The 43,414-nt window shown below is 72.4% G+C and carries 29 protein-coding genes and 1 pseudogene; 5 read left to right on the top strand and 25 right to left on the bottom strand.

What is annotated here, in order from left to right; genetic code table 11:
- Positions 1 to 42: 42 nt before the first annotated feature.
- The 3 genes from cimA to ACFC1R_RS31815 form a co-directional block, all read right to left on the bottom strand.
- The gene (cimA, locus tag ACFC1R_RS31825; protein ID WP_375944557.1) at positions 43 to 1,653 is read right to left on the bottom strand and encodes a citramalate synthase; all 1,611 of its coding nucleotides are present in this window, start codon (positions 1,651 to 1,653) and stop codon (positions 43 to 45) included.
- A 404-nt stretch (positions 1,654 to 2,057) separates the two neighbouring features.
- Positions 2,058 to 3,170 carry a branched-chain amino acid aminotransferase gene (locus ACFC1R_RS31820; RefSeq protein ID WP_375944555.1) on the bottom strand — a complete coding sequence of 371 codons (1,113 nt, stop codon included), beginning with the start codon at positions 3,168 to 3,170 and terminating at the stop codon, positions 2,058 to 2,060.
- A gap of 143 nt (positions 3,171 to 3,313) precedes the next feature.
- The gene (locus tag ACFC1R_RS31815; protein ID WP_375944553.1) at positions 3,314 to 4,351 is read right to left on the bottom strand and encodes a 3-isopropylmalate dehydrogenase; all 1,038 of its coding nucleotides are present in this window, start codon (positions 4,349 to 4,351) and stop codon (positions 3,314 to 3,316) included.
- Positions 4,352 to 4,507: 156 nt separating this feature from the next.
- On the opposite strand from ACFC1R_RS31815, the gene ACFC1R_RS31810 reads away from it, so the two are divergent.
- The 4 genes from ACFC1R_RS31810 to ACFC1R_RS31795 all read left to right on the top strand — a co-directional run bounded on the left by ACFC1R_RS31810 (position 4,508) and on the right by ACFC1R_RS31795 (position 10,696).
- Positions 4,508 to 6,589: a PIG-L family deacetylase gene (locus tag ACFC1R_RS31810; RefSeq protein ID WP_375944551.1), complete on the top strand. Its 2,082-nt coding sequence runs from the start codon at positions 4,508 to 4,510 to the stop codon at positions 6,587 to 6,589.
- Between the two features lie 76 nt (positions 6,590 to 6,665).
- Positions 6,666 to 9,200: a YfhO family protein gene (locus ACFC1R_RS31805; RefSeq protein ID WP_375944550.1), complete on the top strand. Its 2,535-nt coding sequence runs from the start codon at positions 6,666 to 6,668 to the stop codon at positions 9,198 to 9,200.
- Positions 9,201 to 9,263: 63 nt separating this feature from the next.
- Entirely contained in the window at positions 9,264 to 10,238 is a 975-nt protein-coding gene (locus ACFC1R_RS31800) for a glycosyltransferase family 2 protein (protein ID WP_375944548.1), read from the top strand.
- Positions 10,235 to 10,696: a GtrA family protein gene (locus ACFC1R_RS31795; RefSeq protein WP_375944546.1), complete on the top strand. Its 462-nt coding sequence runs from the start codon at positions 10,235 to 10,237 to the stop codon at positions 10,694 to 10,696. Before ACFC1R_RS31800 ends, ACFC1R_RS31795 begins: the two co-directional genes overlap by 4 nt.
- Here the strand turns inward: ACFC1R_RS31795 and ACFC1R_RS31790 are convergent.
- The 21 genes and pseudogenes from ACFC1R_RS31790 to ACFC1R_RS31690 all read right to left on the bottom strand — a co-directional run bounded on the left by ACFC1R_RS31790 (position 10,637) and on the right by ACFC1R_RS31690 (position 41,784).
- Positions 10,637 to 14,101 (bottom strand): S8 family serine peptidase, encoded by a 3,465-nt coding sequence (locus ACFC1R_RS31790; protein WP_375944544.1) that lies wholly within the window; start codon positions 14,099 to 14,101, stop codon positions 10,637 to 10,639. The genes ACFC1R_RS31795 and ACFC1R_RS31790 overlap by 60 nt on opposite strands.
- A gap of 204 nt (positions 14,102 to 14,305) precedes the next feature.
- Complete coding sequence (locus ACFC1R_RS31785) at positions 14,306 to 14,461, bottom strand: hypothetical protein (RefSeq protein WP_375944542.1); 156 nt, start codon at positions 14,459 to 14,461, stop codon at positions 14,306 to 14,308.
- Positions 14,462 to 14,802: 341 nt separating this feature from the next.
- A complete protein-coding gene (locus ACFC1R_RS31780) occupies positions 14,803 to 15,426 on the bottom strand; it encodes an LURP-one-related/scramblase family protein (RefSeq protein WP_052681827.1) in 624 nt (207 codons plus the stop codon).
- Positions 15,427 to 15,569: 143 nt separating this feature from the next.
- Positions 15,570 to 17,156, bottom strand: coding sequence for a phosphoglycerate dehydrogenase (serA, locus tag ACFC1R_RS31775; RefSeq protein WP_375944566.1), 1,587 nt, complete (start codon positions 17,154 to 17,156; stop codon positions 15,570 to 15,572).
- A gap of 210 nt (positions 17,157 to 17,366) precedes the next feature.
- Positions 17,367 to 18,365, bottom strand: a complete 999-nt coding sequence (gene ilvC / locus ACFC1R_RS31770; protein ID WP_375944540.1) for a ketol-acid reductoisomerase — start codon at positions 18,363 to 18,365, stop codon at positions 17,367 to 17,369.
- A 130-nt stretch (positions 18,366 to 18,495) separates the two neighbouring features.
- Positions 18,496 to 19,020 carry an acetolactate synthase small subunit gene (gene ilvN, locus ACFC1R_RS31765; protein ID WP_375944564.1) on the bottom strand — a complete coding sequence of 175 codons (525 nt, stop codon included), beginning with the start codon at positions 19,018 to 19,020 and terminating at the stop codon, positions 18,496 to 18,498.
- Positions 19,021 to 19,111: 91 nt separating this feature from the next.
- Positions 19,112 to 20,965 carry an acetolactate synthase large subunit gene (locus ACFC1R_RS31760; protein WP_375944538.1) on the bottom strand — a complete coding sequence of 618 codons (1,854 nt, stop codon included), beginning with the start codon at positions 20,963 to 20,965 and terminating at the stop codon, positions 19,112 to 19,114.
- 306 nt (positions 20,966 to 21,271) lie between these two features.
- A complete protein-coding gene (locus ACFC1R_RS31755; protein ID WP_375944536.1) occupies positions 21,272 to 24,346 on the bottom strand; it encodes a putative bifunctional diguanylate cyclase/phosphodiesterase in 3,075 nt (1,024 codons plus the stop codon).
- A gap of 310 nt (positions 24,347 to 24,656) precedes the next feature.
- Entirely contained in the window at positions 24,657 to 27,788 is a 3,132-nt protein-coding gene (locus ACFC1R_RS31750) for an AAA family ATPase (protein ID WP_375944563.1), read from the bottom strand.
- A 152-nt stretch (positions 27,789 to 27,940) separates the two neighbouring features.
- Positions 27,941 to 28,129: a hypothetical protein gene (locus ACFC1R_RS31745; RefSeq protein ID WP_375944534.1), complete on the bottom strand. Its 189-nt coding sequence runs from the start codon at positions 28,127 to 28,129 to the stop codon at positions 27,941 to 27,943.
- Positions 28,130 to 28,342: 213 nt separating this feature from the next.
- Positions 28,343 to 29,851, bottom strand: coding sequence for an Asp-tRNA(Asn)/Glu-tRNA(Gln) amidotransferase subunit GatB (gatB, locus tag ACFC1R_RS31740; RefSeq protein ID WP_375944532.1), 1,509 nt, complete (start codon positions 29,849 to 29,851; stop codon positions 28,343 to 28,345).
- A gap of 38 nt (positions 29,852 to 29,889) precedes the next feature.
- A complete protein-coding gene (locus ACFC1R_RS31735) occupies positions 29,890 to 30,129 on the bottom strand; it encodes a hypothetical protein (protein ID WP_375944530.1) in 240 nt (79 codons plus the stop codon).
- Positions 30,126 to 31,619: an Asp-tRNA(Asn)/Glu-tRNA(Gln) amidotransferase subunit GatA gene (gene gatA / locus ACFC1R_RS31730; protein WP_375944528.1), complete on the bottom strand. Its 1,494-nt coding sequence runs from the start codon at positions 31,617 to 31,619 to the stop codon at positions 30,126 to 30,128. The genes ACFC1R_RS31735 and gatA overlap by 4 nt, the downstream gene beginning before the upstream one ends.
- A 5-nt stretch (positions 31,620 to 31,624) precedes the next feature.
- Positions 31,625 to 31,921 carry an Asp-tRNA(Asn)/Glu-tRNA(Gln) amidotransferase subunit GatC gene (gene gatC, locus ACFC1R_RS31725; RefSeq protein ID WP_045302923.1) on the bottom strand — a complete coding sequence of 99 codons (297 nt, stop codon included), beginning with the start codon at positions 31,919 to 31,921 and terminating at the stop codon, positions 31,625 to 31,627.
- A gap of 101 nt (positions 31,922 to 32,022) precedes the next feature.
- Positions 32,023 to 33,803: pseudogene (locus ACFC1R_RS31720) on the bottom strand (putative bifunctional diguanylate cyclase/phosphodiesterase); the annotation flags it as partial.
- A 383-nt stretch (positions 33,804 to 34,186) separates the two neighbouring features.
- A complete protein-coding gene (ligA, locus tag ACFC1R_RS31715) occupies positions 34,187 to 36,424 on the bottom strand; it encodes an NAD-dependent DNA ligase LigA (protein ID WP_375944561.1) in 2,238 nt (745 codons plus the stop codon).
- 31 nt (positions 36,425 to 36,455) lie between these two features.
- Positions 36,456 to 37,466 carry a methionine synthase gene (locus ACFC1R_RS31710; RefSeq protein ID WP_375944526.1) on the bottom strand — a complete coding sequence of 337 codons (1,011 nt, stop codon included), beginning with the start codon at positions 37,464 to 37,466 and terminating at the stop codon, positions 36,456 to 36,458.
- 344 nt (positions 37,467 to 37,810) lie between these two features.
- A complete protein-coding gene (locus ACFC1R_RS31705) occupies positions 37,811 to 38,500 on the bottom strand; it encodes an SDR family oxidoreductase (protein WP_375944524.1) in 690 nt (229 codons plus the stop codon).
- Between the two features lie 112 nt (positions 38,501 to 38,612).
- The gene (locus ACFC1R_RS31700; protein ID WP_375944559.1) at positions 38,613 to 39,137 is read right to left on the bottom strand and encodes a TIGR00730 family Rossman fold protein; all 525 of its coding nucleotides are present in this window, start codon (positions 39,135 to 39,137) and stop codon (positions 38,613 to 38,615) included.
- A 76-nt stretch (positions 39,138 to 39,213) separates the two neighbouring features.
- The gene (gene mnmA, locus ACFC1R_RS31695; RefSeq protein ID WP_375944522.1) at positions 39,214 to 40,353 is read right to left on the bottom strand and encodes a tRNA 2-thiouridine(34) synthase MnmA; all 1,140 of its coding nucleotides are present in this window, start codon (positions 40,351 to 40,353) and stop codon (positions 39,214 to 39,216) included.
- A gap of 246 nt (positions 40,354 to 40,599) precedes the next feature.
- The gene (locus tag ACFC1R_RS31690; RefSeq protein WP_375944520.1) at positions 40,600 to 41,784 is read right to left on the bottom strand and encodes a cysteine desulfurase family protein; all 1,185 of its coding nucleotides are present in this window, start codon (positions 41,782 to 41,784) and stop codon (positions 40,600 to 40,602) included.
- Positions 41,785 to 41,917: 133 nt separating this feature from the next.
- On the opposite strand from ACFC1R_RS31690, the gene ACFC1R_RS31685 reads away from it, so the two are divergent.
- Entirely contained in the window at positions 41,918 to 42,739 is an 822-nt protein-coding gene (locus ACFC1R_RS31685) for an IclR family transcriptional regulator (protein ID WP_375944519.1), read from the top strand.
- Here ACFC1R_RS31685 and ACFC1R_RS31680 read toward each other — a convergent pair.
- Entirely contained in the window at positions 42,675 to 43,334 is a 660-nt protein-coding gene (locus tag ACFC1R_RS31680) for a trimeric intracellular cation channel family protein (RefSeq protein ID WP_375944518.1), read from the bottom strand. The two genes, ACFC1R_RS31685 and ACFC1R_RS31680, sit on opposite strands and share 65 nt — an antisense overlap.
- Positions 43,335 to 43,414: the final 80 nt, after the last annotated feature.

The following is a 43,414-nucleotide window of genomic DNA, read 5'->3' as shown; positions in this document are numbered from 1 at the left end:
GCCCGTGGATCATCCGATCCACGGGCCGCTCCGGTGGTCCCGTCAGCTCTCCGCGGGGTCGAGCCCGGCCCGCAGCAGACCGTAGGTGTACGCGTCCTCGAGTGCCCGCCAGGAGGCGGCGATCACGTTGTCGGCGACACCGACCGTGGACCACGTCGACGTGGCGTCGCCGGACTCGATCAGCACCCGGGTCTTGGAACCCGTCCCGTGCTGGCCCTCCAGGATGCGGACCTTGTAGTCCACCAGCTCCATCCGGGCCAGCTGCGGGTAGATGTGCTCGAGTGCCGTGCGCAGCGCCTTGTCCAACGCGTCCACCGGGCCGTTGCCCTCACCGGTGGCGATCCGGCGCTCGCCCTTGGCCCAGAGCTTGACCGTGGCCTCGTTGCCCGCGTTGCCGTCCGTCAGCTGCTCGCTGATGGTCCGCCAGGACTCCAGGGTGAAGAAGCGCTCCCGGCGGCCCTTGGCCTCGTCCCTGAGCAGCAGTTCGAAGGAGGCGTCGGCGGCCTCGTAGGTGTAGCCGAGGTTCTCCTGCTCCTTGACCTTGGCGACCACCCGGCCGACCAGGTCCCGGTCGGCGGAGAGGTCGTAGCCGAGCTCCTTGCCCTTGAGCTCCACCGAGGCCCGGCCGGCCATGTCGGAGACCAGCATCCGCATCGTGTTGCCGACCAGTTCGGGGTCGATGTGCTGGTAGAGGTCCGGGTCGACCTTGATCGCGGAGGCGTGCAGCCCGGCCTTGTGGGCGAAGGCGGAGAGGCCGACGTAGGGCTGGTGGGTGGAGGGCGTGAGGTTGACGACCTCCGCGATGGCGTGCGAGATCCGGGTCATCTCGGCCAGCCGGCCCTCGGGCAGGACGCGCCGGTCGTACTTGAGCTCCAGCGCGCCGACCACCGGGAAGAGGTTGGCGTTGCCGACCCGCTCGCCGTAGCCGTTCGCGGTGCACTGGACGTGGGTCGCCCCGGCGTCCACCGCGGCCAGCGTGTTGGCGACGGCGCAGCCGGTGTCGTCCTGGGCGTGGACGCCGAGCCGGGCGCCGGTCTGCTCCAGGACGTCGGCGACGGTCTCGCGGACGCCCGCGGGCAGCATCCCGCCGTTGGTGTCGCAGAGGACGACCACGTCGGCTCCGGCCTGGTGGGCGGTGCGGACCACCGCGAGGGCGTACTCGCGGTTGGCGCGGTAGCCGTCGAAGAAGTGCTCGCAGTCGATGAACACCCGGCAGCCCCGGGAGCGCAGGTACTCCACGCTGTCCCGGACCATCTCCAGGTTCTCGTCCAGGGTGGTGCGCAGCGCCAGCTCGACGTGGCGGTCGTGGGCCTTGGCGACCAGCGTGATCACGGAGGCGCCGGAGTTGACCAGGGCGGCCAGCTGGGGGTCCTCGGCGGCCTTGCCGCCGGCCCGGCGGGTGGCGCCGAAGGCGACCAGCTCGGCGTTCCTGAGGTCGAGTTCGGCGGCGGCACGGGCGAAGAACTCGGTGTCACGCGGGTTGGCGCCCGGCCAGCCGCCCTCGATGAAGCCGACGCCGAACTCGTCCAGGTGCCGGGCGATGGTCAGCTTGTCGGCGACGGTGAGGTTGATCCCCTCGCGCTGGGCACCGTCGCGCAGCGTGGTGTCGAAGACGTGGAAGCTGTCGTTGGGGCGGCTACTGGCCTCGGTCATGACCCTGCGTTCTCCGTTTCCGGGAGTACTTCTTGTCGTTTTGCCGGATTCTCCGGCTCCACTGTCCACCATCCCGCGCGCTCCCGGTGTCGCAGAGCCCCTCGTGGGGGCCCCGGCCGGTCCGGGGAAACAAAAAGACCCCTCGCGGGTGCGAGAGGTCTGCGCGCGGGTCTGGACACGGTGATCGCTCCGTGCAGACGGGTCACTGCGGAGCGGTCACTGCGGACCGGCGCGCCTGCTGCCAATAATCAGCGAGAGCGAGGACACGTCCGGAGTCTTGCACACCATCCGGGATCCGGCCGGTCCGTCTCGCGATGCGAAACGGACCGGCGGGTCGGCCGAGCAGCGCGGGCGGCGCCGACCGTCCCACCGGGACGGGACGCCCGGCGGGACGCGGCCGCAGATCAGACGATCCGGTGCAGCCAGCCGTGGGTGTCCGGGATCCGACCGCTCTGGACGGCGAGCAGGGTCCGGCGCAGCTCCATGGTGATCTCGCCGGGCTCGCCCTTGCCGACGGTCCAGTCGGCGCGGGCGGACTTGACCGAGCCGACCGGGGTGATGACGGCGGCGGTGCCGCAGGCGAAGACCTCGGTGAGGGTGCCGTCGGCGTTGCCCTGCTTCCACTCGTCGGTGGAGATCTTCCGCTCCTCGACGGCGTAGCCGAGGTCGGCCGCCATCCGCAGCAGCGAGTCACGGGTGATGCCGGGCAGCAGGGCGCCGGAGAGCTCGGGGGTGACGATCTTCGCGTCCTTGCCCTCGCCGAAGACGAAGTACAGGTTCATCCCGCCCATCTCCTCGATCCACCGGTGCTCGGCGGCGTCGAGCCAGACGACCTGGTCGCAGCCCTTCTCGGCGGCCTGGGCCTGGGCGACCAGCGAGGCGGCGTAGTTGCCGGCGCACTTGGCGGCGCCGGTGCCACCGGGCGCGGCGCGGACGTACTCCTCGGAGAGCCAGACCGAGACCGGCTTGACGCCGCCGGGGAAGTAGGCGCCGGCCGGGGAGGCGATGATCATGAAGAGGTACTCGTTGGCCGGACGGACCCCCAGGCCGACCTCGGTGGCGAACATGAACGGCCGCAGGTAGAGGCTCTGCTCGGGCTCGTTGGGCACCCACGCCTGCTCCTGCTGGACCAGCAGCTCGACGGCCTCGACGAAGGTCTCGACCGGCAGCTCGGGCATGGCCAGCCGACGGGCCGAGGCCTGGAAGCGCTCGGCGTTGGCGGTCGGCCGGAAGGTTGCGATGGACCCGTCCTGCTGCCGGTAGGCCTTGAGGCCCTCGAAGATCGACTGCCCGTAGTGCAGGGTCATGTTGGCCGGGTCGATCTCCAGCGGCGCGTACGGCGTCAGCTGGGCGTCGTGCCAGCCGCGCCCCTCGGTCCAGCGGATGGTGACCATGTGGTCGGTGAAGACGCGGCCGAAGCCGGGGCCGGCCAGCCGGGCCTGCCGCTCCGCATCGGACAGCGGGTGCGCGGAGGGCTTGAGCTCGAACGTGATGGGCGCCTGGGTGGGCGTACTCATGTCTGTCTGTCCTTCACCGTGGGGTTGGTCCGGGCCCCGCCACCGGTGTTCGAACACACGACGGCACGGCCCACTGTCGATACTCGCATCCAGAGGGCCGTGCCGAACAGCTGGCAAGCTGCTCCGATATGTGCTCCGGCCCGTCAGCCGGATACTCGGGCGGCGAGCGCGTCGCCGACCTGGGAGGTGGTCCTGGTGCCGGTGCGCCCGGCCAGGTCGGCCGCGACGGCGGCCTCGACCTTCGCCGCCTCGGCGGTGAAACCGAGGTGCTCCAGCAGCATGGCGACCGACAGCACGGTGGCGGTCGGGTCGGCCTTGCCCTGTCCGGCGATGTCCGGGGCCGAGCCGTGGACCGGCTCGAACATCGACGGGAACTCGCCGGTCGGGTTGATGTTCCCGCTCGCGGCCAGGCCGATGCCACCGGTGATCGCCGCGGCGAGGTCGGTGAGGATGTCGCCGAAGAGGTTGTCGGTCACGATGACGTCGAAGCGCTCGGGCTGGGTGACGAAGAAGATCGTCGCCGCGTCGACGTGCAGGTAGTCGGTGGTGACCTCGGGGAACTCCTGGCCGACCTGCTGGAAGATCCGGCTCCACAGGTGTCCGGCGTGGACCAGCACGTTGTTCTTGTGGACCAGGGTGAGCTTCTTGCGCGGCCGCGCGGCCGCCCTGCGGTAGGCGTCGCGGACCACCCGCTCGATGCCGTACGCGGTGTTGAGGCTGACCTCGGTGGCGACCTCGTGCTCGGTGCCGGCGCGCAGGGTGCCGCCGTTGCCGACGTACGGGCCCTCGGTGCCCTCGCGGACGACCACGAAGTCGATCTCGGGACGGCCCGCCAGCGGGCCGTCGACGCCCGGGAGGAGCTTGCCGGGGCGCAGGTTGATGTGGTGGTCGAAGGCGAAGCGCAGCTTGAGCAGCAGACCGCGCTCCAGCACTCCGGAGGGGACGCTGGGGTCGCCGATGGCACCGAGCAGAATGGCGTCGTGGGTCTTCAGTTCGGCCAGCACGCCGTCCGGCAGGGTCTCGCCGGTGCGGTGGTAGAACCTGGCGCCGAGGTCGTACTCGGTGGTCTCCACCTCGACCTCGGAGGGGAGGGCGGCGGCAAGCACCTTGAGGCCCTCGGCCACCACTTCCTGGCCGATGCCGTCACCGGGGATCACTGCGAGACGAAGGGTGCGAGACATGCCACGGACCCTACTCCGCGTCCCAGTTCGTGACACCTGCATGTCCACTATTCGGACGTCGCGTGTCGCGCCGGCGGTGGTACGCAGTTTCGAACGAAGCGGGCGTAACCGGTAATATCCATCCAGAGTTCATGGTTTCTTCACGGGGGATCACAGATGGTCAATCCCATCAGCCGGCGCCGTGCACTATGGCTGGCCGGCGGGATGGTGGCAGTGCCCGCATCCGGCTACGGACTGTGGGAGGCCACCCGCTCCACGTCACCGAAGTCCCGCAGCACCCAGCCGCCGCCGGAGACGATCCAGGCCAGCGGCATCGCCGGCAGTTCGGAGCGGATGTCCTTCGTCCATGTGATCGCCCACCCGGACGACAACCTCTACTTCATGAATCCCGACCTCGACCAGGCCGTCGCGACCGGCGCCGCCTGCGTCACGGTCTGCCTGACCGACGGCGAGTCGGACGGGCGCAACGTGCTGCACAGCGAGGCGGGCCACCAGCACGTCCCCGCGGACCGGGCCGGGTACACCAGGGCCCGGATCAACGGGCTCGCCGCCTCGTACGCCGTGATGGCGACCGGCGACGAGAACAGTCCGTGGGAGGTGGCGCTGGTCAGCTACCAGGACGGACTGGCCGTCGAGCAGCACACCCTGAAGGCCGCTCCCCACGTGCAGCTGATATTCCCCGCACTGGTGGAGGCCCGCGCGGTGAGCACCCCCAGGGCGGACAGCCTGCGCGGCCTGTGGCTGGGCCAGGAGCAGCGGATATCCACCCTGCCGCCGGCCCGCAGCGGCCTGCCCGCCCAGGCCACGTACACCCGTGAGCAGCTGGTGGACACCCTGGTGAACATCCTGGACCACTTCCGCCCCACCGTGGTCCGCACCCTCGACCCCAACCCGGACCACGCCGTGAAGGCGCCGCCAAGACCGCAGGGCCTGCTCTACCTCGACCACCAGGACCACACCTACTCCGCGTACTTCGCCCAGGCGGCACTCGCCAAGCACTGGGGCGACGGCAGCGGCAGGGCCGCGACGGTGGAGAGCTACCTCGGCTACGTCAACGCCGAGCTGCCGGCCAACCTCGACCTGCCGACCGTGCAGCGCAAGGCGCGGCTGATCGACACCTACGGATGGGCGGACAACCGGGACTGCGGCGACCCCGCGGGCTGCGGCGACCGCAAGGTCGGCAAGGGCGCGCTGCGCAACGGCTGGGCGCAGAGCACCCGCTACCGCGCCGCGGGCAGCGGCCAGTGGATCCAGCAGACCGGCGCCGGCCGGCTGATGGCCTTCACCCTGCTCAACGGGGCGGCCGCGTACTGGTTCGAGGACGCCAAGGGCTGGCACGGCCCGCAGCGCATCGCCGGTGACGGCCTGGAGGGCCAGCTGCAGGTGATCCGCCAGGCCGACGGGCTGCTGCGGCTGTTCGGCGTGCGCACGGTGCTCGGGTACACCCCGCAGGACCACCGCCGGGAGATCGTCACCTGCGTGCAGAACTCCGACGGCCCCGGCGAACAGCCCTTCAGCCCCTGGGAGAGCCTCGGGGCACCGGACGGCGACGACGCGGTGAAGTCGATGGAGTTCGGCTACCCGGTCGCCCTGGCCCGCCCGGACGGCGGTGTGCAGGTCTTCGCCCGCACCTTCGCGGGCACCGTCGCCGTCCGGGTGCTGGACGGCGGCTGGAACGCCCTGCCGCTGCCGCCCGGGGTCGGCCAGGGCGTGCTGGACGGCATCGGCGCGGTCCTCGACGCGAACGGCCTGACCCACGTCTTCGCGGGCGGCAAGGGCGTCGCGCACTGGATGAGCGACACCCCGGGCGGGCCGCTGCGCCCGGCCGCGCCGACCGGCCTGCCCGTTCCGGGCGGACCGATCACCGCCCTGCTGGGCAAGGACGGCAGGCTGCGGCTGCACTTCCGTGAGCCCAAGTCGGCCAAGGTGCTGACCGCCGAGCACGAACCGACGTTCGACACCTGGAAGGTCGTCGCCGAAACCACCCCTCCGGGTGGTTTCGGCCGTGTCGCGGCCGGCGCGGACGTACTCGCGGTCCGGGACGGCAAGGGCCGGGTCGCCCTCGGCACGGTCCAGGGGTGGCAGCACTCCGGGCCGCTGCTGGCCGGTGCCCCCTCGGTCACCACCGACCGGGACGGCCTCCCGGTCGTCGTCGCCGTGGGCTGCGACGGCATGCTCTACGTCGCCCGGCGCTCGGCCGCGGAGGAACCGTTCGGTCCGTGGAGCCTGGCTCCCTGAGAGGACCGTGCGGTAAGGCCGCTTATGCTCGACCAGATCGATCGAGACGACCCGCACGAGGCAGGAGCCGCACCCCGTGAGCCGGAGCACCGCCCTCGCCCGACGTCTGAGAAGTCCGGAGCTCGGCGCGGCCGCGCTGGCGGCCGTCCTCTCGATGGGCGCGTACTGCCTGGCGATGGCGATCCGCGGGACGTACCCGTTCGGCGCCCGCTCGCGGGCCGTGAACGACCTGGGCAACCAGTTCGTCCCCTTCCACGCCCACCTGTGGGACCTCCAGCACGGGAACACCACCGGTGACCTGGTCTTCAACTGGAACAGCGGCTTCGGCGCGCCGTTCCTGGCGGACTTCTTCACCTACCTGATGAACCCGTTCTCCTGGCTGGTCGGGCTCTTCCCGCGCGACGCGGTGAACTTCCCGGTCTTCCTGGTCACCCTGCTCAGCATCGGCCTCGGTGCGGCCGTGATGACGTACTTCCTCGGGCGCCTGCACCCCGGTTCGCCGTGGCTGCGCGCGCTGCTGGGCGTCGGGTACGGGGTCTGCGCCTGGGTGCTGAACGACGGCTCCCCCGACCCGATGTGGATGTGGGGCCTGGTCTCGCTGCCGCTGGTCGGGATCGCCTGCGACTGGTGCCTGGCCGGCCGCCGGTGGGTGCTGGGCACGCTCTTCGTGGCCGTCGCCTGGGCCGGGAACTTCTACACCGGCGCGATGGCCACCATCGGCGCCGGACTGGTGCTGCTGGTGCGGGTGGTGCTGGCCGACGACCGCCCGGTGCGGGCCCGGCTGCTGGTGCTCGGCCGGGCGGCCGGCATGGTCGTGACCGGGGTGCTGCTGACCGCACCGGTCATGTTCGTCGGCCTCAAGGCCAGCAAGTCCTCCCAGCCCGCGCCGCTGGCCACCTACGGCGGCCCGCCCGGACTCACCGACTACCTCGCCCAGCTGCTGCCCGGCGGCCGCTCCGGCCTGAGCGTGCCGAACATCTTCATCGGCATGCTCGGACTCCTGCTGGTCGCCTCGCTGCCGTTCAACCGGCGGGTGGGCGTGCGCGAGCGGGTGGTCTGGTACGTGCTGCTCCTGCTGGTCGCACTCAGCTTCGTCTGGGAGCCGACCATCCTGCTCTGGCACGGTCTGGCGATCCCCAACGGCAGCCCCTACCGGGCCGCCTTCGTGCTCAGCGGGATGCTGACGATGGCGGCCTGGGTCTCGCTCTCCCGCCGCCCCGACCTGTTCGCCCTGCTCGGCGGCGCCGGACTGGTCGCCCTGGTCGCCCTGGTCGGGCACGACCGGAGCTCGGTCTACGCGGCGACCTGGGTGCTGGTCGGCGCGGGCGGCGCCCTCGCCCTCGCCGCCCTCTGGGCCCTCGACCGCTGGCACGGCGACCGCCGGGTGGGGCGGCTCGCCGTCCTGGTGCTCGCCTGCGGGGTGGTGGCCGGGACCACCCTGTCCACGTACTCGGCCACAGTGATCCGCGACAAGCTGCCGTTCTTCTCCCCCCGGCCCACCATCGGCGGGCCGAGCCTGGCCGCGTACGACGTGCTCAGGCAGCACGACGACTGGCCCGCGACCCGTACCGACCCGGGCCCGCACGAGTTCGCCTCCAACGACCCGATGCTGCTGGCCGGCGAGGGCGGCTCGTACTACAGCAGCTACATCCCGGCCACCACCGCCGAACTGCTGCACGACCTCGGCGCGGGCTGGTTCATCCAGGGCCGGCACACGCTCAGCCCGGCCGACCCGGTGGGCCGGGCCCTGTTCGGCGTCACCACCTACCTGGACAGCAGCTCGGACCCGAACGGCTTCACCGCCAAGCAGGCCGCCGCCGCACCGCTGGTCACCGTGCACCCCTCGGTCAGGCTGGACACCAGCTCGGTCTGGTCCCGCCAGGAGTCCCTGCTGGGCGCCAAGGTGTACGAGATCCCGCAGCTGACCCCGACCGCCGGGCCCCGGCCGACCCTGCACGGCAACAGCGGCTGGTCCGTCCCGGCCACGCCCAGGGGCAGCGCCTGGACCACCTTCACCGGCAGCTGCACCCCCGGCACCACCGCGTTCTTCTACGGGCCGTGGTTCAACGGCACGGTGATGGGCATGGGCGCCAAGTACGAGAGCTACGGCAGGCAGTCGATGACCGCCATGCCGATCAGGGAGCTCGGCCCGGTCGGCGCGGACGGCAGGGTCCGGGTACAGCTGCGCACCCCGGCTGCCGCCCAGATCCCGGCCGCGCCGATCGGCTGCTTCGACCAGGCCGCGCTCACCAGGGCGCTCGGCGGGCTCAAGGGCGCCACGGAGGTCAGCTCGGGCGGGCACACCCTGAGTGCCGAGCTGCCCGCCGGGTCGAGCGGCACCGCGCTGGTCTCGGTGCCCGCCGTCACCGGTTGGCAGTGCTCGGTGGACGGCGGCGCCGAGCGGAGCGCGCAGTCCGTCCTCGGGATGATCGGGGTGCCGCTCGGCAGCGGTGCCTCGCGGTTCTCCTGCACCTACCGCACTCCCGGCCTGGCGGTCGGCCTGGCGGTCGGCGGGGTCGGCCTCGCGGTCCTGGTCGGGGTGTCCGTCACCGCTAGGCTGCGGCGCAGGCACCACGCGGACGGGTCGGTCACCCCGGTACCATCTACGTGATTATCGGGACAAATGTGGTCGTGCGATCAGCCGCCCTGAGTGCCCACTACCGGAGGTGAGCCCGTGCGACTGTCGGTCGTTGTCCCCTGCTACAACGAAGAAGACGTGATCGATCTCTTCGACAAGTCGATCCGTGCCAGCCTGGACGAACTGCCGATCGACTACGAGCTCTGCTACGTGGACGACGGCAGCAGCGACCACACCCTGGAGCACCTGCGCAAGCTGGCCGCCGAGCACCCCGGCAGCACCCGGTACGTGTCCTTCAGCCGCAACTTCGGCAAGGAGGCCGGCATGCTGGCCGGCCTCCGCGAGGCCACCGGCGACGCGGTCGTGCTGATGGACGCCGACCTCCAGCACCCGCCGGAGCTGATCGAGCGGATGCTGGAGCTCTACGACCGCGGCCACGACCAGGTGATCGCCCGCCGCACCCGCGAGGGCGACAGGGCCGTCCGCAGCGCCGTCAGCCGGCTCTACTACCAGCTGATCAACAAGTGGGTGGACGTCGAGATCGAGGACGGCGTCGGCGACTTCCGGCTGCTCTCCCGCAAGGCCGTGGACGCGCTGCTCTCACTGCCGGAGTACAACCGCTTCTCCAAGGGCCTGTTCTCCTGGATCGGCTTCGACACCGTCACCTTCGACTACAAGAACGTGGCCCGCGAGGCCGGCGAGACCAAGTGGCGGTTCGGCGCCCTGCTGAACTACGGCATGGACGGCCTGATCTCCTTCAACAACCGCCCGCTGCGGATCGCCATCTACCTCGGCCTCGCCCTGGTCGGCCTGGCAGCGCTGTACGCGGCGTGGATCACCGGAGTGGCCCTGGTCGACGGCATCGACTCACCCGGCTACGTCACCCTGATCGTGGCCATCGTCGGCCTCGGCGGTCTGCAGATGGTGATGCTCGGACTGATCGGCGAGTACATCGGCCGGATCTACTACGAGACCAAGCGCCGCCCGCACTTCCTGGTCAAGGAGACCAACGCACCCCGGGCGACCTTCAAGGCCGAGGGCTACCGGGGCTCCCAGGAGGAGGAGCGGTGAAGCCGCAGCTCTGGCAGATCGTCAGATTCGGGCTGGTCGGCGCCGCGAACACCGCGACCTTCTACCTGATCTACCTCGCGCTCCACCCCTTCATACCGTACTTCGCGGCGTTCACCGCGGCCTTCCTGCTCAGCATGGTCGGCTCGTTCTTCCTGCACACCTACTTCACCTACCGGACCAGGCCGACCTGGAAGAAGTTCCTGCTCTTCCCGCTGCCCAACATCACCAACTACCTGGTGCAGAGCTTCGGGGTGGTCGCCCTGGTCCAGTGGCTGCACCTGGACAGCAGGATCGCGCCACTGGTGGCTTCAGTGGTCGCGATCCCGATCACCTTCGTACTGTCGAAGATCATCCTGACCGGGCGGGCCGGGGAGCCCGCCCCGGCCGGTCAGGGCGGCTCAGCGCGGGTCGACCAGCTGAACGCGGCTGCCGTCCCGGTTGAGGTGGTGGACAAGTAGCAGCCTGGAGCGGTCGCCCGCGGTGCGGCGCAGCTCCAGCACCCCGCCCGGCCGCTCCTGTGCCAGGAGTGCGGCAGGGCCGCCGACCCCGCTGCGGACGTCCAGTGCCGGGTGCAGCACGTCGATGCCCAGGGTCGGCTTCCCGCCGTCCATGCCGATCGAGGAGAGCGCGTCCAGCGCACTGGGCAGGCCGCCGGCGGTGAAGCCGGTCCACAGTCCGTAGCGGATCCCCGCGGCGCCCCGCTTCAGCCTGGGCAGCGCGGCCAGCCGGACCGGCAGCACCACCGCGTCACTGTCCAGCAGGCCGGTGTCGGTGTCGCCCCAACGGGCGTTCAGCGGCTGGACGTCCAGCTCCTCGCCGGTCCTGGCGTCCAGGGTGCGGGCCACCAGGACGTCGCTGCCGGGCAGCCGGTCGGCGGCCACGACCGCATCGGTGACGCCGTCCCCGTCGGTGTCCAGCGAGGCCCGGACCGCGAAGTTGCCGACCGGGGTGGCCGCCGGGGCCCAGAAGGCCGCGGCCAGGTAGAGCGTGCCGCGCAACGGCTCCTGATCACCGGCCGGGCCGCCGGGCGCGGCCGCCGGCGAGGCCACGGGCAGCGGAAGCGGGAACGGGAACGGGCCGCCGCCGGCCGCGGCGGCGTCCGTGGCCGCACCGGCGTACCTCAGGTCGGCCGCCCGGTCACTGTCGCTGGTGACGCACGGCCCCGCATCCTTGGCGCCCGGCGCCTGCCCGCCCTCCTGGTGCAGGGCGTCCGCGGCCCCGTCCGGGCAGGTGGGCCAGCGGGTGCCCGCTGCGCCGAAGGTGAAGGCACTGACCAGGCCACCACCGCCCTCGACGGGGGCGGCGCCGCCGTTCAGGGTCAGCAGGGTGCTGGACTGCGAGGCGCGGACCTGCGCCCCGGCGGACAGCTCGGAGGCCGGGCGCGGCGCGGCGAACAGCGGTACCCGCAGCGCGGGCAGCTGCCCGTCGGCGGGGGTGAGCAGCAGCCGCCCGGAGAGCTCGGCCCGGTAGCTGCGGGCCCGGCCCGCCTGGAGCAGGTCGAGGGTGGGGTCGGGGGCCCGCCCCAGCTGTCCGGGAACGTGCAGCGTGACGGTGACCCTGGCGCTCCCCCCGGCCGGCACCGTGACCTGACGCGGCGTCACCTCGAATGCCGCGCCGGGGACTTCGGTGGACGACTGGTAACCGGTGGCGTAGTCGACCGGGCGGGCCGCGAAGTTGCGGATCTCCACCTCCCGGCGGAGCGAGGTCGGGCCGGTCACGGGCACCGGACCGAAGGAGACGCCGACCGCGCCCTCCACCGCCCCCTCCCCCGCCGCGTACGCCACCGCGGGCGTCCGCACGGCCTGGTCCACCCGGACCCGTCCGGCACCCGCGCGCTCGGGCCCGTACACCGGGCCGGTGCGGTTGTCACCCGGCCAGGTGTCGCCCGCGGTGTTCATCAGCGCCGCCTTGACCTCGGCCGCGGTCCAGCCGGGGTGGGCGGCGCGGACCAGGGCGGCGAGCCCGGCGATGTGCGGGGTGGCCATCGAGGTGCCGTCCTCGCGCATGCCGCCGCTGCCACTGCCCGCCTTGGCCGACCAGATGGTCTCGCCGGGCGCCGCGAGGTCCGGCTTCACCAGGCCCGGCAGGCCGATGCCGCGCGAGGTGAAGGAGGTGAGGGTGTCGGCGCGCTGCGGCTGGTCCTGGGCGACCGCGCCGTGCAACGGGTTTCCCCTGGTGGCCAGTTGGACCCTGACCGGACCGGCGGCCACAGCCCGGACCAGCCGGTCGCCGTCCTCCTTCGCCAGGATCGCGACCGGGATCCGGTCGTCACCGGCGAGTTCGCCGAGGTGGTCGCCGTCGGCGGCGAGGAGCGCACCGACTGCGCCGGCCGCCGCCGCGTGGTCCGCCCGCAGCGCGGAGCCGCAGGCCCGGTCGGCGTCCTTGGTCCGCCAGGACAGCACGGCGACCTTGCCGCGCAGCCGTTCGGCGTCGGCCGCACCGAACGGTGTGCAGCCGTCCGACCGGTCGGCGGGCAGCGCGAGTTCCCCCTCGACCTCCTGGGTGGACCAGCCGGAGTACTTGGCGCTCCAGTGCGCCGGGACCAGCCCGGCCAGGGCCTGCGGGGCGAGCACCCGGACACCGTCCGCGTCACCGTGCGGGTCCACCGAGGCGGCCACCGCAACGGAGCGCGCGGCGGTGCCCGGGCTGCCGCCGACGCCGTACACGTCGCCCTCGTTGCCGATCGCGGCGACCACCACCGTCCCGAGCCCGGCCAGCCGGTCGGCGGCGATCGCGTCGGCGTCGTCCGGGCCGCCGAAGCGGTCGCCGAGGGAGAGGTTGACCACGTCCAGCCGGTCCGCCAGGTCGCCGGTCCCGTCGGGGTCGGCGGCGATGTCGAGGGCCTGGGCGAGCTGGTCGGTGGAGCCCTCGCAGCCGAAGACCCGGATCGCGTACAGCTTGGCGCCGGGGGCCGCACCGGGGCCGACCTTGAACCCCGCCGGGTCGAGGCCCGGCCGGTAGGGGCCGCGGTAGGTGCCTCCTGCCGAGGTGACACCGAAGCCCGCGGCAGTGCCGGCGACATGGGTGCCGTGGCCGTTGGCGGCGCAGTCGATCGGGTTGCCGTCGGGGTGCGGCACGGGCTGCGGGTGGCCGGAGGAGGGGTCGGGGTCGTAGTCGTCGCCGACCAGGTCCTTGCCGCCGACCACCTTGGCGCTGGGGAAGAGTCCGGCGGGGGCGGGCTTGGCGCCGTCCACCGAGCGGAACGCCTGCTCGGTGCCCGGACCGCCGAAGTCCGCGTGGGTGTAGTCGATGCCGGAGTCGATGATGCCGACCCGCACCCCCTCGCCGGTGTTGCCCGGCAGCCCGGCGGTGCCCGACCAGAGCACGGGCGCGCCGGTGAGCGGGACGGAGTACCCGTTGGAGCGCTGCTTGAGGGTGATCGGATGGACCGCCCTGACCCCGGGCAGCCGCCGCAGCGCGGCCAGCTGGGCGGGCGGCGCGGTCACCGCGATGCCGGTGAGCAGGGTGTGCGTGCGGTAGAGCTCGCGGGCACCGGGGGCGGCCCGGCGGACGGCACCGCCCAACCGGTCAAGCGCCCGGTCGGCGCGGCGGCGCTGCCCGGCCCCGGCCTCGGCGGCGGCCCGGCGGACCTGGGCCGGCGAGCGCCCGGCCCGCCGCGCCGAGCTCTCGGCCCGGCGCCAGGCGGCGGCCGCGGGTTCGGTGTCGAGCTCCAGCAGGACGCGCTGCGGCGGTTCGGCCCGGCCGACCGCCCGACCTGCCCCGGCGGCCGCACCGGCCGGCGGCGTGGCGACGAGCCCGACACAGCCCGCCAGGACGGCGAGGGCGGCTCCCAGCCCGGTCAGCCCCCTTCGGCGCTGGTCCCGGGCGAAGGGGTGTCGGCGGAGAGCTGGTGGGGTGCGCACAGAACCGTCCTTCCCCGGCAGGGGCGGACAGATCTCGCTGCCGCCCGCGCCGTGCGGACGTCGATCACCCCTCCGGAGCGCTCAAATTACGATCATCGCGCCGAAGGGAGTGGACGAACTCCCTCGTTCGGGGAGGGAGTGCACTCCTGTGAGTGATGCGCTGTCAGGCTTTCGGCCCAACCCCGGGGGCCGGGTCGGCGTGTCTCAGCCGAGGTGGCCGGTGACGCCGCCGTTGTCACGGCGGTCCAGGGCGCGCTGGAGCGCGGCGGCGGCGTGCGGGTCGGGCTCCGCGCGGCGCCGGCGGCGCGGCGGGCGGACGGAGTCGGTCGGGGTGGCGTGGCGGTCTGCGATGGGGGGCATACCGGGCTCCTCGGGCAGGGGCACGCGCACCGGCGTGCCGGGGGTTCGGGAGGTCTCAGGAAGGAGGGAGCCCCGCGCGGCACGCCGCTGGAAGGGTGGCGGCGGGCTACGGGACGGCACGCGCCGGACAGGGATCGCCTGCCGGTCCGCGTACGGCGCGCACGGGCCACGCTCCCCGCTTGTCGGGGGCGGCTGCTCGTGCGGCTCTTTCACGGTACGACGGCGGGCGGGCGCTGTCTGCACGAATAGTTGGATTTCCTAGTATCTGAGACGGCGTTCACCCGGAGCACGCGCAAGGGGCCGGACCGTGGCGGTCCGACCCCTTGCCGACGGGCGGTGGATCAGTCGTCCAGCACCATGGCCTCGGCGCAGGCCGCGATGGTGAGCAGCAGCGCGTCGTCCTGACCCGGGACGATGGTGACGCCGTAGTGCTCGCTCAGCAGCGACCACTTGCGGTCGATGTGCGCGACCTCCTGCTCGCCGTAGGTGATGGCGTACTGGTGGTCGGTGATGTTGCCGGTGACGTGCAGCTCGGCACCGTTCTCGAAGGTCACGGTGAACTTGTAGACCAGCGGCGAGAACAGGGCCTTCTTGACGGTCGCGATCCGCTGCTCACCACGCTGGATGTAGCGGATGTCGCGGAGCGTCATGATCTTCTCGGAGATCCGGTAGAGCTCGTTGCCGTCCACGTCCTGCAGGGCGATGACGCCGCTGAAGCTGAACATCCGCTCGTCGACCTGGAAGACGCGCTCACCGCCGCGCTTGATCCAGAAGTCGTGGGTGGGCGAGAAGAACTTCTCGTCGATCTCGTAGGTCACACCGTTCTGCACCGGCTCGTGGCCGTCCAGCAGCCGCTGGCTCAGGCCCTGCAGGAAGTTGTCGTGCTGCTCCCCGTGGCCCTGCTGCGGCGCGCCGCCGAGCAGCTGCTGGGCGATGCCGAACAGGCCACCGAAACCGTCGCTCATGTGGGATTCCCCTCTGGGTGGTGCGATCGTTCGACATGACTGTAGAGGCCGTCCCTGAGAAGCCGACAGCCCTCCCCGGTCCTGTTGCACAATCAGCACAACAGTCGGAGAGGGCCGTCGAAAAGTAACCAGCCGAACGGGTGTCAGCCGAGGTTGACCGACCGCGCGAACCGCGCGCCGATCGCACCGGAGATCTCGGCCAGCACCTCCTGGGACACCTCGCTGTCCACGGTGATCGAGGCCAGCGCGCAGCCGCCGTCCCGGGCGACCTGCATGCCCGCGATGTTGATCCCGGCGTCGCCGAGGATCCGGCCGAGGGTGCCGACCACGCCGGGGCGATCCTCGTACTTGAAGAAGGCCATGTGGTCGGTGAGCGCCACGTCCACGTCGAAGGCGTCCACGCCGACGATCTTCTGGGTCTGCTTCGGGCCGGACAGCGTGCCGGAGATGGCGGTCTCGCTGCCGTCGGCCAGGGTGCCGCGCACGGTGATCACGTTGCGGTGCTCGGGGCTCTCGCTGGAGGTGGTCAGCCGGACCTCCACGCCGCGCTCCTGGGCGAACAGCGGGGCGTTGACGTAGGACACCGTCTCCGCCACGACGTCCTCGAACACGCCCTTCAGCGCGGAGAGTTCGAGCACCTTGACGTCGTGCTGGGTGATCTCGCCGCGCACCTCGACGTCGAGCCGGACGGCCACCTCGCCGGCCAGTGCGGTGAAGATCCGGCCCAGCTTCTCGGCCAGCGGCAGGCCCGGGCGGACGTCCTCGGCGATCACGCCGCCCTGGACGTTGACCGCGTCCGGCACCAGCTCGCCGGCCAGCGCGAGGCGGACCGACCTGGCCACCGCGATGCCGGCCTTCTCCTGCGCCTCGTCGGTGGAGGCGCCGAGGTGCGGGGTGGCCACCACGTTGTCGAAGGCGAACAGCGGCGAGTCGGTGCACGGCTCCTTGGCGTAGACGTCCAGGCCGGCCCCGGCCACCCGGCCGTCACGCAGCGCGCTGACCAGCGCGGCCTCGTCCACGATGCCGCCGCGCGCGGCGTTGACGATGCGGACGGTCGGCTTGACCTTGTGCAGCGCCTCGTCGCCGATCAGGCCGATGGTCTCCGGGGTCTTGGGCAGGTGGACCGTGATGAAGTCCGAGACCTGGAGCAGCTCTTCGAGGGTGACCAGCTTGACGCCCATCTGGGCGGCGCGGGCGGCCTGGATGTAGGGGTCGTACGCGACGATCTTCATCCCGAAGGCGGACATCCGCTGGGCGACCAGCACGCCGATCCGGCCGAGGCCGACCACGCCGAGCACCTTCTCGGAGAGTTCGACGCCGGTGTACTTGTTGCGCTTCCACTCGCCCTGCTTCAGCGCGGCGTTGGCCGGCGCGATGTTGCGGGCGACGGAGATCAGCAGGCCGCAGGCGAGTTCCGCGGCGGTGACGATGTTGGAGGTCGGGGCGTTGACGACCATCACGCCGGCCTTGGTGGCGGCGGAGACGTCCACGTTGTCCAGGCCGACCCCGGCGCGGGCGACGACCTTGAGCTTCTTGGCCGCGGCCAGCGCCTCGGCGTCCACCCTGGTGGCACTGCGGATCAGGATGGCGTCCACGTCCGCGATGGCGGTCAGCAGTTCGGTGCGGTCCCCGCCGTTGCAGTGGCGGATCTCGAAGTCCGGGCCCAGTGCGTCGACGGTGGCGGGGGACAGCTCTTCGGCGATCAGTACGACAGCGCTCTTAGATGTCACAGTGCTCACGACAGTGTGTGTCCTTAACTGTCCGGTTCCCCCGGCACGGAGGTGGCGTGCCCGGTCGAGGGGAAGGTGGCATGCCGCGTAGCTAGACGCACGACGCTGTGGGCCTGACGCGCACTCGGAAGTCTATCGACGGGCTGGGCGCCGGGCTGCTCCCGTCCGGCGAAATCACCCGGACGGGAGCAGCCTGGTTGTACAAGGCAGTTACGCCTCCTCGTCGACCCAGCTCATCAGCTTGCGCAGCTTCTTGCCGGTGGTCTCCAGCAGGTGCTCGGAGTCCGCGTTCTTGTACTCGTTGTACTTCGGCAGGCCGGCCTTGTACTCGGCGATCCAGGTGTTGGCGAAGGTGCCGTCCTGGATCTCCGCGAGGACCTTCTTCATCTCGGCCTTGGTGGCGTCGGTGATGATGCGGGGGCCGGTGACGTAGTCGCCCCACTCGGCGGTCTCGGAGACCGACCAGCGCATCTTCTCCAGGCCGCCCTCGTACATCAGGTCGACGATGAGCTTCAGCTCGTGCAGGCACTCGAAGTAGGCGATCTCCGGCTGGTAGCCGGCCTCGACCAGGGTCTCGAAACCGGCCTTGACCAGGGCGGCGGTGCCGCCGCAGAGGACGGCCTGCTCACCGAACAGGTCGGTCTCGGTCTCCTCGGTGAAGGTGGTCTTGATGACGCCGGCCTTGGTGCCGCCGATGCCCTTGGCGTACGACAGGGCCAGGTCGAAGGCGCCACCGGTGGAGTCCTGCTCGACGGCCACGATGCACGGGACGCCGCGGCCCTCCTCGTACTGGCGGCGGACCAGGTGGCCCGGGCCCTTCGGGGCGACCATGCAGACGTCGACGTCGGCCGGGGGCTTGATGAAGCCGAAGCGGATGTTCAGGCCGTGGCCGAAGAAGAGGGCGTCGCCCGCCTTCAGGTTCGGCTCGATGGCCTCCTTGTAGACGTCGGCCTGGATCGGGTCCGGCACCAGGATCATGATGACGTCGGCCTCGGCCGCGGCCTCGGACGGGGTGGTGACGCGCAGGCCCGCCTCCTCCGCCTTGGCACGGGACTCGGAGCCCTCCAGCAGACCGACGCGGACGTCCACGCCCGAGTCGCGCAGGGACAGCGCGTGGGCGTGGCCCTGGCTGCCGTAGCCGATGACCGCGACCTTGCGGCCCTGGATGATGGACAGGTCGGCGTCGTCTTCGTAGAACAGCTCGGCCACGGGGGCACATCTCCTTGCGTGGTGGTGGTGCCGGGTACTGCGATTCCTACCGTAGTTGGACCCAGCCGGGGTGTGGGGCAGTGCTTCAGGGGTTGAGACAGCGGACGGCGTCGCGCGCCGGGGGACCGGCCTACGCGGAGCGGTCCAGGGCGCGCAGCGAGCGGTCGGTGATCGACCGGGCACCGCGCCCGATCGCCACCAGGCCGGACTGCACGAGCTCCTTGATGCCGTACGGCTCCAGCATCTTGAGCATCGCCTCCAGCTTGTCGGAGCTGCCGGTGGCCTCGATGGTCACCGCGTCCGGCGAGACGTCGACGGTCTTGGCCCGGAACAGCTGCACGATCTCGACGATCTGCGAGCGGGTCTCGGCATCCGCGCGGACCTTGACCAGGACCAACTCCCGCTGGACGGCCTGGGCCTGGTCCAGCTCGACGATCTTTATCACGTTGACCAGCTTGTTCAGCTGCTTGGTGACCTGCTCCAGCGGGAGGTCCTCGACGTTGACCACGATGGTCATCCGGGAGATGTCCGGGTGCTCGGTCGGGCCGACGGCGAGGGAGTCGATGTTGAAGCCCCGACGGGAGAACAGGGCGGCGATGCGGGCCAGCACGCCGGGCTTGTTCTCGACCAGGACGGAGAGGGTGTGCTTGGACATGGTGGTCATGAGCTCTCTATCGGGTCGACTCAAGAGGGGCTCCGGCGGGGCCGGACCCGACACGGGTGGGGAGTGGGGGACGGGAGGGCGGTCAGTCGAGGTCGTCGCCGAAGTCGGGGCGCACGCCCCGGGCGAACTGGATCTCGTCGTTGCTGGTGCCCGCCGCGACCATCGGCCAGACCATGGCGTCCTGGTGGACGATGAAGTCGATCACCACCGGGCGGTCGTCGATCTCCATCGCCTGCTTGATCACCGCATCCAGGTCCTCGGGGCGCTCGCAGCGCAGGCCGACGCAGCCCATCGCCTCGGAGAGCAGGACGAAGTCCGGGATCCGGGTGCCCTGGGCCGGCGGTGAGATGCCGTCGTGCTCCGGGCCCGCGTGCAGCACGGTGTTGGAGTAGCGCTGGTTGTAGAACAGGGTCTGCCACTGGCGGACCATGCCCAGCGAACCGTTGTTGATGATCGCGACCTTGATCGGGATGTTGTTCAGCGCGCAGGTGACCAGTTCCTGATTGGTCATCTGGAAGCAGCCGTCGCCGTCGATCGCCCAGACCACCGACTCCGGCTTGCCCGCCTTGGCACCCATCGCGGCCGGGACGGCGTAGCCCATGGTGCCCGCACCGCCGGAGTTGAGCCAGCTGGCCGGCTTCTCGTAGTTGATGAACTGCGAGGCCCACATCTGGTGCTGGCCGACACCCGCGGCGTAGATCGCGTCGGAGCCGACGATCCGGCCGATCCGCTCGATCACCTGCTGCGGGGAGAGCTCACCGGCGGGGGCGGGTTCGTAGCCGAGCGGGTAGGTCTTCTTCCACTCGTCGAGCTTGACCCACCAGTCCGCGTAGTCGCCCCGGCGCCCGGCGTCGAACTCGGCCTGGACGGCGACGATCAGGTCGGCCAGCACCTCGCGGGCGTCACCGACGATCGGCACGTCGGCCGGGCGGTTCTTGCCGATCTCGGCCGGGTCGATGTCGGCGTGCACGACCTTGGCGTGCGGCGCGAAGCTGTCCAGCTTGCCGGTGACCCGGTCGTCGAAGCGCGCACCGAGGGTGAACAGCAGGTCGGCCTTCTGCAGCGCGGTGACCGCGGGGACGCTGCCGTGCATCCCGGGCATGCCCAGGTGCTGCGGGTGACTGTCCGGGAAGACGCCCAGCGCCATCAGCGTGGTGACCACCGGCGCGCCGGTCAGCTCGGCGAGGATCCGCAGCTCCGCGCTGGCCCGCGCCTTCAGCACTCCGCCGCCGACGTACAGCACCGGCCGCTTGGCACTGACCAGCAGCTTCGCGGCTTCGCGGATCTGCTTGGCGTGCGGCTTGGTGACCGGGCGGTAGCCGGGCAGCGAGGTCTCCACCGGCCAGCGGAAGGTGGTGGTGGCCTGCAGGGCGTCCTTGGCGATGTCGACCAGGACCGGGCCAGGACGGCCGGTGGCGGCGATGTGGAAGGCCTCGGCGATCACCCGGGGGATCTCGGCCGGGTCGGTGACCAGGAAGTTGTGCTTGGTGATCGGCATGGTGATACCGCAGATGTCCGCCTCCTGGAAGGCGTCGGTCCCGATCGCCTTGGAGGAGACCTGGCCGGTGATCGCGACCATCGGGACGGAGTCCATGTAGGCGTCGGCGATCGGGGTGACCAGGTTGGTGGCACCCGGTCCCGAGGTGGCCATGCAGACGCCGACCCTGCCGGTCGCCTGGGCGTAGCCGGTGGCGGCGTGCCCGGCGCCCTGCTCGTGGCGGACCAGGATGTGGCGCACCTTGTTGGAGTCCATCAGCGGGTCGTACGCGGGAAGGATGGCCCCGCCCGGGATACCGAAGACGGTGTCCGCGCCCACGGCCTCCAGCGAGCGGATGAGCGACTGCGCGCCGGTCATCGTCTCAGCAACAGCCTGGGGTCCCGGAGCATGGGCGGCCGGGTTGTCCCCGCGGCGGGGGGATGCGGCGTGCTCAGTCATCTGCCTGTCTCTTCTCGGGTTCTGTCGGCCCCGGCGTCCCCTGGCGATCCAGGCGGGTCACCGTGCTGGTGGGCCGGTCTCCGGCTCTGCCTCAATCGTCCCGATTTGCGGGGATAGAAGCCAGTGTTCTTGCGGTGGTCGAGCAGTGTCAGTGCAACAAAAAACCCCTCGTGCCAAGGGCATGCGAGGGGTGGCGCGTCGGTCTTTCACGAGCGGGACTCCGTGGTCCGCTCAGCCGACGCGCCTGCCAAGTACGAGAATTCGGGTGCGCATGGGACCGACCTTCCTCCTCGGCGGTGCCGGGTGTCAAGTGGGTGGGACGGCCGTCTCGGTATGCGGACCGGCGTTCGGACCTCCGCAGGACCCCGGTACCGCACGGCGTTCGGGCAGGTCCAGGGCGGCGTGATGGTGCACGACCCGTCCCCCGCCCGGCTCTGCACGGCCACCCGATCGGGTGTCCCCGGCGAGGTACGCGCGCCGTGCCGAGAGCGAGCCGACCGGCCGCGGCAGCGGGTAGACCCGGCGGGCCAGTGCCCGGCGCAGCCGGTGCTCGTCCAGCGGCTGCGCGAAGGCCAGGCCCTGGCCCTGGCGGCAGCCCAACTCCTGGAGCACCGTGACCTGGCGGGGCTGGTCCACCCCCTCCGCCGTGGTGACCAGACCGAGGTCCCGGCCGAGCCGCAGCGCGTGCCCGGCCAGTGCTCTGGTGAGGGTGGACTCGGCGAGGTCCTGGACCAGGCTGAGGTCCAGTTTGAGCGCGTCGAACGGGAGCCGGGCCAGCGCCCCCAGCGAACCGCCGCCCGCCCCGAACCCGGCGACCGCGGTGGACACCCCGAGCCGGCGCAGCGCGGCCAGCCGGCGGCCGATCTCGTCCGCCCCGCCGTCCGGGCCCGTCCTGGCCAGCTCGATCACCAGCTGCTCGGCGGGCAGGCCGGTCTCCCTGAGGATGCCGGCGATGGTCTCGTAGATGCCGGGCGCACAGAGCCGCTCGGCGCTCAGCCGTACGGTGACCGGAACGGCGTGCGGCGCGCCCGGGACCTGGCGGCGGGCGGCGGCCGTGGTGACGGCCTCCTGGAGCATCCAGCGGGCGAACCGGGTCGCCGCGTCGCCCTGCTCGGCCGTGCGCAGGAACTCCGCCGGGGTGAGCACCAGGCCCTGGGCCGAGCGCCATCGGGCCTGTGCCTCGACGGCCGTGACCGCCCCGGTGACGAGGTCGACCACGGGCTGGTGCAGCAGGGTGAAACTGCCCTCCCGGACGGCCAGCCGCAGCCGCTCCTCCAGCTCCGCCCGGCGCTCCAGCTCGGCCCGCATCGCCGGGGTGTAGAGCACCACCCGGCCCTTTCCCTCGGACTTCGCCCGGTACATCGCCAGGTCCGCGTTGCGCATCAGCTCGTCGGTGGCGGCCTTGGGGTCGGAGTCCGGGGCGTGGTCGCGCGGGCCGAAGGCGATGCCGATGCTGGCGGCCACGCCGAGTTCGGCGCCGCCGATCCAGTACGGCTCGGAGAGCGCGGCCCGGAGCCGCTCGGCCAGGTCGTGGACCTGGGCGCGGCCCAGCCGCCCGCAGACCAGGGCGGCGAACTCGTCGCCGCCGAACCTGGCCACCGTGTCCCCGGCGCGCACCGCGCCCTGGAGCCGCCGGGCGGCCTGGACCAGCAGTTCGTCGCCGACCTGGTGGCCCGAGGTGTCGTTGACCGCCTTGAAGCCGTCCAGGTCGAGGAAGAGCACGGCCACGGCGGGCTCGTCGGACTCGGGGTGCTCGCGGGCACCGTCGGCGGGCCACTCGCCCGGACGGGCGCCGGGGCGCTCGCCGAGGGCGGCCCGGACCCGCTGCGCGAACAGCGCGCGGTTCGGCAGGTCGGTGAGCGGGTCGTGGAAGGCGTTGTGGTGCAGCTGGGCCTGCAGCATCACCCGCTCGGTGACGTCCCGGCTGTTGAGGATCAGCCCGTCCCGGTAGCGGTTGACGGTGGACTCCACGTGCAGCCAGTGGCCGTCACCGGAGCGGATCCGGCACTCCACCCGGGCGGAGGGCTCGGCACCACCCGCGTCGGCGTCGCGCCGGCCGGGGTGGCGGACCATCAGTCTCCTGACCTCACCGAGCACCCGGTCCACGTCACCCGGATGGACCAGGTTGAGCAGATTGCCACCGACCAACTCCTCGGGGTCACGACTGTAGACCGTGAGGGTGGCCGGACTGACGTACGAGAGCACGCCGTTGGCGTCCGCGATCATGATGACGTCGCTGGAGCCCTGCACCAGGGAGCGGAAGTGCGCCTCCTTCTGGGCGAGCTCCTGCGCCAGCGAGAGGTTGTCCAGCAGCATCACCCCCTGGCGCACCAGCAGGACCAGGCCGAAGGTCGAGGCCGAGACGATCATCACGCGGTCCAGCGGCCGGCCGCCCATGGCGTTGTAGACGATGCCCGCGACGCAGACCGCCGCCGCCACGTACGGGGTGAGCGCGCTGAAGGTGCTGGCCACCCGGCGGCGCGGGGCGCCGCCGGTGGACGGGTGCTCCCGGTGCGGTCGGCTGCGGTCGGGCGACCAGGGCGCCCAGGCGAGCAGCACGCTGCCGGCGAACCAGCCCGCGTCCAGCAGCTCGCCGGAGTGGTAGCTGCTGCGCAGCTCGGGCGAGGTGAACAGGGCGTCGCAGACCACCGTGACGGCCAGCGCGACCATCGCGGTGTGCACGGCGGCCCGGTTGCCGTCCCGGCCCCGGAAGCGCAGGCCCATCACCAGGCTGACCAGCAGGATGTCGAGCACCGGGTAGGCGAGGCCCAGGGCGAGCCGGAGCGGGGAGTCGCCCTCCCCCGCCGCCACCCGGCCGAGAGCCAGGCTCCAGCTGAGCGTGAACAGTGAACTCGCCACCAGCCAGCCGTCCAGCAGCAGGCAGAGCCAGCCGGCCGCCGTCCTCGGGCGCTGCGCGAGCACCACCACGCCGGTGATCGCCAGCGGGGCGAAGAGCAGGAAGGCGTACTCGGCGGCGGAGTCCGGGGGGAGCGTGGTGCACAGCACCACCTCGTACCAGCCCCAGGTGCCGTTGCCGAAGGCCACCATCGAGGACGAGAGGCCGAACAGCAGCCAGGCGGGCCGGGACGGCCCACCCACCGTGCAGCCGTGCAGCAGGCAGGACAGCGAGGCCGCCAGCGCCGCCCCGGCCAGCCCGAAGTCGCCCATGAAACGGGCCAGTTGGGGCGACCCCCAGCCGAGGGCGGCCCCGACCGCGTAACCCAGGCAGAGCGCGATCAGGACAGCGCCGGGGATCCGGCCGCGGGAGTCGCCGGCACACGCGCCCCCACCGCCCCGCACACCGCCGTCGGGGTCGTCGCCGCGGCGGCCTCCGCGGCCGGCCGGGGGCGCGGCGGGCAGCACCGCATCGGTGGAGTTCACTCGACATCTCCCCCTCCGGCCCGGGGCGTGCACGCGCCCGAGCCTCGGCCGTGCCACCGCGTGAAGTGATCTGACGCCACGTCACTGCAGCATCCCCGCAGGCTGGTTCCGGTACCCACTGGGGCGTCGGACGGAGCCGTTCCGCTACGCCGTACCGGTGTTCCCACCCGGGACACTACACCACTTCGGTCACTCAACGACACGCACACTCAACTTAGAGTAATGGCCCGTGCGTGGTGATGTGCCCCGTTCTCGGCGGGATCGCCCCGGTTGGCAGCGGCGCACGACCGGGGCGCACGACCCACCGGGGCTACGCCCCTTCGGGCACCAACTCCCGGTCGGCGAAGAGCCGGAGGCGGTGGGCGAGGGCCGCCGCCTCACCGCGCGAGGCGACCTCCAGCTTGGCCAGGATGTTGGAGACGTGCACGCTGGCGGTCTTGGGCGAGATGTACAGCTCCTGCGCGATCTGCCGGTTGGTGCGGCCCAGCGCGAGCTGCCACAGCACGTCCCGCTCGCGCGGGGTGAGACCGAAGGACTCGGCCGGATCGGGCCGCCCGCCCGCCGGGTCGGATCCGCGTTCGGCTTCACCGGCTTCCTGTTCGACCTGGCGGAGCTCCGGTGCGAGCCCGGCCCGATCGGCCAACCTGGCGATCTCCCGCTCCAGTTGGCGCTCACCGCGGGCCACCGCCAGCCCGCACGCCTCGCGCAGCAACCCGGCCGCCGCCGCCCGCTGTCCGGCGGCGGCCGCCGCCTCGCCGCCCCGGTACAGGGCGAGCAGCAGCGGCTCGCCGGGGCCGTCCCCGCGCAGCACCTCGATCGCCGCCGTCCAGTGCGCCGGGGTGTCCGCCCCCTCCGCACGGGCCAACTCCCCCTCCAGCAGCCGCAGCCAGCCGACGTGCAGCGCGATCCCGGGCCGGAGCCGGGCGGCCGTGGCGGCGATCCTGGCGAGCGTCTCGGGCCGGCCCCGGTCCGCTGCGGGCAGGCCCCGGGTGTCGGCCTCGATCGCCGCCCCGTCGACCAGCACCGGCAGCAGCCAGCCGGCTCCCCCGTCCAGGAGCCGCCCGGACGAGGCCGCGTACCGCTCGACACTGGTGTCCAGGACGGCCAGCAGCTCGGCCCTGGCCTCCAGCGGGCGGCCGGCCCTGGCGGCGATCCGCATCGCCAGCCGGGCGGTGGGCAGCGCGTGCTGCGAGTCCACCGACCTGACCGTGGACCTGACCTTGGCCAGGTACCTGGCGGCGGAGTCCAGGTCACCCTGGCCCAGGGCCAGATCGCCGCGCAGCCGGTCCAGGAACTCGTGGTGCCCGACCGAACCGAGCCGGTCGTCCCAGGCGGCCAGCAGTTCGGCGGCCTCGGCGGGACGGCCGAGCAGCATCAGCGCCTCGGCCAGGTTGCCGGTCAGGATCGCCCCGGTGTTGGCCAGCAGACCGGTGCTGCCGGCCGCCTCCAGCCCCTGCCTGGCCAGTTGCTCGGCCTCGGCGGGACGGCCGAGCCCGAGGAGCTGGCTGGCCAGGTTGTTGAGGCCCCGGCAGTACACGTCCGCGCCCAGGCTGCGGGACTTCTCGACCGCGTCGGTCAGCAGCGCGACGCCCTCGTCCAGGTTGCCGAAGTGCGCGTGCAGGCTGCCCAGCGTCATCCGGGCGTGCTGCTCCACCCCGGCCGCACCGGCCGCCCTGGCGATCTCCACGGCCCGCTCGGCGAGCCCGATGTCCGCCTCGGTCGGGTGGCCCAGCATCGCGTGCGCGGCGGCCAGCGCGAACACCTCCGCGCGTACGGCCGACGGCCGCAGGTTCTCCACCAGCCGCTGGGCGCGCTCGATCTCCTCGTCGCCGCCACTGCGGTGCAGCTGGGTGAGCAGTCGCGAGCGGTGCATCCTGAACCAGGCGGCCCGCTCCGGGCTCCGCTCCTCGTCGACCAGTTTCAGGGCCGTCTTGGCCAGGCTCAGCCCGCGTTCGCGGTCCCCGGCGCGGCGGGCGGCCACCACGGCCTCGGCGAAGACGTCCACCAGCCGGAGCCGGTCGCACCCAGAGTCGTGGGTGCCCGGGTCGCAGCTGCACGAGGGGTAGGTCTCGGCCCAGTCGTACGGGCGCAGGGTGCTCTCCAGCACCTCCTCGGAGACCTCGTCCCAGAGCTCCAGGGCCCGCTCCAGCATGCGCAGTTGCTCGGCGAAGGCGTTGCGGCGGCGGGCCGCCCTGGCGGCGTCCAGCGCGGTCGGCAGGGCCCGCGCCGGATTGTGCGCGTGGTACCAGTAGTTGGCCAGCCTGGCCGGGCGCTTCTCGCAGCCGACCAGGACCTCGTCGGCCTCCAGCACGGTGGCGTAGCGGCGGTTGATCCGGTATCGCTCGCCGGGCAACAGGTCGTCGGAGACCGCCTCGCGGACCAGGGCGTGCCGGAACCGGTAGCCCTCACCGTCGGTGTCCGGGCGCAGCACGTTGGCGCCGACCGCGTTGCGCAGCGCCTCGATCAGCATCTCCTCGCCCTCGTCCAGGACGGCGGACAGCAGCGCGTGTTCGACGTAGGAGCCGCCTTCGGCGGCGATCCTGACCACCCGTTGGGTCTCGTCCGGCAGGGCCTCGACCCGGACCAGCAGGATGTCGCGGAGCGAGTCGGTCAGCCCGGCGGGGCTGCCGTCCAGGTACGCGGTGGCGAGCTCCTCGATGAAGAACGGGTTGCCCTCGGAGCGGCGGTGGATCCGGTCGATCAGGTCGCGGTCCAGGGTCTCGACGCTCTCGCTGCCGAGGATGCCCGCCAGCTGTGCGGCGACCTCGTGCGGCCCGAATCTGGCCAGTTCCAGCCGCTGTATGGTGCGCAGTCGGTCGAGTTCGGCCAGGAAGGGGCGCAGCGGGTGGCGGCGGTGCAGGTCGTCGCTGCGGTAGGTGGCGATGATCAGGACCCGGGAGCGGTGCAGGGTGCGGACCAGGTAGGCGAGCAGTTCACGGGTGGAGCGGTCGGACCAGTGCAGGTCCTCGACGGCCAGGACCAGCGTCCGGTCGACGGTGAGGCGTTCGAACAGCCGGGCGGTGTGCTCGAAGAGCCGGGCCCGGCCGAACTCGTCGTTGGGCTCGGTGCCGGTCTCGCCGAACTCCGGAAGCAGCCGCGCCAGATGGCCCTCCATGCCCTCCGCGGCCCGTTCGAGTTCGGCACCGAGCGCCCGGTGCAGGCGGCGCAGCGCGGTGGCCAGCGGCGCGTACGGCAGGCCCTCGGCGCCGACCTCCAGGCAGCCGCCGAGCGTGGTCACCACGCCCCCGTCGCTCCCGTCGCAGGCGGCCGCCAGGAACTCCTCCACCAGCCTGGTCTTGCCGACCCCCGCCTCGCCGCCGATCAGGACGGTCTGCGGCTCCCCCGCCACCGCCCGGCGCAGCGCCGCGTCGAGGACGGTGGTCTCGGTGCCGCGGCCGACGAAGACGGGACTGATCGATTTCTGCTCCACACCGGCGAGCATGCCACAGGCGCCCGACGCCGGTGGAGCGGTTATCCCGGGGGCCGGACAGCCCGAGGGGGAGGCGCCGTAGGCGTCCTCCCCCTCGTTCTTGCGGCCCGCCGGTGTTCCCGGCCCGAAGCCGCCCGGGTCCGCACCCGGGCCGTGCACCGCCGTCAGCATTCGCCGAGCTGCGCGGCGCGCGGGCGGGCGACCGGGCGCCGTACGCCGCGGGCCAGCCGGGCCACCGCGCCGGTGCGCTGACGGACCGTACGGGCGCCGCGGGCCTCCTGGACCAGGCGGTCGTGCTCGGCCTGGCGGTGCAGTTCCTCGACGCGGTTCTGGATGAGCTCGTACTCGAACATCTGGGATTCCCCTCCGGTCGGACGATCGCCGGCCCCTTCGGCCGGCCCTCCCTCGTCCTGGTTACAGACTCCTCTCCCAGAGGGGTTCGCCGCATCGGGAGCATGCCCGATCCCGCCGGGCCCCCGGACCTTAGAAAGCCCGTGCCCCCTCCCTGTTCGGGAGGGGGCACGGGCTCTGATACCTAAGTAGGCAGCCGCTCGGGCTAAGGATCCTTAGGCCTGAACGCCGAGACGCTCAAGAATCAGGTCCTTCACCCGGGCCGCGTCGGCCTGGCCGCGGGTGGCCTTCATGACCGCGCCGACCAGCGCGCCGACCGCGGCGACCTTGCCGTCACGGATCTTGGCGGCGATCGCCTCGTTCTCCGCGATGGCCTGGTCCACGGCCGCGCCGAGCGCCGAGTCGTCGGAGACCACGGCGAGTCCCCGCTGCTCCACGACCGCGTCCGGCTCGCCCTCGCCGGCCAGCACGGCCTCGATGACCTGGCGGGCCAGCTTGTCGTTCAGCTTGCCCTCGGCGACCAGGGTGCAGACCCGGGCCACCTGGACCGGGGTGATCGGCTGCTCGGCCAGATCGGTACCGGTCTCGTTGGCGCGACGGGCCAGCTCGCCCATCCACCACTTGCGGGCCTGGTCGGCGGGGGCACCGGCCGCGATGGTCTCCTGGATCGGCTCCACCGCACCGGCGTTGAGCACCGACTGCATGTCCTTGTCGGACAGGGCCCACTCGGCCTGCAGCCGGGCCCGGCGCACCCGGGGCAGCTCGGGCAGCGCGGCCCGCAGCTCCTCGACCCACTCCCGCGAGGGGGCGATCGGGACCAGGTCGGGCTCCGGGAAGTACCGGTAGTCCTCGGCGTTGTCCTTGATCCGGCCCGAGGTGGTGGTGCCGTTGTCCTCGTGGAAGTGCCGGGTCTCCTGGACGATGGTGCCGCCCTCGTCCAGCACCGCGGCGTGCCGCTGGATCTCGAACCGGGCCGCCCGCTCCACGCTGCGCAGCGAGTTGACGTTCTTGGTCTCCGAGCGGGTGCCGAACTTCTCGGTGCCGTTCGGGCGCAGCGACAGGTTGACGTCGCAGCGCATCTGGCCCTTGTCCATCCGGGCCTCGGAGACGCCCAGCGCCTTGATCAGCTCGCGCAGCTCGGCGACGTACGCCTTGGCCACCTCGGGGGCACGCGAACCCGCGCCCTCGATCGGCTTGGTGACGATCTCGATCAGCGGGATGCCGGCCCGGTTGTAGTCGAGCAGCGAGTGCGTCGCGCCGTGGATGCGGCCGGTCGCGCCACCGACGTGGCTGGACTTGCCGGTGTCCTCCTCCATGTGGGCGCGCTCGATCTCGACCCGGAAGGTCTCCCCGTCCTCCAGCTGGACGTCGAGGTAGCCGTTGAAGGCGATCGGCTCGTCGTACTGGGAGGTCTGGAAGTTCTTCGGCATGTCCGGGTAGAAGTAGTTCTTCCGGGCGAACCGGCACCACTCGGCGATCTCGCAGTTCAGCGCGAGGCCGATCTTGATCGCCGACTCCACGCCGATGGCGTTGACGACCGGCAGCGAGCCGGGCAGGCCGAGGCAGGTCGGGCAGGTCTGGGTGTTCGGCTCGGCCCCGAGCGCGGTCGAACACCCGCAGAACATCTTGGTCTTGGTACCCAGCTCCACATGGACCTCAAGGCCCATCACCGGGTCGTACGAGGCAAGAGCCTCCTCGTACGGGACCAGGTTTTCGACGCTCACAGCGTCCCCTTCACTAAAAGTCTTGGCGGTACGGGCCGTCAGCCCAGGAGGACGTCGTCGTCGCCGAGCTGCTTGAGCTCGCGCAGCAGCAGGGCGGTGCCGGTGACCAGGGCCACGGCGCCGACCACGGCGTTGATCAGCTTGAGGGTGTCCTGCTCCAGGCGGGCCTTCTTGACGTCCTTGACGATCGAGACCGCGCCGAAGGCGCTGGTGCCGATGGACAGCCACAGGCCGGGCTTGCTGTGCTTGAAGCCCTTTGCCTTTGCCACGGTGCTCACAGTGCCGGTGCCTCCTCCAGCAGGGGGTGTCCCCACTTGTCGTTGAGTGCGGCCTCGACGGCGCCGCCCACCCGGTAGAGGCGGTCGTCCGCCATCGCGGGGGCGATGATCTGCAGGCCGACCGGGAGGTTGTCCTCCGGAGCCAGACCGCAGGGCAGCGACATGGCCGCGTTGCCCGCGAGGTTCGAGGGGATGGTGCACAGGTCTGCCAGGTACATCGCCATCGGGTCGTCGGCGCGCTCGCCGATCGGGAAGGCGGTGGTCGGCGTGGTCGGCGAGATCAGGACGTCCACCCCGGCGAACGCCGCGTCGAAGTCGCGCGAGATCAGGGTGCGGACCTTCTGGGCCGAGCCGTAGTACGCGTCGTAGTAGCCCGAGGAGAGCGCGTAGGTGCCCAGGATGATGCGGCGCTTGACCTCGGGGCCGAAGCCCGCCTCACGGGTCAGCGCGGTGACGTCCTCGGCGCTGCGGGTGCCGTCGTCGCCGACCCGCAGGCCGTAGCGCATGGCGTCGAAGCGGGCCAGGTTGGAGGAGGCCTCGCTCGGCGCGATCAGGTAGTAGGCGGGCAGTGCGAGGGTGAAGGACGGGCAGGAGACCTCGACCACCTCGGCACCCAGCTCGCGCAGCAGCTCGACGCTCTCGTTGAACCGCTGCATCACGCCGGCCTGGTAGCCCTCGCCGGCGAACTCCTTCACCACGCCGATCCGCATGCCGCGCACGTCGCGCAGCTTGGCGGCCTCGACCACGGCCGGGACCGGCGCGTTGATCGAGGTGGAGTCCATCGGGTCGTAGCCGGCGATCGCCTCGTGCAGCAGGGCCGCGTCGAGGACGGTACGGGCGCACGGGCCGCCCTGGTCCAGCGAGGAGGAGAAGGCGACCAGACCGTAGCGGGAGACCGAGCCGTAGGTCGGCTTCACCCCGACGGTGCCGGTGACGGCGCCGGGCTGGCGGATCGACCCGCCGGTGTCGGTGCCGATGGCCAGCGGAGCCTCGAAGGCGGCCAGCGCGGCGGCCGAGCCGCCGCCGGAGCCACCGGGGATCCGGGAGAGGTCCCACGGGTTGCCGGTCGCGCCGTACGCCGAGTTCTCGGTGGAGGAGCCCATCGCGAACTCGTCCATGTTGGTCTTGCCGAGGATGACCACGCCGGCGTCCTTCAGACGCGAGGTCAGCGTGGCGTCGTACGGCGGGATCCAGCCTTCGAGGATCTTGGAGCCGCAGGTGGTCGGGACGCCCTCGGTGGTGAAGACGTCCTTCAGCGCCAGCGGGACGCCGGCCAGCGGGCCCAGCTCCTCGCCCTTGGCGCGCTTGGCGTCCACCGCGCGGGCGGCGGCCAGCGCACCCTCGGTGTCGACGTGCAGGAAGGCGTTGACCTTCTTGTCGACGGCGTCGATGCGGTCCAGGTGGGCCTGGGTCACCTCGGCCGCGCTCACCTCGCCCGTGGCGATGGCGGAGGCGGTCTCGGCAGCGGTGTAGCGGATGAGATCGGTCATCTCGGTCAGTCCTCCCCGAGGATCTGCGGCACTCGGAAACGCTGCTCCTCGGCGGCCGGGGCGCCGGAGAGCGCCTGGTCCGGGGTGAGCGACGGCCGCACCTCGTCCGCCCGCATGACGTTGGTCAGCGGAAGCGGGTGGGAGGTCGGCGGGACGTCCTGTCCGGCGACCTCGGAAACGCGGGCGACCGCGCCGATGATCACGTCGAGCTGCTCGGCGAAGTGGTCCAGCTCTTCGGCCTGCAACTCAAGACGCGACAGCCGAGCGAGGTGGGCAACCTCCTCGCGCGTGATGCCAGGCATGCAGCGATCCTCAAGGTGAGTTCTGGATTGGGCCGGACACCGGGTGCCCGACCCGGGCGGGGGCTCTTGGGGCACACCCGTCCTCTTGGTCTAGGCACATCCTATTGGGTACCCGGTAGGCACCGGCTGCGGCAGAACCCGGACGGCGCCCGGCGCTCCCTGCGCGGGCCGCCCGTACCGCGCCCCGGCGGCACGGGAGCCGCGCGATCGAACCGCCCGGCGGTGCACGGCCGGGCGAACGTCCACCGCGCCACCGGGCGGTCCGCCCCCGCCCGGGGCGTCACTCCGGCTGGACGACGATCGGGACGGCCTGGCCGAGTGCCGGGCGCGGCTTGGGCACCGGCGGTGCGGCCACCAGCTCGACCGGCGCGGCGGCCTGGGTGCGGTGCACCATCAGCCAGGCGGTGGCCTGGTCGGCGGGCAGCGCGGCGGACACCAGCCAGCCCTGCACCGCGTCCACGCCCAGGCTGTGCAGCCGCTCCCAGGTCTCGTCGTCCTCGACGCCCTCGGCGACCACGGTCAGCCCGAGCGAGTGCGCCAGCTCGACCGAGCAGCGGACCACCGCCGCGTCGTGGTGGTCCGCGACCATCCGGGAGACGAACGAGCGGTCGATCTTCAGCTCGCCGACCGGCAGGCTGCGCAGCCGCACCAGCGAGGAGTGCCCGGTGCCGAAGTCGTCCAGCGACATGCCGACGCCGTACCGGCGCAGCTCGGCGAGGGTGTCGGCGGCCAGCCGGGAGTCGTCCAGCAGCAGCCGCTCGGTGATCTCCAGCTGGAGCGCGTGCGCGGGGACCTGGTGCCGGTCGAGGTGGTCGGCGACCCGGCCGGCGAAGCCCGGGTTGAGCACGTCGCGCGGTGAGACGTTGACGGCGACCTGGACCTGGAGCCCCTGGGCCCGCCAGGCGGCGAGCTGGCCGACGGCCGCCTCCAGGACGTAGTCGGTCAGCCGGGGCATCAGGCCGCTGGACTCGGCCAGTCCGATGAACTCGTCCGGCGGGACCTTGCCCTGCCCGGGACGCTCCCAGCGCAGCAGGGCCTCCAGGCCGACCACCCGGCCGTCGAACGCCACCTTCGGCTGGTAGTGCAGCAGCACCTCGCCGGTCTCCAGCGCCCGGCGCAGGTCGCCCAGCAGACCGATCCGGTACGGCGTGTCGATGTCGCGGGCCTCGTCGTACTGCTCGACGCCGCTGCGCCGGTGCTGGGCGTGGCCCATCGCCACGTCGGCCCGGCGCAGCAGGGCCTCGGCGTCCTGGGCGTGCTCGGGGTAGACGCAGACCCCGGCGCTGGCCTCCAGGACCAGCAGCAGGCCGTCCAGCCTGATCGGCGCGGCGAGTTCGGCGATCAGCGCCTTCGCGACCCGTTCCAGGGTCTCGGGCCGGCCGACGCCCGGCAGCAGGACGGCGAACTCGTCGCCGCCGAGCCGGGCCACCACCGGCCGGCCGCCTTTCTGCATGGTCGGCGGCAGGCTGGAGAAGACGTCCTCCGGGTCCTCCCGGCCGGGGTGGTGGGTGCCGGTGCGCAGCGCCCGGTGCAGTCGGCGGGCGATGTGCACCAGTAACCGGTCACCGGCCGTGTGACCCAACGCGTCGTTGAGCGATCGGAAGCGGTCCAGGTCGAGCAGGATCAGCCCGACGCTGTAGTCCTCCTCGCCGTCGTGCTCGGCGATCGCCTCCTGCGCCGCCAGCAGCAGGGCATGGCGGTTCGGGAGATCGGTGAGCGGGTCGGTCAGCTGGTCCCGGGCGCGGTCCCGCGCCATCCGCCAGGCGGCGACCAGTACGGCCAGCGGCACCGCGAAGAGCGGCAGCAGCTCGGGCTCGTACCGGTAGACCAGGACGGCCAGCGGTATGAGCGGCGCGGCGCCGGCCAGCAGCACGCCGAGCAGCAGGACCGCACCTGCCACCCCCTGCGGCGGGCGTGTGGGCGCACCGCCGGTCGTACGATCCATATGCCCTGTCCTCCGTCGGGCCCGCCCCGTCAGGCCGCCTTTCGGTGCGGCACCTGCTGGTGCCGGTGGGCGCCAGTGACGGGGCGTCCCCTACGGAACCGGCCGGTAAGGCCGGTGCCGCCAACCCCTGCTGACACTCTGTTGCGCACCAGGGTATTCCGGCGTACGCCGAGAGGGCGGACTTTCGGACATCCCTGAGCGCGCCACCCGTCATGAATGCCGCTCAGTGACAGAATGCCCTCTTTCCCGAGCAGGAACCCGGGCGTCGCGGCATCAGGACGGTAACGGGGACCGGCCCTCCGAAACGCCCGGCCGGGAGGTCAGAGCCCCAGGTGGGCGCGGGCGGCCTCCGGGCCCTGGTCGAGCAGGACGGCGAAGCCGGCATCGTCCAGCACCGCGAGGCCGAGCTGGACCGCCTTGTCGTACTTGGATCCCGGATTGTCACCGGCCACCACAAAATCGGTCTTCTTCGAAACAGACCCTGTCACCTTCGCACCGCGCGAGGTCAGCGCCTCCTTGGCGCCGTCCCTGGTGTGGCCCGCGAGGGTGCCCGTCACCACCACGGTCAGGCCCTCCAGCGGACGCGGCCCCTCGTCCTCGGCCGCCTCCTCGGTGAACCGCACCCCGGCGGCCCGCCACTTCTCCAGGATCTCCCGGTGCCACTCCTCCTCGTACCACTCCTTGATGGAGCGGGCGATGACCGGGCCCACGCCCTCGGCGGCGGCCAGCTCCTCCTCGGAGGCGGCGAAGATCCGGTCCAGGTCGCGGAACTCGCGGGCCAGCGCCTGGGCGGCGACCGGGCCGACATGGCGGATCGACAGGCCGTTGACGTAGCGCCAGAGCGGCTGCTCCCTGGCCTTGTCGAGGTTCTCCAGGAGCAGCCTGGTGGTCTTCTTCGCGTCGCCCCTGAGATTGGCGAAGAAGGTCACCACCTTCTCCTCGCCCGTCTGGTCGTCCAGCTTGGGCATACCGGACTTCTGGTCGCGCACCTTCACCTTGATCGGGAGCAGCTGGTCCTCGGTCAGGCCGAAGATGTCCCCCTCGTTCCGGACCGGTGGCTCCGCGGGCTCCAGCGGCTGGGTGAGCGCGGTGGCGGCGACATAGCCCAGGCCCTCGACGTCCAGCGACTCGCGGCCGCCGAGGTAGGCGATCCGCTCGCGGATCTGGGCCGGGCAGGACCGGGCGTTGGGGCAGCGCAGGTCGATGTCGCCCTCGGACATCGGGCGCAGCTCGGTGCCGCACTCGTGGCAGTGCGAGGGCATCACGAACTCCTCCTCGGTGCCGTCCCGCAAGTCCTCCACCGGGCCGAGGATCTCGGGGATGACGTCCCCCGCCTTGCGCAGCACCACGGTGTCGCCGAGCAGCACGCCCTTGGCCTTGACCACCTGCTGGTTGTGCAGCGTGGCGTACTGGACCATCGAGCCGGCCACCTTCACCGGCTCGGCCAGCACGGCGAACGGGGTGGCCCGGCCGGTGCGGCCGATGCCGACCTGGATCCGCGCCAGCTTGGCGGTGACCTCCTCCGGCGGGTACTTCCAGGCGATCGCCCAGCGCGGCGACTTGGAGGTGGCGCCGAGCCGGCCCTGCAGGGCGATCTCGTCCACCTTGACGACGACGCCGTCGATCTCGTGCTCGACCGAGTGGCGCCGCTCGCCGTACTGCCTGATGAACGCCCGCACCTCGTCGAGCGTGGCGACGACCCGGTTGTGCCGGGCGGTGGGCAGGCCCCAGTCGTGCAGCAGCCGGTAGGCGTGCGACTGGCAGTCGATGTCGAAGCCGACCCGGGCGCCGATGCCGTGCACCACCATGTGCAGCGGACGGGAGGCGGTGACCAGCGGGTCCTTCTGGCGGAGCGAACCGGCGGCGGCGTTGCGGGGGTTGGCGAAGAGCTTGACCAGCGCCTGCGGGCGCCTGCCCTCCGCGGCCCGCTGCTCGTTCTCCGCGCGGCGGCGCTCGTTCTCGGCGGCGAGCGAGGCGTTCAGCTCCTCGAACGCCTCGGTGGGCAGGTAGACCTCGCCGCGGATCTCCACCAGCTCGGGGACGTTGTCGCCCTTGAGCTGGTGCGGGATCTCCTTGATGGTGCGGACGTTGGCGGTGATGTCCTCGCCGACCCGCCCGGTGCCGCGGGTGGCGGCCTGGACCAGCCGGCCGTGCTCGTAGGTGAGGTTGACCGCCAGGCCGTCCACCTTGAGCTCGCACAGGTAGTGGTACTCCAGGCCGTCCAGCTCGCGGGCGACGCGCTCGGCCCAGGCCGACAGCTCCTCGTCGTCCATCGCGTTGTCCAGGCTGAGCAGCCGCTCGCGGTGCTCGACCTTCGCGAAACCCTCGGTGGGCGCACCGCCGACCTTCTGGGTGGGCGAGTCGGGGGTGACCAGCACCGGGTGCTCGGCCTCGACCGCCTCCAACTCGCGCATCAGCGCGTCGAACTCGGCGTCGCTGACCGTCGGAGCGTCCTGCTCGTAGTACCGGACGCGGTGCTCCTCGACCTCGACCGCGAGCTCGGCGTGCCGCTTGCGCACCTGTACCGGCACGTCTTCCCAGCCCTCGACAGCAGCCACCACGCCGCCCTCCTACGTCTCAACTACCGTCTCACTCCGGGTTGTCCACCAGGCTCTGCGCCGCCTTCACACTCAGTGACAGCGCCCGGCGCGCGTACGAGGGGCTCGCCCCCGCCAGCCCGCAGGTCGGTGTCACCAGCACCCGGCGGCCCAGCAGCTCCGGAGCGAACCCGAGCCTGCGCCACAACCTCCTGACACCCTGGACACTACCGGCCGGGTCCGACAATCCCTCGTCAGTGGAGGGCACCACACCGGCGAGGATCACCGTGCCCGCCTCCACCGCCTCGCCCAGGTCCTCGTCCTCACGCTCCGTCAGCAGCGAGAAGTCGAGCGAGACTCCGGCCACCCCGGCTCGGCGCAGCAGCGGGAGCGGCACCTGCGGGGCGCAGCTGTGCACCACGACCGGCACGTCCACGGCCCGGACGAGGTCGCGCAGTTGCTCCTCGGCGACCTGGCGGTCCACCGCCCGCAGCCGCTGGAAGCCGCTGGCGGTCTTCACCGCACCGGCCAGCACCGCGGGCAGCGAGGGCTCGTCCAGCTGCAGCACGAGCTGCGCGCCCGGCACCCGCTTGCGGACCTCCGCCAGGTGGCGGCGCAGGCCCTCGGTGAGCGACCCGGTGATGTCCCGGCAGGCACCCGGGTCGGCGAGTGCCTTCTCGCCGTGCTTGAGTTCCACGGCGGCGGCCAGCGTCCACGGGCCGACCGCCTGCAGCTTCAGCGCACCCCGGTACCCCTGGGTGAACTCCTCCAGGGCGTCCAGGTCCTCGCCGAGCCAGGAGTGCGCCCGCCGGGTGTCCCGCCCCGGCCGGTCGGCGAACCGCCACCCGCTCGGCTCCACCTGCGCGAACAGCTCGACCAGCAGACCGGCACTGCGGCCGATCATGTCGGCGCCGGGCCCGCGCGCCGGCAGCTCCGGCAGGTGGGGCAGGTGCTCCAGCGCACCGACGGCGGTCTTGGCGGCCTCACGGGCGTCGGTGCCCGGCATCGACCCGACGCCCGTCGCGGCGCCGGTCAGCTCGGGGAAGGGAAAGTCGCTACTCACGGGGTCGAGCCTAGGCCCTGCCCGGCCGGAGCCCCTCCAGGGCGGTCGGGAAGCGGGAAGCCGGTCAGGGGGGCGGGGAACCGCGCGGAACGGACGGCACCGCCCGTACGCGTCCGCCGAGGAACGGGGCACCCGACCCCACCGGGGCTCCCGGGGGCGACCGGCCCGCCGGGCCGAACCGGCGACCCAGCCTTCCGCGGCGCGCGGTCCCCCTCGCCCCCGGGGGCTCACCCGGCTGCCCCGACGGGTTCGGTGTGCCCGAAAGGCTTGTTGCGCCCGGCGGGTCGGGTGTGTCCTGGGGGTCGGGTGTGCGCTGAGGATCGGGTGTGCCGTGAGGGTTCGGTTCAGCGGCCCGGGCGGACGGTGAGGTCGGTGATCTCCGCGTCGCGGGGCAGGTCGACGGCGGTCAGGACGGCGGTCGCCACCGACTCGGGGTCGATCCAGCGGGACGGGTCGTAGTCCCTGCCCTCCTGCTGGTGCACCTGGACCTGCATCGCGGTCGCGGTCCGCCCCGGGTAGACCGAGGTGACCCGGACGCCGTGGCCGTGCTCCTCCTGCCGCAGCGAGTCGGCGAGCGCGCGCAGACCGTGCTTGCTCGCCGCGTACGCGCCCCAGGTGGCATGCGCGTTGAGTCCGGCACCGGAGTTGACGAACACCACGTGGCCCTTGACGAGCCGCAGCGACGGCAGCAGCAGCCGGGTCAGCTCGGCGGGGGCGACCAGGTTGACGTTCAGCTGCTCCTGCCAGGCCTTGACCGGCAGTTCGCCGATCTCGCCGAGCTGGACCACGCCGGCGATGTGCAGCAGCGAGTCCAGTTCGACCGGCAGCTCCTGGTGCCCGAAGGCCCAGGACAGCTTGGCCGGTTCGCCCAGGTCGCCGACCAGCGTGCGGGCCCCGGGGAAGCGCTCGCGCAGCTCGGCGGCGCGCCGGGCGTCGCGGGCCAGCAGCCAGAGCTGCTCGCCGCGTTCGGCGAGTCTGGTGGCGACGGACGCGCCGATGCCGGACCCGGCGCCGGTGATCAGGTGTGCACCCATGGCAGGGCTCCTTGGAGGTGGGGGCGGACCCCGGCGGGGCGGGGTCCTTCGACGGACTGGACCTTCGAGAAGGTGTGGCCCTCGCAGGGGCCGGGCTGGGCCGGCCGCCCGATCAGGCTTCGAGGTGGGCCAGGGCCTCGGCCGGGTCTGCGGCGAAGGTGATCAGGTCGGCGAGCGGGCGGGGCAGGAAGCCCTCGGCGTCCATCCGCTCCAGCTGGGTGCGCAGGCCCTGGTAGAAGCCCTCGGTGTCGAGCACCACGACCGGCTTGTCGTGCAGGGCGTGCTTCTTCAGCTCCAGCACCTCGGTCACCTCGTCCAGCGTGCCGAGTCCGCCGACCAGCACCACCACGGCGTCCGCCCGCTCCAGCAACTGGGCCTTGCGCTCGGCGAGATCGCGCGTCATCACCAGCTCGTCGGCACCCTCGTACGTCTTGTGCGCGAGCAACTGGACCGAGATCCCGACCAGTCGGCCGCCGGCCTCCTTGACGCCGTCGGCGAGCAGCCCCATCAGCCCGGCGTGCGAGCCGCCCCAGACCAGGGTGTGGCCGTGCTCCCCGAGCAGCCGGGCGAACTCGGCGGCCGGGGCGGTGTAACGCTCGTCGAGGGAGTACGCGGAACAGAAGACGGTGATGTTCATAGTGCTCACAGGTCTACCACCTCGCGGTTCCCCGAGGCACGGGGGACCTGCCCGCGTCCGGGACGGACCTGCCGGGTCACGCGCCGACCGGGCGCCGCTCGGTGGTGGCGATGGTGGCCGAGCCGACCACCCGGGTGCCGTCGTAGAGCACCACCGCCTGGCCGGGGGCGATGCCCCGGGCCGGGGCGGCGAGGCGCACCCGCAGTTCGCCGTCGGCCAGCGAGGCCGTCACCGGGACCTCCTCGCCGTGGGCGCGCAGCTGCGCGGTGTACTCGTTTTCGCCGACCGGCTCGGCGCCGCACCAGCGCGGCTTGATCGCGGTGAGCGCGAGCACGTCCAGCCCCTCGGCCGGGCCGACCGTGACGGTGTTGTTCACCGGCGAGATGTCCAGGACGTAGCGGGGCTTGCCGTCGGCGGCCGGGCGGCCGATCCGCAGGCCCTTGCGCTGGCCGATGGTGAAGCCGTACGCGCCGTCGTGCTCGCCGAGCTTGGTGCCGTCGGCGTCCAGGATGTCGCCCTTGGCGGTGCCGAGGTGCCGGGCCAGGAAGCCCTGGGTGTCGCCGTCCGCGATGAAGCAGATGTCGTGGCTGTCCGGCTTCTTGGCCACGGCCAGACCGCGTCGCTCGGCCTCCTCGCGGATCACGTCCTTGGTCGTGTCGCCGAGCGGGAAGAGCGAGTGGGCGAGCTGGTCGGCGTCGAGCACGCCGAGGACGTACGACTGGTCCTTGGCCATGTCCACCGCGCGGTGCAACTCCCGCTCACCGGACGGGAGATCGACGACCCTGGCGTAGTGCCCCGTGCAGACCGCGTCGAAGCCCAGGGCGATCGCCTTGTCCAGCAGCGCGGCGAACTTGATCTTCTCGTTGCAGCGCAGGCAGGGGTTCGGGGTACGGCCGGCGGCGTACTCGGCGACGAAGTCGTCGATCACGTCCTCGCGGAAGCGCTCGGCGAGGTCCCAGACGTAGAACGGGATGCCGATCACGTCGGCCGCCCGGCGGGCGTCCCGGGAGTCCTCGATGGTGCAGCAGCCGCGGGCGCCGGTCCGGAAGGACTGCGGGTTCGAGGAGAGCGCCAGGTGCACCCCGGTCACCTCGTGACCCGCCTCGGCGGCTCGGGCAGCGGCTACGGCGGAGTCCACCCCGCCGGACATCGCGGCCAGCACACGCAGTCGACGGCCGTCGTTGGGACCAGTGGGGGCGCCAGGGAACTCAGTCATGATGCACCCAGCCTACGTGCTCGCGGCAACTCCTCAGCGGCCCGGGAACGAACCGCGAGGCACCCGGGCGAGCGGTGAGCGGCGCGGGGAACCGCGCGGGACGGGAGTACGGCGCCGCACCAACCGCCGGGAGCACGTTGCACCACCCCGCCGGAGGCCGCTCGGGCTGCGAGCGGCCCACCCCGGACCGGCCGACCGCAGGGGCCGGCCGCTTCGCGCGGTTCCCCGCGCTCCCGGCTTCGGGGGTCAGCGGCGGGCGGCCGCTGCCAGCCCCGCGTTGCGGGCGCGGCGGACGGCGGGCTCGATCGCGTCGAGCAGAGCCGTGACGTCGGCGCGGGTCGAGGTGTGGCCGAGCGAGAACCGCAGCGAGGCCCTGGCCAGCAGCGGGTCCGCGCCCATCGCGAGCAGGACGTGGCTGGGCTGCGGCACCCCGGCCGAGCAGGCGGAGCCGGTGGAGCACTCGATCCCCTGGGCGTCCAGCAGCATCAGCAGCGCATCGCCCTCGCAGCCGGGGAAGGAGAAGTGCGCGTTGGCGGCCAACCGCCCCGCCGCGTCGGGGTCTCCGTTGAGCACGGCATCCGGTACGGCGGCCAGGACCCCGGCGACCAGTTCGTCCCGCAGGCCCGCGACCGACTCCGCGTGCCCGGCCCGCCGTTCGACCGCGAGGGCCGCCGCGGCGGCGAACCCGGCGGCGGCGGGGACGTCCAGCGTGCCGGACCGCACGTCGCGCTCCTGACCGCCACCGTGCAGCAGCGGCACGGGAGTTGCGCTGCGGGACAGCAGCAGGGCGCCGACCCCGTACGGCCCGCCGACCTTGTGCCCGGTGACCGTCAGCGCATCCAGCCCCGACTCCGCGAAGGAGACCGGGACCTGACCCAGCACCTGCACCGCGTCGGCGTGCATCGGGATGCCGAACTCGCGTGCGACGGCGACGAGTTCGGTGATCGGCTGGATGGTGCCGACCTCGTTGTTGGCCCACATCACGGTGATCAGCGCCACCGTGGCCGGGTCGCGTTCCACGGCCTCGCGCAGCGCCTCGGGGTGCACCCGGCCGTACGCGTCGACGGGCAGGTACTCGACCAGTGCGCCCTCGTGCTCGGAGAGCCAGTGCACCGCGTCCAGCACCGCGTGGTGCTCGACCGGGCTGCACAGCACCCGGCGCCGCGCCGGATCGGCGTCCCTGCGGGCCCAGTACAGGCCCTTGACGGCGAGGTTGTCCGATTCGGTACCGCCGCCGGTGAGCACGATCTCGCTCGGCCGCGCGCCCAGTGACAGGGCCAGCGACTCCCGGGACTCCTCCACCACCCGCCTGGCCCGGCGGCCGGCGGCGTGCAACGAGGACGCATTGCCGACGACCCCGAGGTGCGCGCCCATGGCTTCGATCGCCTCGGGCAGCATCGGGGTGGTGGCTGCATGGTCGAGATATGGCATAGCGGGTCCAGTGTAGGGGCATCCCCGCGCCCTGATCCCGACGCCCGCGCACGGGTCACGATTTGGCCATTGCACGCCCTGCGACGCGCCGTTAGCCTCCTGCCCACTGCTGGGGCACGGAGGGGTGGACGGTATGTCGCAGACAGTGGACCGGGCGCTGACGATCCTTGCCTCGCTCGGGGAGGGCCCGGCCTCGCTGGAGCAGGCGGCGGCCCGGATCGGCGTCCACAAGTCGACGGCGCTGCGGCTGCTGCGCACCCTGCAGGAACACGGCCTGGTGCACCGGCAGGCCGACCACCGCTACCGGCTCGGCGGGCGGCTGTTCGCCCTGGCCCAGCAGGCGCTGGACGGTATCGACGTCCGCCAGGTCGCGGCCCCGTACCTGGCCTCGCTCAACGAGCGGTACGGGCACACCGTGCAGCTGGCGGTGCTGGCGGAGGGCGAGGTGCTCTACCTGGACGAGGTGGAGAGCCGCCACCCCGGGCGGCCGGGTTCCTGGCCCGACCCGGCCGGGCGGATCGGCCGCCGGGTGCCCGCGGTGGCGACGGCGGTCGGAAAGGTGCTGCTGGCGGATCTGTCGGAGGATCAGCTGGCGGGTTTCCTGGAGGAACAGGACTTCCCCGCCCGCACCCGGCACAGCATCCGCTCCGCCGAGGAGTTCCGCACCGAACTGGCCTCGGTCCGGCACCAGGGGTGGGCGGTGGACCGGGCCGAGTACCAGGAGACGGTCAACTGCCTGGCCGCGCCGATCGTCGGCACGGACGGCAAGGCGATCGCGGCCTGTTCCATCTCGGCGCCCGTCCGGCTGGCCCCGATCGGCGAGCTGAGCCGGTTACTGCCCGAACTGCTCTGCACGGTCGAGGCGATCTCGCTGGCGTACGGCGGCTCGCCTACTCCTCGCTGGTGCGAGAACCGTTGCGGTGCCAGGCCCGCGGTGCGCGCCAGCCGTACTTGAGCGCGAGCATCCGCAGGACGAAGGCGGTCAGCGCGGCGGCCGAGGCGGTGAGGGTGCTCAGCCGGCCCATCCCGATCAGGACGGCGACCATCCCGGCGCCGACCAGCGCGGGCACGGCGTAGATCTCCCGGTCCCAGCGCAGCAGCGAGGGCATCTCGCTGGCCAGTACGTCGCGGATCACGCCGCCGCCGGCGGCGGTGAGCATGCCCAGGGCCACCGCGGCGACCGAGCCGAGTCCGTAGTCGTGCGCCTTGGCGGTGCCGGTGACGCAGAACAGCCCGAGCCCGAGCGCGTCCAGGGTCTGCACGCTGCGGTTGATCCGCTCCACCTCGGGGTGCAGGAAGAACACCACCAGGCCGGCCGCCAGCGGGGTCACGAAGTACCCCAGGTTGGTGAACGCGACCACCGGTGTGGCCCCGATCACCAGGTCGCGCATCACCCCGCCGCCGAGTGCGGTCGCCTCGGCGAGCACACAGATGCCGAAGATGTCCATGTTCTTGCGGACGGCCAGCAGGCCGCCGGACAGGGCGAAGACGAAGATGCCGATCAGGTCCAGCGCCTGCTGGACGTCGGGCGGGAAGAGCTGCGAGGTCACCGTCAATTCTTACCCACGCCGCGACCCCGGCGCGTCCCGGCCGGGCGGAGCCCCGCGGCCACGGCCCGCGGGCGCGGGGC

The sequence above is a fragment of the Kitasatospora sp. NPDC056138 genome (assembly GCF_042264695.1).
In the GTDB taxonomy this organism is placed as follows: Bacteria; Actinomycetota; Actinomycetes; order Streptomycetales; family Streptomycetaceae; genus Kitasatospora.
Note: the sequence above shows the minus strand (reverse complement) of the source record. Positions and strands in the feature narration are given on the sequence as shown.

Bases quoted from the DNA above. Each gene is read 5' to 3' on its own strand.
- ACFC1R_RS31760 (WP_375944538.1), bottom strand. From the start codon at position 20,965: ATGACTGAGCACGCCGCATCCCCCCGCCGCGGGGACAACCCGGCCGCC.
- ACFC1R_RS31815 (WP_375944553.1), bottom strand. From the start codon at position 4,351: ATGTCTCGCACCCTTCGTCTCGCAGTGATCCCCGGTGACGGCATCGGC.
- ACFC1R_RS31745 (WP_375944534.1), bottom strand. From the start codon at position 28,129: ATGTTCGAGTACGAGCTCATCCAGAACCGCGTCGAGGAACTGCACCGC.
- cimA (WP_375944557.1), bottom strand. From the start codon at position 1,653: ATGACCGAGGCCAGTAGCCGCCCCAACGACAGCTTCCACGTCTTCGAC.
- ACFC1R_RS31750 (WP_375944563.1), bottom strand. From the start codon at position 27,788: ATGCTCGCCGGTGTGGAGCAGAAATCGATCAGTCCCGTCTTCGTCGGC.
- ACFC1R_RS31810 (WP_375944551.1), top strand. From the start codon at position 4,508: ATGGTCAATCCCATCAGCCGGCGCCGTGCACTATGGCTGGCCGGCGGG.
- ACFC1R_RS31785 (WP_375944542.1), bottom strand. From the start codon at position 14,461: ATGCCCCCCATCGCAGACCGCCACGCCACCCCGACCGACTCCGTCCGC.
- mnmA (WP_375944522.1), bottom strand. From the start codon at position 40,353: ATGACTGAGTTCCCTGGCGCCCCCACTGGTCCCAACGACGGCCGTCGA.
- ilvN (WP_375944564.1), bottom strand. From the start codon at position 19,020: ATGTCCAAGCACACCCTCTCCGTCCTGGTCGAGAACAAGCCCGGCGTG.
- ACFC1R_RS31685 (WP_375944519.1), top strand. From the start codon at position 41,918: ATGTCGCAGACAGTGGACCGGGCGCTGACGATCCTTGCCTCGCTCGGG.
- ACFC1R_RS31690 (WP_375944520.1), bottom strand. From the start codon at position 41,784: ATGCCATATCTCGACCATGCAGCCACCACCCCGATGCTGCCCGAGGCG.
- ACFC1R_RS31820 (WP_375944555.1), bottom strand. From the start codon at position 3,170: ATGAGTACGCCCACCCAGGCGCCCATCACGTTCGAGCTCAAGCCCTCC.
- ACFC1R_RS31700 (WP_375944559.1), bottom strand. From the start codon at position 39,137: ATGAACATCACCGTCTTCTGTTCCGCGTACTCCCTCGACGAGCGTTAC.
- ACFC1R_RS31780 (WP_052681827.1), bottom strand. From the start codon at position 15,426: ATGAGCGACGGTTTCGGTGGCCTGTTCGGCATCGCCCAGCAGCTGCTC.
- gatC (WP_045302923.1), bottom strand. From the start codon at position 31,921: ATGCCTGGCATCACGCGCGAGGAGGTTGCCCACCTCGCTCGGCTGTCG.
- ACFC1R_RS31705 (WP_375944524.1), bottom strand. From the start codon at position 38,500: ATGGGTGCACACCTGATCACCGGCGCCGGGTCCGGCATCGGCGCGTCC.
- gatA (WP_375944528.1), bottom strand. From the start codon at position 31,619: ATGACCGATCTCATCCGCTACACCGCTGCCGAGACCGCCTCCGCCATC.